Annotated in this window: 42 protein-coding genes (1 of these 42 only partly in view); 35 read left to right on the top strand and 7 right to left on the bottom strand. The window is 44.0% G+C overall.

The features are described from left to right. Positions 1-887, top strand: the 3' portion of a protein-coding gene (gene pta, locus JOC76_RS16385; RefSeq protein ID WP_205179175.1) for a phosphate acetyltransferase. 85 nt of this gene lie to the left of the window's left edge; the window shows 887 of its 972 coding nt (coding positions 86-972); its start codon lies beyond the left edge, outside the window; its stop codon occupies positions 885-887. A 98-nt stretch (positions 888-985) separates the two neighbouring features. Then, a complete protein-coding gene (gene lipL / locus JOC76_RS16390; RefSeq protein WP_205179177.1) occupies positions 986-1822 on the top strand; it encodes an octanoyl-[GcvH]:protein N-octanoyltransferase in 837 nt (278 codons plus the stop codon). Between the two features lie 178 nt (positions 1823-2000). Here lipL and JOC76_RS16395 read toward each other — a convergent pair whose 3' ends face one another. After that, positions 2001-2753, bottom strand: coding sequence for an RsfA family transcriptional regulator (locus JOC76_RS16395; RefSeq protein ID WP_205179179.1), 753 nt, complete (start codon positions 2751-2753; stop codon positions 2001-2003). Between the two features lie 327 nt (positions 2754-3080). Between JOC76_RS16395 and JOC76_RS16400 the strand changes: the two genes are divergently transcribed. The 3 genes from JOC76_RS16400 (at position 3081) to JOC76_RS16410 (ending at position 5466) form a co-directional block, all read left to right on the top strand. Then, positions 3081-3302: a YuzB family protein gene (locus tag JOC76_RS16400; protein ID WP_205179181.1), complete on the top strand. Its 222-nt coding sequence runs from the start codon at positions 3081-3083 to the stop codon at positions 3300-3302. Between the two features lie 246 nt (positions 3303-3548). Beyond that, a complete protein-coding gene (locus JOC76_RS16405) occupies positions 3549-4847 on the top strand; it encodes an HD domain-containing protein (RefSeq protein WP_205179184.1) in 1299 nt (432 codons plus the stop codon). A 115-nt stretch (positions 4848-4962) separates the two neighbouring features. Then, positions 4963-5466: a YwgA family protein gene (locus tag JOC76_RS16410; protein ID WP_205179265.1), complete on the top strand. Its 504-nt coding sequence runs from the start codon at positions 4963-4965 to the stop codon at positions 5464-5466. 161 nt (positions 5467-5627) lie between these two features. Here the strand turns inward: JOC76_RS16410 and thmT are convergent, their stop codons facing one another. Further along, on the bottom strand, positions 5628-5813 hold the full coding sequence (thmT, locus tag JOC76_RS16415) for a 2-hydroxymuconate tautomerase (RefSeq protein ID WP_205179186.1): 186 nt from the start codon (positions 5811-5813) through the stop codon (positions 5628-5630). 215 nt (positions 5814-6028) lie between these two features. Between thmT and JOC76_RS16420 the strand changes: the two genes are divergently transcribed. Both JOC76_RS16420 and JOC76_RS16425 read left to right on the top strand, forming a co-directional pair. Further along, positions 6029-6682 (top strand): site-2 protease family protein, encoded by a 654-nt coding sequence (locus JOC76_RS16420; protein ID WP_205179188.1) that lies wholly within the window; start codon positions 6029-6031, stop codon positions 6680-6682. A 15-nt stretch (positions 6683-6697) separates the two neighbouring features. Beyond that, the gene (locus tag JOC76_RS16425) at positions 6698-7210 is read left to right on the top strand and encodes a YwhD family protein (RefSeq protein ID WP_205179190.1); all 513 of its coding nucleotides are present in this window, start codon (positions 6698-6700) and stop codon (positions 7208-7210) included. 120 nt (positions 7211-7330) lie between these two features. On the opposite strand, the gene JOC76_RS16430 is transcribed toward JOC76_RS16425, so the two are convergent. Further along, positions 7331-9397, bottom strand: coding sequence for a transglycosylase domain-containing protein (locus JOC76_RS16430; protein ID WP_205179191.1), 2067 nt, complete (start codon positions 9395-9397; stop codon positions 7331-7333). A gap of 355 nt (positions 9398-9752) precedes the next feature. On the opposite strand from JOC76_RS16430, the gene speE reads away from it, so the two are divergent. From speE to JOC76_RS16455, 5 genes are all read left to right on the top strand, one after another. Further along, positions 9753-10586 carry a spermidine synthase gene (gene speE, locus JOC76_RS16435; RefSeq protein ID WP_239557763.1) on the top strand — a complete coding sequence of 278 codons (834 nt, stop codon included), beginning with the start codon at positions 9753-9755 and terminating at the stop codon, positions 10584-10586. Positions 10587-11234: 648 nt separating this feature from the next. Continuing rightward, complete coding sequence (gene speB / locus JOC76_RS16440) at positions 11235-12107, top strand: agmatinase (RefSeq protein ID WP_205179193.1); 873 nt, start codon at positions 11235-11237, stop codon at positions 12105-12107. Between the two features lie 221 nt (positions 12108-12328). Then, positions 12329-12724 carry a YwiB family protein gene (locus tag JOC76_RS16445; protein ID WP_205179194.1) on the top strand — a complete coding sequence of 132 codons (396 nt, stop codon included), beginning with the start codon at positions 12329-12331 and terminating at the stop codon, positions 12722-12724. Continuing rightward, a complete protein-coding gene (gene argS, locus JOC76_RS16450) occupies positions 12721-14391 on the top strand; it encodes an arginine--tRNA ligase (RefSeq protein WP_205179195.1) in 1671 nt (556 codons plus the stop codon). Before JOC76_RS16445 ends, argS begins: the two co-directional genes overlap by 4 nt. A gap of 186 nt (positions 14392-14577) precedes the next feature. Next, positions 14578-14757, top strand: coding sequence for an H-type small acid-soluble spore protein (locus JOC76_RS16455; RefSeq protein ID WP_205179197.1), 180 nt, complete (start codon positions 14578-14580; stop codon positions 14755-14757). A 193-nt stretch (positions 14758-14950) separates the two neighbouring features. Here JOC76_RS16455 and uvsE read toward each other — a convergent pair whose 3' ends face one another. Together uvsE and cls are read right to left on the bottom strand one after the other, a co-directional pair. Further along, positions 14951-15904 carry a UV DNA damage repair endonuclease UvsE gene (uvsE, locus tag JOC76_RS16460; RefSeq protein WP_205179267.1) on the bottom strand — a complete coding sequence of 318 codons (954 nt, stop codon included), beginning with the start codon at positions 15902-15904 and terminating at the stop codon, positions 14951-14953. Between the two features lie 16 nt (positions 15905-15920). Then, positions 15921-17150, bottom strand: a complete 1230-nt coding sequence (gene cls / locus JOC76_RS16465) for a cardiolipin synthase (protein ID WP_239557765.1) — start codon at positions 17148-17150, stop codon at positions 15921-15923. A gap of 157 nt (positions 17151-17307) precedes the next feature. Here cls and JOC76_RS16470 point away from each other — a divergent pair, with 157 nt between their 5' ends. The 11 genes from JOC76_RS16470 (at position 17308) to pyrG (ending at position 31769) form a co-directional block, all read left to right on the top strand. Next, positions 17308-19413 carry a 4Fe-4S dicluster domain-containing protein gene (locus JOC76_RS16470; RefSeq protein ID WP_205179271.1) on the top strand — a complete coding sequence of 702 codons (2106 nt, stop codon included), beginning with the start codon at positions 17308-17310 and terminating at the stop codon, positions 19411-19413. Between the two features lie 241 nt (positions 19414-19654). Next, the gene (locus JOC76_RS16475) at positions 19655-20842 is read left to right on the top strand and encodes an acetyl-CoA C-acetyltransferase (RefSeq protein WP_205179199.1); all 1188 of its coding nucleotides are present in this window, start codon (positions 19655-19657) and stop codon (positions 20840-20842) included. 254 nt (positions 20843-21096) lie between these two features. Next, on the top strand, positions 21097-21948 hold the full coding sequence (locus JOC76_RS16480; protein WP_205179200.1) for a 3-hydroxybutyryl-CoA dehydrogenase: 852 nt from the start codon (positions 21097-21099) through the stop codon (positions 21946-21948). Then, positions 21941-22114, top strand: a complete 174-nt coding sequence (locus JOC76_RS16485) for a hypothetical protein (protein WP_205179201.1) — start codon at positions 21941-21943, stop codon at positions 22112-22114. Before JOC76_RS16480 ends, JOC76_RS16485 begins: the two co-directional genes overlap by 8 nt. 56 nt (positions 22115-22170) lie before the next feature. Then, positions 22171-23301 carry an acyl-CoA dehydrogenase gene (locus JOC76_RS16490; RefSeq protein WP_205179202.1) on the top strand — a complete coding sequence of 377 codons (1131 nt, stop codon included), beginning with the start codon at positions 22171-22173 and terminating at the stop codon, positions 23299-23301. A 121-nt stretch (positions 23302-23422) separates the two neighbouring features. Beyond that, positions 23423-24562: an acyl-CoA dehydrogenase gene (locus tag JOC76_RS16495; RefSeq protein ID WP_205179203.1), complete on the top strand. Its 1140-nt coding sequence runs from the start codon at positions 23423-23425 to the stop codon at positions 24560-24562. Between the two features lie 62 nt (positions 24563-24624). Further along, complete coding sequence (locus tag JOC76_RS16500) at positions 24625-25281, top strand: TetR/AcrR family transcriptional regulator (protein ID WP_205179204.1); 657 nt, start codon at positions 24625-24627, stop codon at positions 25279-25281. Between the two features lie 93 nt (positions 25282-25374). Continuing rightward, positions 25375-28623 carry a fused isobutyryl-CoA mutase/GTPase IcmF gene (gene icmF, locus JOC76_RS16505; protein WP_205179205.1) on the top strand — a complete coding sequence of 1083 codons (3249 nt, stop codon included), beginning with the start codon at positions 25375-25377 and terminating at the stop codon, positions 28621-28623. A 219-nt stretch (positions 28624-28842) separates the two neighbouring features. After that, positions 28843-29040, top strand: a complete 198-nt coding sequence (locus JOC76_RS16510) for a hypothetical protein (RefSeq protein WP_205179206.1) — start codon at positions 28843-28845, stop codon at positions 29038-29040. 197 nt (positions 29041-29237) lie between these two features. Continuing rightward, positions 29238-29837, top strand: coding sequence for a DNA-directed RNA polymerase subunit delta (gene rpoE / locus JOC76_RS16515; protein WP_205179273.1), 600 nt, complete (start codon positions 29238-29240; stop codon positions 29835-29837). A 333-nt stretch (positions 29838-30170) separates the two neighbouring features. Further along, positions 30171-31769, top strand: coding sequence for a CTP synthase (gene pyrG / locus JOC76_RS16520; protein ID WP_205179208.1), 1599 nt, complete (start codon positions 30171-30173; stop codon positions 31767-31769). Here the strand turns inward: pyrG and JOC76_RS16525 are convergent. Together JOC76_RS16525 and JOC76_RS16530 are read right to left on the bottom strand one after the other, a co-directional pair. Continuing rightward, positions 31753-31983, bottom strand: a complete 231-nt coding sequence (locus JOC76_RS16525; RefSeq protein ID WP_205179210.1) for a hypothetical protein — start codon at positions 31981-31983, stop codon at positions 31753-31755. The genes pyrG and JOC76_RS16525 overlap by 17 nt on opposite strands. A 39-nt stretch (positions 31984-32022) precedes the next feature. Next, a complete protein-coding gene (locus JOC76_RS16530) occupies positions 32023-32553 on the bottom strand; it encodes a DUF2529 domain-containing protein (RefSeq protein WP_205179212.1) in 531 nt (176 codons plus the stop codon). Between the two features lie 160 nt (positions 32554-32713). Between JOC76_RS16530 and JOC76_RS16535 the strand changes: the two genes are divergently transcribed. The 12 genes from JOC76_RS16535 to JOC76_RS16590 form a co-directional block, all read left to right on the top strand. Continuing rightward, complete coding sequence (locus JOC76_RS16535; protein ID WP_101648383.1) at positions 32714-33085, top strand: response regulator; 372 nt, start codon at positions 32714-32716, stop codon at positions 33083-33085. Between the two features lie 227 nt (positions 33086-33312). Beyond that, positions 33313-34167, top strand: coding sequence for a class II fructose-bisphosphate aldolase (locus JOC76_RS16540; protein WP_205179213.1), 855 nt, complete (start codon positions 33313-33315; stop codon positions 34165-34167). Positions 34168-34324: 157 nt separating this feature from the next. After that, positions 34325-34975: a fructose-6-phosphate aldolase gene (gene fsa / locus JOC76_RS16545; RefSeq protein ID WP_205179214.1), complete on the top strand. Its 651-nt coding sequence runs from the start codon at positions 34325-34327 to the stop codon at positions 34973-34975. 325 nt (positions 34976-35300) lie between these two features. Then, positions 35301-36584 (top strand): UDP-N-acetylglucosamine 1-carboxyvinyltransferase, encoded by a 1284-nt coding sequence (gene murA, locus JOC76_RS16550; protein ID WP_205179218.1) that lies wholly within the window; start codon positions 35301-35303, stop codon positions 36582-36584. Between the two features lie 325 nt (positions 36585-36909). Continuing rightward, on the top strand, positions 36910-38175 hold the full coding sequence (gene rho / locus JOC76_RS16555) for a transcription termination factor Rho (RefSeq protein WP_205179220.1): 1266 nt from the start codon (positions 36910-36912) through the stop codon (positions 38173-38175). A gap of 204 nt (positions 38176-38379) precedes the next feature. Beyond that, the gene (gene rpmE / locus JOC76_RS16560; RefSeq protein WP_205179229.1) at positions 38380-38592 is read left to right on the top strand and encodes a 50S ribosomal protein L31; all 213 of its coding nucleotides are present in this window, start codon (positions 38380-38382) and stop codon (positions 38590-38592) included. Positions 38593-38758: 166 nt separating this feature from the next. Next, positions 38759-39355 carry a thymidine kinase gene (locus JOC76_RS16565; protein ID WP_205179231.1) on the top strand — a complete coding sequence of 199 codons (597 nt, stop codon included), beginning with the start codon at positions 38759-38761 and terminating at the stop codon, positions 39353-39355. Positions 39356-39466: 111 nt separating this feature from the next. Further along, the gene (locus JOC76_RS16570; RefSeq protein ID WP_205179233.1) at positions 39467-39688 is read left to right on the top strand and encodes a hypothetical protein; all 222 of its coding nucleotides are present in this window, start codon (positions 39467-39469) and stop codon (positions 39686-39688) included. A 32-nt stretch (positions 39689-39720) separates the two neighbouring features. Beyond that, complete coding sequence (locus JOC76_RS16575) at positions 39721-40218, top strand: hypothetical protein (RefSeq protein ID WP_205179235.1); 498 nt, start codon at positions 39721-39723, stop codon at positions 40216-40218. A 141-nt stretch (positions 40219-40359) separates the two neighbouring features. After that, a complete protein-coding gene (gene prfA / locus JOC76_RS16580; protein WP_205179237.1) occupies positions 40360-41433 on the top strand; it encodes a peptide chain release factor 1 in 1074 nt (357 codons plus the stop codon). Continuing rightward, positions 41423-42310, top strand: a complete 888-nt coding sequence (prmC, locus tag JOC76_RS16585) for a peptide chain release factor N(5)-glutamine methyltransferase (RefSeq protein ID WP_205179239.1) — start codon at positions 41423-41425, stop codon at positions 42308-42310. The genes prfA and prmC overlap by 11 nt, the downstream gene beginning before the upstream one ends. A 238-nt stretch (positions 42311-42548) precedes the next feature. Then, positions 42549-43141 (top strand): transposase (locus tag JOC76_RS16590; RefSeq protein WP_205179241.1); only part of this gene is annotated, 593 nt, incomplete at its 3' end.

Genomic DNA, 43141 nt, shown 5'->3' on the forward strand with positions numbered 1-43141 from the left:
TTATTCGTGCAGCAAGCCGTTTAGCTGAGGAAAATTTAATTACGCCTATTTTGGTAGGAAATATCGAACAGGTGCAGGCAAAGGCAAATGACCTTGGCGTTTCTGTCGATTCTGCAGAAATTTATGATCCTGCTACATATGCGGGCATGGAAGAATTAGTGGCTTCATTTGTGGATCGTCGTAAAGGCAAGGCAACAGAAGAAGATGCCCGTAAAATTTTACTTGATGAAAATTACTTTGGGACAATGCTTGTATATTTAAATAAAGCACATGGTCTTGTTAGCGGCGCGGCGCATTCAACAGCAGATACGGTTCGCCCGGCGTTACAAATTATTAAAACGAAAGCAGGCGTGAAGAAGACGTCTGGTGTATTCATCATGGTTCGTGAAGATGAGAAATATGTATTTGCTGATTGTGCGATTAATATTGCACCGGACAGCAATGATTTAGCGGAGATTGCGATTGAAAGTGCGAAAACAGCAGCAATGTTTGATATTGAGCCACGCATTGCCATGTTAAGTTTTTCAACGAAGGGTTCGGCTAAATCACCGGAAACAGAGCGTGTGGCAGAAGCTGTGGCTGAGGCGAAACGACGTGATGCATCGCTTGTTTTGGACGGTGAATTCCAGTTTGATGCTGCGTTTGTTCCTTCTGTGGCTAAGAGTAAGGCGCCGGGTTCTGTGCTGCAAGGAGATGCGAATGTATTTATCTTCCCTAGCCTTGAAGCAGGAAACATTGGTTATAAAATTGCCCAGCGTTTAGGCAATTTTGAAGCAGTAGGTCCAATTTTACAAGGGTTAAATGCACCAGTAAACGACCTATCACGCGGCTGTAATGAAGAAGACGTGTACAAACTTGCGCTGATTACTGCAGCACAAGGATTATAAGATAGAATGGGCTGGTCCTTGATGGGGCTGGCTCTTTTTTGTGTGAGTTGCCTCTTTTTGATAAAATAAGCCTAATAAACCATTAAGGAGTAATCAAAATGGAAGGTTTACTGCGCCAGCCCGAATGGCGGATTATTGACCAGTCGGCAGTTGGCATTCATTTTCAAGCATTACAATCATTTGGAACCGATGATACCTTGTGCGCATCCGTAGGTGCTGGAGAGGCGCCGGCAACAGCGCGGACGTGGGTTCATCATAATACGGTCGTGTTAGGGATACAGGATACGAGATTGCCATTTTTACAGGAGGGCCTTCAATATTTGGCTGAGCAAGGCTATCAGCCCATTGTACGCAATTCCGGCGGGTTGGCGGTTGTGCTCGATGAAGGAGTCCTGAATATCTCGTTAATTTTTCCAGAGGCTGCAAAAGGAATCGATATTAACCGGGGCTACGATGCGATGTGGCAGCTGGTACAGCAGATGTTTTCTGATTTTCCACAGTCCATTGAGGCACGGGAAATTATCGGCTCTTATTGCCCGGGAAGTTATGACCTTAGTATTGGAGGGAAAAAGTTTGCCGGCATTTCGCAGCGGCGTTTGAAACGAGGCGTGGCCGTACAGATTTATTTGTGCGTCAATGGGAGCGGCGAAAAGCGGGCTGAACTTGTCCGGGAATTTTATCAGCTGGCCAAAAAAGACGAACAAACGAAATTCGTTTATCCGGAGGTGGTTCCGGAAGTAATGGCCTCCCTGTCAGATTTGCTTGGTGTCGAATTGACCATTGCTGATGTGATGCTGCGGCTCCTGCAGCAGTTAAAAGCGCATAGTGATTACTTGTATGCGGGGCAGTTAAACGAGTTTGAGCTTAGTTTGTTTTCAGGGTATTATCAACGGGTGGTCGACCGCAATGAAAAAATGGCTGAGATGTTAAAATAAAAATTTATGCGCTTGATAGAGGTCTCCCTGGAATCACGGACCTTTATTGTTGGATCGCGCTAACACAGGCAAAAAAAAGCCGAAAATCTCTCGTGAATAGATTTACGGCTTTTTGGCTTGTATATTAAGTGCTGCTGCGCTTGGTCTCTTCTCCCTTAAAGGAATTGGAAAGATGATTTTACTCTGCAACTTTTTCGAGGTTGCCGTTACGGTCCATTTTGAATTTAGTAGCAGGTCTTTCCTCTTCTTCAAATAAAACTAGCTTACGGGCGCGGTTCATGATTTTCATCAGCGTCTCGTAATCTTCTTGAATGGTCTCGGTATTTTGCTCGAGCCCTTCAATTTTTGCAGTCATTTCCTCATTTTGCTTTCTTAACTCGGAAATTTCTCTTTTCAATCTTTCATTCTCACTTTTTAGTGCTTCATTTTGCAGATTGGCATGATGAAAGTTTTGTAAATAAGAAATGACAGAATCCAGTGATAGCCCTCCAGTTGGTGCAGCGGCTCGGTAGGTTTGTGAGACCGCAGGCTTAACAAAGGTTTCAGCAGCCATTTCAGTTTGCATGTCGTTCATTTCAACTGCTGTTTCTGTAGGGGCAGGCATTTCCACATGAATTGGTTCAAGTGTTTCTAAATCCTCTGAATCAGGAACGGGCGGATTGTAAAGTAGTTTTTTCTTGCCGCCTTGGTCTTTTCCTAACACTCTTTGTCTTTGTTTTCGTTGTTTTTTTGCTAGTTGTAGCGCTTTCTCATAGCGGTGACGGACAACGGCATTCCATCTGAAACCGCAGGCGGCAGAAGTACGGTTAAGCTTGTCGCCCACCTCTTCAAAAGCATTTAGCTGGGTGCTGCCTTCTCTTACATGACGTAGTACGGTTTCTGCTAAAAGTAAGTCATTTTCATCTGTCCAAGCATCTTGACGAACTTTCATATCTTTCAACTCCCTAAATTGTTGTGCTATTTTTACTTTGTCAGTTCATGTTCTGACTTGTTTTTTAAAGTTCTAGTCTTAGGATGGACAAGTTTTTCAAGGTTTATACCAAACTTAATGCAAGGATAGTAGATTTTTTAACTAAAAGATTTGAGGGTGTTTGACAAGAGTTACTAATGATTGCAGCTTGCATTGGGAAAAAAGAACCTGTAAAATACCTATGGAGTTAAGACTGTTTAGTTATTTATTTTTGCCAAGTTACTATGTGTGATTATTGGATAAAATAGTGAAGTGATAATAGATTGATGGTAGAAAGGGGTGGATGGAATGTCCAATGAATTTCGTGTTTGCGATGATTGTCAGGCCGTGAATCTAAAGACATTGATCCCTCGTTTGAAAGAAGCTGACCCGGATGCGGAAATTAAAATTGGATGCCAATCCTATTGTGGTCCCGGTCGAAAAAAGACCTTTGCTTTCGTTAACAACCGCCCTGTGGCAGCATTGACAGAAGAAGAATTAATGGAAAAGGTTAATAAAAAGATAAAATAAGCTCGGTTTCTTTGCAAATAGATACGAATCTAAAAAATCACCTACGTTCATCAGGCCACAGGTGATTTTTCTATTGGTGCCTGTCACCAATAGTCAGTTCAGTGTGTTAGAAATGCTGACAGACACTCAATGTGTCGAAAAATCGTGCGGAATTTTGTAGGTATTTGGTATATAATAGGAGTAGGAATAAATTGGCCAATTTTGGTAAACGGGAAGAAGCATTTGTTTGAGGAAGAGGGGTATTTCATGCAATATTCGGCAGAAAAGTTAACAGAAGAAAAAGTGTTTAAAGACCCCGTCCATCGCTATGTCCATGTTCGAGACCGAGTGATCTGGGATTTGATAGGAACAAAAGAGTTTCAGCGTCTGCGCCGGATTAAGCAGCTGGGGACCACCTTTTTAACCTTTCACGGTGCAGAACATAGTAGATTTAACCACTCTCTCGGAGTTTATGAGATTGTCCGCCGTATCATCGATGACGTCTTTGCCGGCAGACAGGAATGGAACGATGATGACCGCCTTCTCACCTTATGTTCTGCGCTTCTCCACGACCTTGGGCATGGCCCGTTTTCACACGCCTTTGAAAAAGTTTTTGATTTTGACCATGAAGACTTAACACGAGCGATTATTTTAGGAAACACAGAAGTCAACAAGGTACTTCTAATGGTAGGCCCTGATTTTCCTGCACAGGTGGCTGAAGTAATTGCGAAAACATCTGCGAAAAAGCTCGTCGTCAGTATGATTTCGAGTCAAATTGATGCCGACCGGATGGATTATTTGCAGCGGGATGCTTATTTTACTGGTGTGAGCTACGGTCAATTTGATATGGAAAGAATACTGCGAGTTATGCGCCCTAGGGAAGAGCAGGTTGTTATTAAAAAGAGCGGCATGCATGCGGTGGAAGATTATATCATGAGCCGCTATCAAATGTATTGGCAGGTTTACTTCCATCCTGTCTCTCGCAGTGCTGAAGTGATTCTAACGAAAATCCTTCATCGGGCCAAACAGTTATTAGAAAACAACTACACTTTTAAATATGAACCCATCCACTTTACTTCTCTTTTTCATGAACAAGTGACATTAGAAGACTATTTAAAATTGGATGAGTCTGTTTGTTTTTATTATTTTCAAATTTGGCAGGAAGAGAATGATGCGATTTTAAGCGACCTTTGCCGCCGCTTTGTTAACCGGAATCTATTTAAATATGTTGAATTTGACCCTGCCAAGGAGTATAAGAAGCTTGCTGAATTAACGGTTCTTTTTGAGAAAGCAGGGATTGACCCTGAATATTATTTGGTTGTCGATTCATCTTCTGACTTGCCATATGATTTCTACCGGCCTGGTGAAGAAGAAGAACGGCTGCCAATACATTTATTGATGAAAAATGGAGAATTACGCGAGCTTTCTCGTGAATCTGAGATAGTCGATGCTATTTCGGGAAAGAGAAGAACGGACCACAAACTCTATTACCCAGCAGACTTCCTAGAAGACGACTCCAGCCAAAAAAAACTAAAACAGCAAATTCGCACCCTTTTAGATCGTTAATGAATGGTGCCATTGAACGGTTTCTTTAATGGTCTCTTTCACCATTAAAGGTCAAAACAATAGTGTAAATATGAGTAATGGTGCCTGTCACCACTGGAGTAGGAGATGACGAATGTTGTTAAAGGATCATGCTAAGTTGATGCAGGCGATTCTTGTTTCTGGTGAGGTTATCGGGAGAAAAAAGCTGCAGAAGATGATTTATATTGCAAAGAAGGTAGATTTCCCTTTTCATGAGCGGTTTCAGTTTCATTTTTATGGTCCTTATTCAGAGGAATTAACAACTAGGGTTGAAGAACTTTGCAATATGGGATTTTTAAATGAAGTGAAAGAAAAGAAGGGCGGCTACTATCAATATCGCTACACCCTGACAGATACCGGGAAAGAGTTTTTAAGCTTAAATGAAGTAGAGATGCCTAATTTACAGGATTGCTTTATTAATATGAACGAGCAAAATGCTAGATTCCTCGAGCTAGTATCAACAGTCTTGTTTTTTGATAACCTGTCAAAAGAAGAAGTCACAGACAAAGTGTTTACCCTTAAAAGCAGTCAGCGCTATACACTCACTGAAATCGATGAAGCATATCAATACATTGAAACCTTAAAAGGGAAGATTCAATAACGGGTGACAGGCACCATTTATCCTATCAATGAGTGATAAATGGTGCCTGTCACTTTTTAGAAGAAATAGTATAAATTTCGCCTTCTAGAATTGTCTAGCTCCAGGCCTAGCCTCTCGAGGTCTTAAGCTTGTGGGGGCTGACCAAGGCGCTTGCGCTTTTCTTATTTATCGCTTTCGCGAACGCCGGCTACTGCGTAGTGGTTTTTGCTCATTTCTTCGATAAAGACGACGATTTTTTCCTTTGGAGCACCGGTTGTTTCGCTGACAGCATCAGTTACTTTTTCAACTAGTGCACGCTTTTGGTCTTCGTTACGTCCTTCAAGCATTTTAACCGTTACATATGGCATATTAATTCCTCCTTTAATGTTAACTACTAGTAGTGTTCCACAAACCCAGGAAAAGTGCAACATGAGTGCACTTTTGTTTTCTTTTTATAAGCGGTATCAGTTATACTAAAAGAAATACAAATGATGACGGTTCAAATTGAATACGGCTCATTGCGGATTCCAGATTTCGGTTTCCGAATAAAGCAACGGCTTTTTAATTGGGAAGGAGAGATTATATGGATGGATTCCACTTGGCCTATCCACTGCGGTTAATTCCATATGTAGCGATTACCCTTATCTTTGCCTTTACATTCCATGAATTTGCACACGCCTTTGTGGCTTATAAATTTGGTGATAATACCGCCAAAAAGCAAGGACGACTGACACTAAATCCGCTTAAACATCTGGATCCAATCGGCACCATTCTGATACTTCTTGCTGGATTTGGCTGGGCGCGCCCTGTACCAGTCAACCGCTTTTATTTTAAAAAGCCGCGTCTTGCCAGTATCCTGGTTTCCATAGCAGGTCCCTTTGCGAATCTGATCCTTGCTTCGCTAGGATTTATTGTCGGTTATGGCCTGATGCGATTCAATATAGCATCTTCTACTCAATTTGATGATTTCCTAATGATTTTTATTAATTTAAATATCGTTTTGCTTATCTTCAATATGATTCCGCTGCCGCCACTCGATGGCTACAGAATTATCGAGGACCTTGCGCCTCATCATGTACGGGCAAAAATGACACAATATGAACAGTACGGAATGCTGATCTTTTTAGTTCTGGTCATCACGCCGCTTGACCAATTTACGATTCAGCCGATTTTTAGCACCATTGTCCCTTGGCTAAGGGAAGGATTAAGCAATTTCTTTTATAATCTTTATTTTTAGGAGGTCTTTGTTTTAATGGAAGAGAATAAGAAAAAGCTGGGCTTTAATATTATCAAAAAAAGTGACCCGATGGATGGTCATAAAGGGTTTGGAAAAGGGGCATTGAGCCTGGATAATGTTTCCCCGGTGTTTATCGATATTGAGGCAGGCGAGGCGGAAATTGATATCGGCGCCATGCATGCCCGCAGTGCCGTGGAAAAAGGGATTAAATTTTTGCCAAATCAAGAGGACGTTCCGAATGGCAAACCTTATTGGCTCGTTTGGGTGACGATTGACCGTAATGAGGAAGGTCCATATTATGCTGGGGTGACTGCCTGCTATATGACCGTGGACCGTGAAATCCGCCGCGGTTACAAATCATTGCCGGAACATGTGAACCGCATGGATAAATCCCTTAAACGTCATATTATTGTCGATGTCATGGATGACCCATCGAAAAAGATATTAGCGGATTTCCTGCGTGCCCATAACGAGGTATTATGGGAAAACTCGACTGATGAACTCAAAAACGGTTTATTGGTCGAATAACATTATTTGTGTTTTTTTCTGAAATGAGTAATATAATCCTAAAACTAGGACAAGAAAAGCTCCGGAGCGAATCCGGAGCTTTTCTTTTTATGAGAATATTGCAAGATGTACGGCGCTTTACTAGTCCCATGGCATAATTTTCTTATACCAAGGAACCTTTTTGTCCGCTGCATCTTTTTTATGTGCATCAGGAGCATTTTTTAAATGATCGGTACAATATTCAGTTGGCTCTGTACCTTTGACAAAATACGTAAATCGACGGATAGGGCAATCCTTTGTTGCCAGTTTTCCGTTTTCCGGATCCACATATACCCCGATGACGCCCTCTTTTGGCGCTTTGAACGCCTTAATCGGCTGTCCTTTTAAGGCATCCTCCATAAAATTGGCCCAAATCTTTTTGGCGTACGTTTTGTCCGCCGCCATTTCAATTGGCTTGCCAGTGTCATAGCCGGCCCAGACGGCCGTAACCAACTGCGGCGAGTAGCCAATCATCCAGCTGTCCGTATCCGTTGAGCCAGACTTGCCAGCATACGGGCGGGTGAGGCTTTTGCTGATCGTGCTTCCGGTTACCCTGGTATAGCCGTTCAACTTCGAATCGAATATCCCAGTTAGCATTTGCGTCATCACATAGGCTCTTGCCGGATTTAAAATTCTGTTAAAATGATTTTCTTTTTCATAAATTACATTTCCATTATAATCTTCGACTCTTGTAATCAGTGCTGGAAAAACCTTTTTACCACCGTTGGCAAACATGCTGTAGGCATTGGCCATATCAATCATGCGGACACCCGAGGTTCCTAATGCAAGCGACGGGACCTCTGACATTTTAGTTGACAAGCCGAATTTTTTGGCTGTTTCTACTAACGTATCTTCGCCTAAAAATAAATGAGTTTTGACCGCAAAAATATTGTCAGACACAGCAAGGGCCTCAGCAAGTGTGATCTCACCATTAGCATACTTGTTATTGAAGTTATGCGGTGTATAATCGGCTTGACCATCGTCAAAGTGAAACGTTGTATATTCACTCCGCATCGTCGATGACGGGGTAAAACCATGCTCAAGGGCCGCATAATACAACAACGGCTTGATCGTGGAGCCTGGCTGCCTGATTGCTTGGACGGCGCGATTAAATGGACTTTTTTCATAATCTCTGCCGCCGACCATCGCTTTGACATCACCATTTTTTGGATCCATGGCCACAAGACCGATCTGAATTTCCGAGGAGCTGGCCACATTTTTTTTGATTTCGCTTTCGGCTGCTTCCTGCTGCTTTAAATTTAGGGTCGTATAGACCTTTAAGCCGCCTAGAGCAATGGTGCGTTCATCTAAATGAAGCTGGTTCTTAAGCGCATTGCGAACCGCATCCTGAAAATAAGGGGCTACTTTTACTTTTTGGGTAGCATGAGCTCCTGCTAAATGAAGCGGTGCCATCGCGGCTACTTGGGCAGCCTTTTTAGAGATATATCCATTTTCTACCATTGTTTTTAAAATAATTGCCTGACGGCTTTTGGCTTTTTCTATATTGGCAAATGGAGAATAAATCCCCGGACCCTTCGGTATTCCGGCAAGCAAGCTCGCTTCGGCAAGGCTGAGGTCAGCTGCCTTTTTTCCAAAATAATACTGGCTGGCTGCTTCCACGCCATAGGCTCCGTTGCCGTAATAGATGGTATTTAAATAGCCTTCCAGAATATCTTTTTTGGAATAGTTCATCTCAAGGCGGATCGTATAAAAGGCCTCGGTCAGTTTACGTTTCCACGTTTTATCGTGCTCAAGAAAAAGATTCCGTGCATATTGCTGGGTAATGGTACTTGCCCCTTGCACCTTGGCGAAGGCTGAAACGTCCGCAACGACCGCCCCGGCAATTCGTTTGAAATCAAAGCCGTGGTGATGGTAAAAGTTTTTGTCTTCCACAGAGACCGTGGCATTGACCAAATCCGGGGAAATGTCGTTCATATTAACCCAGTAGCGTTTTTGACCGCTATTGCTTTCACCTATTAAGGTTCCGTCGTCAGCGAAAAATAATGTCGATTGCGGGACAGCTAGCGGAGGAGCCCCGAGTATTTTAGCATAGCCAAGAATGCCGGCAAAGAGAATGAGCATGCAAATCATGCCTATCAAACTGATGAATATGAACGCCCTTAGGTATTTAATCGTCTTTCGAAACCCTTGATCAGTCATGATTTCCATAATATTCACCCCACATTAATAGCGGAAGCGCTTTGGTCAGCCCCGACCAGCGCTGGAGGGCCTGGCGGTGAAGTCGTTTTTTGACTTCACTGACAGGATCGAAGCAACCTCGAGGGGCTAAGCGCTGCAGCTAGATATCACTTTCCAGTTTTTTTAAAATTAGATAGTAATAGTATTGAAAAAATAGAGTCATTTTAAACATCCGTGGAAAAATTCTTTAAATTTTGCTAGACTTTTTCTTATGTTTGTAATTCAATAGTTTGGGTAGCATAAAAAGAAAAGCGGAAACGGCCGTTTAGAGAGAGGGTTCTGGGGAGAGCTGCGGTTTGGATATCAATGCATAAATGGAAGGAAGATGTTCGTGTCAATTTGGTTTACAGAAAAGCAAACTGAAAACTTTGGGATTACCATGAAAGTGAACAAAACCTTACATACAGAACAAACCGATTTTCAAAAGCTTGATATGATTGAAACCGAAGAGTGGGGCAACATGTTGTTATTAGATGACATGGTGATGACATCGGTCCGTGATGAATTTGTCTACCATGAAATGGTGGCCCATGTGCCATTATTCACCCACCCTAATCCAGAAAACGTGCTTGTAGTCGGCGGCGGCGATGGCGGTGTCATCCGTGAAGTACTGAAGCACCCAAGCGTAAAGAAGGCAACATTAGTCGATATTGACGGGAAAGTGATTGAGTATTCCAAGAAGTTCCTTCCAGAGATCGCCGGCAAACTGGATGACCCTCGTGTGGATGTGCGTGTCGATGACGGTTTTATGCACATTGCCAAAAGTGACAATCAATATGACGTGATTATGGTTGATTCCACAGAACCAGTAGGTCCTGCGGTCAATCTTTTTACAAAAGGGTTCTATGCGGGGATTGCGAAGGCGTTAAAAGAGGACGGTATCTTCGTGGCGCAGTCGGATAATCCATGGTTCAAAGCGGATTTAATCCGTAATGTCCAGCGGGATGTAAGAGAGATTTTTCCAATTACCCACTTATATGTAGCTAATATACCAACATACCCAAGTGGTTTATGGGCATTTACAATCGGTTCTAAGCAATATGATCCACTCGAGGTTAGCGAAGAACGCTACCATGAGATCGAGACAAAATACTACACAAAAGAATTGCACAAAGCAGCTTTTGTTTTGCCGAAGTTTGTTGGCGATTTATTGAAGTAACGAAATGGTCCATTACTACATGTCGACCGTTGGTACGGTTACAAAAGTAGTTTATTGTGCCTGAAGGTCGGTAAAAAGCGGCCCAACGGTCACAAAAGTAGTTTATTGTGTCCGAAGGTCGTAAAAAGTGGCCCAACGGTCACAAAAGTAGTTTATTGTGCCCGAAGGTCGAGGAAAAGCGGCCCAACGGTCACAAAAGTAGTTTATTGTGTCCGAAGGTCGGTAAAAAGTGGCCCAACGGTCACAAAAGTAGTTTATTGTGCCCGAAGGTCGAGGAAAAGCGGCCCAACGGCCACAAAAGTAGTTTATTGTGCCCGAAGGTCGGTAAAAAGTGGCCCAACGGTCACAAAAGTAGTTTATTGTGCCCGAAGGTCGAGGAAAAGCGGCCCAACGGTCACAAAAGTAGTTTATTGTGCCCGAAGGTCGGTAAAAAGCGGCCCAACGGTCACAAAAGTAGTTTATTGTGCCCGAAGGTCGGTAAAAAGCGGTCAAACGGTCACAAAAGTAGTTTATTGTGCCCGAAGGTCGAGGAAAAGCGGCCCAACGGTCACAATAAGCAAAAATTGTCCCTAAATGGGGTGCATAATTCAAACAAAAGGTCACAAAACCCCTTTGTGACCTTGAATACATAAGAGAGAGGGATATTAAATGCGTTTTGATGAGGCCTATTCGGGCAATGTGTTTATCAAGAGCCACCCGAATTTTGAAGAAAGTCAGGTTGTATTATACGGCATGCCAATGGACTGGACGGTTAGTTACCGCCCTGGTTCACGTTTTGGTCCAGCCCGTATCCGCGAGGTATCAATTGGACTTGAGGAGTATAGTTTTTACCTTGACCGTGAGCTTGAAGAGGTCAAATATTTCGATGCTGGAGACATTCCACTGCCATTTGGAAATGCCCAGCGCAGCTTGGATATGATTGAAGAATTTGTAGACCAGATCCTTGCAGCAGGCAAGTTCCCGCTTGGTATGGGCGGGGAGCACCTTGTTTCTTGGCCGGTCATGAAGGCCATGTATAAAAAGTACCCAGATTTAGCTATTATCCATTTTGATGCCCATACAGACCTCCGCGAGGAATACGAAGGTGAGCCATTATCACACTCAACCCCCATTCGGAAAATTGCGGAACATATTGGTCCAAAAAATGTTTATTCTTTTGGCATCCGTTCCGGGATGAAGGAAGAGTTACAGTGGGCAAAAGAAAACGGTATGCATATTTCTAAATTTGAAGTCCTTGAGCCATTAAAGGAAATCCTGCCAACCCTTGCTGGTCGTCCGGTATATGTCACCATCGACATCGATGTTCTTGACCCTGCGCATGCACCTGGAACAGGAACCGTTGATGCAGGAGGTATCACATCAAAAGAACTGTTGGCATCCATTCATGCAATTGCTCGTTCTGAAGTAAACGTAGTCGGCGGAGACCTAGTAGAAGTAGCACCAATCTACGATCCATCCGAACAAACAGCCAACACCGCCAGCAAACTCATCCGCGAAATGCTGCTTGGCTGGGTGAAATAGGTGCCTGTCACCGTTAGTTGTATTTACACGATGTTATGAAATTAAATGGTGCCTGTCCCAGTGGGGCGGGCATTTTTTGATTTGTTGTCTGTCAATGTATATAATAGATAAGTATGCGGTTATGCGCTATTGTCTATTACTAGAATAGACGATGTTAAAGGGAATAATTTAGTTCTTTTATAGAGAAAGTGTGATTGAGTTTGAGTACTATAGAAAAACCGATGAAGATTAAAGTGAAAACGACGATTCACCAGCAAGGGGGCTCTGAGACGATGGAGCTGACCGTGCTTGGTCGGTATTTAGAGAAGGACGGGGCAGTGTTTCTTAAATATGAGGAAGCACTCGAAGAAGGCACAGTCCGGACCATCGTGAAGGTGACCCCTGAAGAAGCGTTAATTTTACGCGGTGGCGCGGTAAAGATGCGTTTGCCATTTATGTTACATAAAAAGCGAAGAGGCAGCTATGAGATGCCGTTTGGCGTTTTTGAAACGATGACCATGACAAAAAGGCTTGAATATTCAAAGGGCCTCATTGATATTCTTTATGATTTCACCATGCAGGGCTCACCTGCAGGCACCTACCATTTAGAGATTACCTTTCAGGAGGATGAAATATGAATATAGTAGAACAGGTACAAACGAAATTAAAGGAAGAGATTCGTGCTGCCGTACTAAAAGCTGGTCTTGCGGCGGAAGATCAAATCCCTGATGTCATTCTAGAAATTCCAAAAGAAAAAGCCCACGGTGATTACTCTACCAACATGGCCATGCAGCTTGCACGGGTTGCCAAAAAGGCACCGCGGATGATTGCTGAAGCATTGGTCGCTAATTTTGACCACACGAAGGCCTCCATTGAAAAAATTGAGCTAGCAGGACCGGGATTTATTAATTTTTACATGAATAATGCTTACTTAACAGACTTAATTTCAACCGTTCTTAATGCGGGTGATTCTTATGGAGAAACAACTGTCGGCAACGGCCAAAAAGTTCAAGTGGAGTTTGTTTCGGCAAATCCAACCGGAGACCTTCACCTTGGACATGCCCGCGGTGCGGCTGTAGGGGACTCACTTTGCAATATCCTTGCCAAAGCAGGCTACGATGTGTCACGTGAGTACTATATTAATGATGCTGGAAACCAGATTAATAATCTAGCGTTATCGGTAGAAGCCCGTTATTTCCAAGCACTTGGCATGGACAAAGAGATGCCGGAGGACGGCTATCACGGTGCCGATATCATTGGCATCGGTAAGGCACTTGCAGAAGAGTTTGGCAATAAGTATGTGGATGTTCCCGCAGAAGAACGATACGAATTCTTCCGTGAGTACGGTTTAAAATATGAAATGGCTAAGTTGAAGAAGGACCTCGAGGATTTCCGTGTTGGTTTTGATGTTTGGTACTCAGAAACCTCCCTTTATAAAAATGGAAAAATCGATGAGGCGCTTGCGGCGCTTCGTAAAACAGGCTATATCTATGAACAGGACGGCGCAACCTGGCTGCGTTCTACCGATTTTGGCGATGACAAAGACCGAGTGCTCATCAAGCAAGACGGCTCTTATACGTATTTAACACCTGATATTGCTTACCACAAGGACAAACTTGAGCGTGGTTTTGAAAAATTAATCAATATCTGGGGTGCTGACCACCATGGTTATATTCCAAGGATGAAGGCAGCGATTCAGGCTCTAGGCTATGACCGCGAAGCCCTCGAAGTTGAAATCATTCAGTTAGTTCATCTTTATAAAAATGGGGAAAAGATGAAAATGAGCAAGCGGACCGGTAAAGCCGTCACAATGCGTGATTTGGTCGACGAGGTCGGCCTCGATGCGACCCGTTATTTCTTTGCGATGCGCAGCTCTGATACTCATATGGATTTTGACTTGGATTTAGCAGTATCTGAATCAAACGAAAATCCAGTCTATTATGCGCAGTATGCCCATGCCCGAATTTCGAGCATCCTACGTACTGGCGGGGAGCAGGGAATCAACGTGGGTACGGATGCTGATTTTTCCTTAATCGGTTCTGAAAAGGAAGTCGACCTAATGAAGAAAATTGGGGAATTTCCTTCTGCTGTTGGGGAGGCGGCTCTGAAGCGTGTGCCACACCGCATCACGAATTATATTTTAGAGTTGGCGTCAGCCTTCCATAGTTTTTATAATGCCGATAAGGTACTTGATTCCGAAAATCCAGCTCGCACGAAGGCACGTCTTGCCTTAATAAAATCAGTGCAAATTACGCTTAAAAATGCGCTTGCGTTAATAGGTGTTTCTGCTCCAGAAAAAATGTAGCCATGACTAGAAAGCCTCTTGTATTAAATACGGGAGGTTTTTTGTTGGGAAAAATGGTGAGTTAGTGGGAGGCTCACTGGCAAGCCACATGCCAGCGGAAAACCTCAACCTTATTTTAAAAAAATGAATAACTTCCAAAAAAATGCAGATAGTAATATAGAAATCTGAGTAGGAGTGAACCAAACAATGAATGTTGGAAGAGCAAAGGAAATACTAGAATCAGCAGATATGATTAATGTGACCTATGACGGAACCCCGGTTATTATTCAACATGTGGACGAAGCAACAAAAATGGCACGAATTTATTCCCGTCAAGATCCCGAAAACGAAAAAGATGTTCCTGTTTTGAATTTAATTGAAGAATAAAAAAGAGTCTCCAACATTAGGTGGAGACTTTTTACTTTAGTTTAAGAATGTAAAAATTTGGACTTCGAGAATTGTCTAGCTCCAGGCGCCATCGGCTCGAGGTCACAAGTCAAGCCGTCCAAAAGGTTAAAGAACAACCTTTCGGCCGGCTCGTCTTGTGCTTGTCGCCGATAGGCAGGCGCCTTACGCTTTTCTAAATTTCAAGACTTGCCCCGCTCACTCGTTTAAAGCCTCGCAATTTACTTAAATCCTCTACTAATTTCAAGGCTGCCTGATCCTTTGCCTTAGCCTCAATCATAAAATCAACGTCTTTTCCGAGTTCACGTAATAAATTCACAAGCGGCATGATAAACTCAGAGTCAACAAAATCGGCATGTGAGCGAAATTCCTTCTCATTTTTAGGGGAAGAAATATGGATCTTGGGTATCACTCCAACTGTTGACCATGTCTCGAAAATCCGCGGCAGCAGATCCTCCAAAGAGGTCCGGCTAAGATTGGCCATATGGTGATGATAATCGAATACTAACGGAATTCCTTCTTTCTCGCATACCCATAAAGTTTCCTCCGCCGTATAAGTTTTATCATCATTTTCCAATGTCATCACCTTCTTTATAGGAGCCGGCAAGGTAGTCAAATTTTGATAAAAACGGGACAGTGCAGCCGCCTTATCCCCATATGCACCGCCAATATGAATATTGATAAGTCCTTGATTCTCGATTCCCATCGCTTCAAACATCTGATAATGGTAAGTCATATCAATCACAGCATTCTCGGTTATGGACTGTTTCGGTGAGGTAAACAGCGTAAATTGATTGGGGTGAAAGCTGACTCGCAAGTGATTCTTTTTCACCAAATCCCCAATCTCACGCCATTCTTTTTCAAACGGAGTCGTGAAATCCCAACGGACCTCCGGATGGGTTGCCAGTGGGACAATCGAGCTCGAAAACCGGTACAGTTCAATCTCATGCGCAAGATTATAGTATAGCATCCGTAACGTATGACGGAGATTGAGCCTCGTTACCTCAAGCAACTTCTCTACGCGCTCTGAGGCGCTGAGTTGCTGATAACGGGTATAGGTAAGCGTTTTGGCAGGAGAAGCATCCCATAAGCTGATCGCATGTGAAACATAGCCAAGCCGGATTTTAATCATATGAAACGCCCCCTTATAAAAAATAGCTAATCGCACTAGCCGCCATTTCTTTCACAGACCGCCAGAGATTGGGTCTAGTAAGTTCCGCTAATGACAGCGGTTTAGAGTCTAAAATGTCCTTGTGAATGACCTGCTGCAAGTGTTCAATAAAGGCTGGGTCATAAATGTAGCAATTAATCTCTTTATTTAAAAATAAACTCCGTTTATCGAAATTAGCCGAGCCAATATCGCAAATCTTATCATCAATCAAAATGGTTTTGGCATGATAAAAACCGTTTTGATATTGATAGACAAGTGCACCTTCCTTCAGAAGCCTTCGCAAATAACGGAACGATGCTTCTTGGACAAGAATATGATCAGTGTTGTAGGGGACTATCAGTGTCATGCTGACGCCGCGCTGCCGTGCTTCGAGTAATTCTTTGAAAACGGGCATGCTAGGAATAAAATAGGGGGTGCCAATCGTAATCGATTGGTTAGCCTTTTTAATCAGCTGAATAAAACTTCTTTCGAGCATCCCCGCTTCAGTTGGAATAAATTGATGACGGATGCTCCCTTTGGGCAGTTGAGGAAAAAGCCCGTCCGTACTTTGATGCTTTTCTTCGGCATATTGATCCCAATCGATTAAAAACTCACTCTGCAAAAAAGTAACGCCTTCGCCCGTGATTTTTAACTGATAATCCCGCCATGGACTCAAGAATGGATCTTCGTCAATATATTCCTTGCCAATATTAAAACCACCCATAAAGCCGACCTTACCGTCGATAATCGAGATTTTTCGGTGATTCCGGACCTGCGACGAGTAAAAAAGAAAGGGAAGCTTGACTCGATTGCTAAACGCAACTTGGATACCTGCGTCTTGTAATTCCCTTACATCTTTTTTCTTGATAGTTAAACTGCCAAGGCGGTCAATCAGCAAACAAACCCTGACGCCTGCCTGCGCTTTTTCTTTTAAAATGGTAAAAAACTGCTGGCCGAGGTGGTCATTTTTCACGATATAGTACAAAACATGGATATGGTGTTTCGCCCTTTGTAACTCTGTAAAATAGTCGCGGAAAAATTCCTTTCCATGCGTGAAAATTTCAAATTCACCATGGAGGATGCCGGTCTCCACTCTGTTTGCTGCCAAAAGATGCTTCCTTCGACCTAAACTAAAATCTAAGCCGAGCCATATAATGATGAGAATAAGCAGTCCACTCAATATGAATACCAATTTCATCGTGATGTTTCCCCCATTCGGTTTCATTAGTGTCCCCAGGGGCTAGAATTTCTATAAGTTCAACAAATCGTAAAAAACGGTTGACTGAATGCTCATTCATTATTAAAATGGTATTATATACAATTCTGAAAATTTGTTATTTTTCTACAAACAAGTGGCAGATTCTGAGAAAGGGGCGTTTTATTTGAATGGTCTTTTATGGCTCAATTTGATTGCGTTTCTTGTTGTAACCGCTTACGCTATTAGTCTGTTTGTGTATGTCGTCAAAACACGGATTGAATTTATTAAGCTCGGTAAAAAAGTCGAGTTTGATACCAGAGTCAAAGAGCGTCTGCAGAAAATTTGGGTCAATGTGTTCGGGCAGAAAAAGCTTTTAAAGGATAAAAAAAGCGGTGCGATTCACGTTATGTTCTTCTATGGCTTTATTTTAGTACAATTCGGCGCCATTGATTTTATTTGGAGAGGTCTCGCTCCCCACTCCCATTTGCCTCTTGGACCGCTATATCCGGGCTTTACCTTTTTCCAGGAAATCGTGACACTCATGATTCTTGTTGCTGTCTTTTGGGCATTTCACCGCCGTTATGTTGAAAAATTAGTCCGGCTCAAACGTAATTTTAAATCTGGTCTTGTCCTGCTGTTCATCGGCGGTCTTATGCTGTCTGTTCTACTCGGAAATGGTATGGGTATCATCTGGCATGGGGAAGACCCTACATGGACAGAACCTGTTGCTTCGCTTATTTCGCTGATTTTTTCAGGAATCAATGAAACTGCCTCCATCGTTATCTTCTACCTTGCGTGGTGGGCGCATTTATTGTTCCTGCTTATCTTCTTAGTATACGTCCCACAATCCAAGCATGCTCACTTAATTGCCGGTCCGGCAAATGTCTACTTCAACCGTCTAGAAAAACCAGGAAAATTAAAAAAGATTGATTTTGAAGATGAAACACAAGAATCGTTCGGTGTCGGAAAAATTGAAGACTTTACCCAGCACCAAATGATTGATTTCTACGCCTGTGTCGAATGCGGCCGCTGTACCAATATGTGTCCGGCGACGGGAACAGGTAAAATGCTGTCTCCTATGGATTTAATCGTGAAAATGCGCGATCACCTTACCTTTTATGGTGCCTCCGTCACTTCGAAGCAGCCTTGGGTACCGGCATTTGCCTTTGCGAATTCAAAGGGAAATCAAATCGCGCTTGCGGCCGGCGGGCAGGGCGCTCAAGAATCGGCTGCTGCTGCCGTCTACAATCCAAATTTGATTGGCGATGTCATTACCGAGGAAGAAATCTGGGCTTGCACAACCTGCCGTAACTGTGAAGACCAATGCCCGGTGATGAACGAACACGTCGATAAAATTATCGATCTGCGCCGCTACTTGGTTTTAACCGAAGGAAAAATGGATGCCGATGCCCAGCGTGCCATGACCAATATTGAGCGCCAAGGCAATCCGTGGGGTTTAAACCGGAAAGAGCGAGAGAATTGGCGTGAAGTGCGCGAGGACATCCAGATTCCTACTGTAAAGGAAATGAACAAAGCGGGAGAAGAATTTGAATACCTGTTCTGGGTAGGGTCCATGGGTTCCTATGATAACCGCAGCCAAAAAATTGCCTTATCCTTTGCTAAGCTTTTAAATGAGGCAGGTGTCAAATTTGCTGTCCTTGGTAATAAGGAAAAAAATTCTGGTGATACACCGCGCCGTTTAGGAAACGAATTTTTATTCCAAGAGCTTGCTGCCAAAAACATCGAAGAATTTGAAAAAGCGGGTGTGAAGAAAATCGTCACGATTGACCCGCATGCTTATAATACATTTAAAAATGAATATCCTGATTTTGGTTTAGAGGCAGAAGTATTTCATCATACAGAAGTGCTTTTCCAGCTAGTACGTGACGTCCGCCTCGTGCCAAAACATGCTGTAAATGAAACGATTACGTTCCATGATTCCTGCTATCTCGGACGTTACAATGAGGTATACGACCCGCCGCGGGAAATTTTAAAATCCATCCCTGGTGTGAAGTTAGTGGAAATGGAGCGCAACCGTGAACGAGGTATGTGCTGTGGTGCAGGCGGCGGCTTGATGTGGATGGAGGAAGAGACCGGCCACCGCATTAACGTCAGCCGGACGGAACAGGCACTTGCCGTCAATCCGACCGTCATCAGCTCGGGCTGTCCATATTGCTTGACAATGTTGTCTGATGGGACCAAGGCGAAGGAAGTGGAAGAAAAAATCGCCACCTATGATGTCGCAGAGCTACTTGAAAAAGCGGTTTGTGGTGAAGTAGCTGTATCTTAAACATAACGCAGGAGTTGGATTATTTTACAAGTCAAAATTTTTAAAATTTTGGGTAAAATGTTTTCGCTCCTGCTATTTTTTATGTAAAATAGATTTATATATTAAAACGCTTACAATTTATTTGTTGACGTATGCAGGTGTTCCATGAAGCCTTGTGTGCGTTATATTTTTCGTTCCTTTTCGAGCGAGCGTTCAGTCGCTGCAAGTCTAGAGGATTAAATAAATGAAGGAGAGATGGAAAATGGGGAAAACAGTTATTTTAAGCGGTGTTCGAACACCTTTCGGAAAATTAGGGGGAAGTTTAAGCAGCTTTAGTGCCTCACAGCTTGGCGGTATTGCGGTAAAGGAGGCGCTGTTTCGTGCAGGGGTGAAGCCGGAAGACGTAAATGAAGTCATTCTCGGAACGGTTTTACAAGGAGGACAGGGACAAATTCCATCGCGGCAAGCTGCACGTCACGCCGGACTGCCATGGGAAGTGAAAACTGAGACCATCAATAAGGTGTGTGCTTCCGGAATGCGCAGTGTGACGTTAGCTGACCAGATCATTCGCGCTGGCGATGAAGAGGTGATTGTCGCAGGCGGTATGGAATCCATGAGCAATGCCCCGTATATTTTGCCGAAAGCGAGATGGGGTTTCCGAATGGGCGATTCTTCCGTAAAAGATTTAATGATCCATGACGGATTGACCTGCAGCTTTACAGGGGTTCACATGGGCACATATGGGAACAGTACGGCTGCTGAAATGGAAATTTCCCGTGAGGCCCAGGATGAGTGGGCACTTCGGAGTCATGTTCGGGCCATCGCAGCGCTTGAGAGCGGCAAATTAGCCGAGGAGATTGTCGCGGTGGAGGTGCCGCAGCGCAAAGGCGACCCGTTGGTGGTGTCGGTGGATGAGGGACCGCGCAAGGATACCTCTATAGAGCGTTTGTCCAAGTTAGCACCAGTGTTTAATTCAAATGGAACGATTACAGCTGGAAATGCACCTGGCGTGAATGACGGTGCGGCCGCACTTGTGTTAATGAGCGAAGAGCGGGCAAAGCATGAGGGACGTCAGGTTGGCGCGGTGATTCTTGGTCATGCCGAGGTGGCGGTTGAAACCAAAGATTTTCCGCAGACTCCAGGTTTAGTGATTAATGAGCTATTACGAAAAACAGGCAAGAGCTTGGATGAGATTGATTTAGTTGAAATCAATGAGGCTTTTTCAGCTGTAGCGTTAGCGAGCGGAAGAATTGCCGGTCTTGATCCAGAAAAGGTCAATATCAATGGCGGTGCGGTCGCCCTCGGTCACCCGATTGGCGCAAGCGGGGCGCGGATTATCATTACTTTGATGCATGAATTGAAGCGACGCGGCGGCGGTATCGGCATCGCGGCGATTTGCTCAGGCGGCGGTCAGGGTGATGCGGTGATGATTGAGGTGCCGAAGGAATAAGGAGAGTAAACGGCGTTTTATTTAGTAGATAGGAGAAGACCTTTATGTGCGAATACAGGGGTTTTATTTGCGGATAAGGGTCTTTTACTTGCGGATAGGTTATCTCCATTTGTGGATAACTTGCGGAAGCCGGCTCCATTTGCGGATTGCAGTTTTTAATTCACGGATAACGCAACTCAACTTGCGAACAGTCATTTTTCACTTGCATAGAGCACAATTTTAAGATTCTGAAAATAAGTTTTGGAGGGGAAACCATGAACGTTTCAAAGGTAATGGTCATTGGGGCAGGACAAATGGGCTCAGGAATCGCCCAGGTATGTGCCCAAGCTGGATACAACGTAATCGTAAATGACATTCAACCGGAATTCGTCGACCGTGGATTAAAGGTCATCCAGAAAAACCTAACCCGCAACGTCGACAAAGGACGTATGACAGAAGAAGAAAAGCTAGAAGTCCTTGCAAAACTTACATCATCCACCGACCTTAACGATGCCAAAGACGTGGACCTTGTCATCGAGGCTGCGGTCGAAAACATGGAAATCAAAACAAACATCTTTGCAAAACTAGATAAAATAGCTCCAGCCCATACCATACTAGCCAGCAACACGTCATCATTGCCCATCACAGAAATAGCTGCCGCCACCAAACGTCCGGAAAAGGTCATCGGCATGCATTTTATGAACCCAGTCCCAGTCATGAAACTCGTCGAAATTATTCGCGGTCTGGCAACAGCCGATGAAGTCTATCAAGTAATTGAAGACATGACCAAGACATTAGGCAAGGTGCCAGTTGAAGTCAATGATTTTCCTGGCTTTGTCTCCAACCGCATTCTGATGCCGATGATTAACGAAGCCATCTACACACTTTACGAGGGCGTCGCCACAAAAGAAGCGATCGATGAAGTGATGAAGCTCGGCATGAATCATCCAATGGGACCGTTAACCCTGGCTGATTTTATCGGCTTAGATACTTGTTTATACATTATGGAAACACTCCATCAAGGCTTTGGCGATGATAAATACCGCCCATGCCCGCTCCTGCGAAAATATGTGAAAGCAGGCTGGCTTGGTAAGAAAACAGGGCGCGGCTTCTACATCTATGAATAGAATAGAAAAGCGGAAGCGCCTTGAACAGGGGCGCAAGGCTACAGACGAGCCAGCGAGAAGGCTGCACTTTAGCCTTCTTGATGGATTGGCTGTAGACCTTCGAGCCCCTAGGCGCTGGAGCTGGACAATTTTATTAGACCAGGTGGATCACGCCGTCCTTACATAACCAAAGATTCCCCTGGCATAGGCTAACGAAATTTTCCTCAGGAAGGGGAGACATAGATGAATCTTATTTTTTCAGATGAGCAGGAAATGATGCGCAAAATGGTCTGTGATTTTGCCGAGAAGGAGATTACCCCATTTATTGAAAAAATGGAAAAGGGGGAATTTCCACGTGAAATCCTCCGCAAAATGGGCGGGCTTGGGTTGATGGGGATTCCGGTCCCCGAGAAGTACGGCGGTGCGGCGATGGATTTCACCTCCTATATTATCGCCATTCATGAACTGTCAAAAGTAAGCGCTGCCGTTGGCGTGATTCTATCTGTTCATACCTCTGTCTGCACAAACCCTATTCTGTATTTTGGAACAGAGGCACAAAAGCAAAAGTATGTGCCAAAGCTGGCAACAGGTGAATATCTAGGGGCCTTTTGCTTAACCGAGGCAAGCTCAGGGTCGGATGCGGCCAGTTTAAAAACACGGGCGGTCAATAAAGGCGACCATTATGTATTGAATGGCTCTAAGTTGTTTATCACAAACGGCGGTGAAGCGGATGTGTATATTGTGTTTGCCACGACAGACTTAAAGCTTGGGACAAAAGGGATTGTCGCTTTTATTGTTGAAAAAAATACCCCCGGTTTTATTGTTGGCAAGGATGAGAAGAAAATGGGGCTGCACGGCTCCAGAACGGTGCAGCTGACGTTTGAAGATCTGCATGTCCCGGCGGAAAATAGGCTGGGGCAAGAGGGCGAAGGCTTTAAGATTGCGATGGCAAACCTTGATGTTGGGCGGATTGGCATTGCTACTCAGGCACTCGGGATTGCGGAAGCAGCCTTTGAAGCAGCAACGGCTTATGCGAAGGAGCGCCATCAATTCGGCAGGCCGATTGCCTCCCAGCAGGGAATTGCGTTTAAGTTGGCGGATATGGCAACCAGTGTGGAGGCGGCAAAGCTATTAGTCTATCGGGCTGCGGATTTACGGAGCAAGGGTTTGAAATGCACATTAGAAGCGTCGATGGCGAAGCTGTTTACCACAAGGACAGCGGTGGAAGTGACAACAGAGGCGATCCAAGTATTCGGCGGATACGGTTATACCGAAGACTATCCGGTTGAACGCTATTTCCGCGATGCCAAGGTGACGGAGATTTATGAAGGCACGAGCGAGATTCAGCGGATTGTGATTAGTAAGCATCTTTAGTGTTGGCGCAATGTTAATAAAACTCATGATGTGTTAATATCGTGCGTTTTTTTGTTAATAAAATCAAAATTTTGTTAATATGTCCGGATTTTATTAATAAAGTCCGAAGGAGGCACAAAACATGCAATTTAAATTATCTGAAGAGCATGAAATGATCCGAAAAATGGTTCGGGATTTCGCGCGCAACGAGGTAGCGCCGACCGCAGCCGAGCGCGATGAAGAAGAACGCTTCGACCGGGGGATCTTTGACAAAATGGCGGAGCTTGGTTTAACCGGAATTCCCTGGCCAGAAGAATACGGCGGCATTGGCAGCGACTTTTTAGCCTATTGCATTGCCGTCGAAGAGCTTTCCCGCGTTGACGCATCAACAGGCGTCCTGTTATCTGCGCACACCTCATTAGCGGGCTGGCCGATTTACAAATTTGGCAGCGAGGAGCAAAAACAAACCTACTTAAGACCAATGGCAGAAGGCACGAAAATTGGCGCGTACGGCTTAACGGAGCCAGGCAGCGGTTCGGATGCTGGCGGAATGCGAACGACGGCCCGCTTAGAGGGCGATCACTACATTTTAAATGGCTCCAAAATTTTTATTACCAATGGAGGCGTTGCTGATATCTATGTTGTCTTTGCGTTAACAGATCCTGCCAACAAGCAAAAAGGAACGACTGCCTTCATCATTGAAAGCAAATTACCAGGTTTCTCGGTTGGCAAAAAAGAAAAGAAACTCGGGATTCGCTCCTCGCCTACGACAGAAATTATTTTTGAAGATTGCAAAGTTCCTGTTAAAAACCGGCTTGGTGCAGAGGGCGAAGGCTTTAAAATTGCAATGATGACCCTTGATGGCGGCCGCAACGGCATCGCCGCCCAAGCAGTCGGGATCGCCCAAGGCGCACTGGATGCGGCCGTCGATTATGCACGCGAGCGCCAGCAATTTGGCAAGCCGATTGTCGCGAACCAGGGTATTTCCTTTAAACTGGCGGATATGGCGACCAATATTGAAGCGGCAAGACTCCTAACCTATCAAGCTGCCTGGCTTGAGTCGAATGGTCTGCCGTACGGCAAAGAGTCGGCCATGTCCAAATTGTTTGCCGGCGATACGGCCATGAAGGTAACAACCGAAGCCGTCCAAGTGTTTGGCGGATATGGCTATACAAAAGACTATCCAGTTGAACGTTTTATGCGTGATGCCAAAATTACGCAGATTTATGAAGGAACACAAGAAATTCAACGGCTTGTCATTTCGAGAATGATAACAAAATAAAAAGCCAGGCCAAGGGGCTCTGTCCCACGGTGCAAAGCTTAGGAAAAAGGCGGTAACAGGGGATGAAAAAAAGAGAAGTTCAAGCCTCTGTCAAGGATGAGCGTCTTGTGCAAAAAAGGCGTGATCAAATGATCAAAGGGGCTGTCGCACTTTTTAAACAAAAGGGGTTTCACCGGACAACAACAAGGGAAATTGCTAAAGCAGCTGGTTTCAGCATCGGAACACTCTATGAATATATCCGCACAAAGGAAGATGTCCTCTATCTTGTTTGTGACAGTATCTATGACCATGTTAGTGAGCGTCTTCAGGCGGATTTGGCCGTGGAAAAAGGGACGCTGGAAAGCTTGAAACACGGGATTGCCGACTTTTTTCAGGTAATGGATGAAATGCAGGCAGAGGTGCTCGTGATGTATCAGGAAGTCAAGTCCCTTTCTAAGGATGCTCTGCCATATGTATTGAAAAAAGAAATGGAAATGGTCGCGATGTTTGAAGAGTTGTTGACGCGCTGTGTCGAGAACGGGGAACTGATTTTAACACAAAAACAGATTGAGCTTGTGGCACATAACATTTTTGTTCAGGGGCAAATGTGGGGATTCCGCCGCTGGGCCTTAAGGAAGTTATTTACGCTCGAGGAGTATATTGCGATGCAAACGGACGTTTTATTATCGGGGATCGAAAACAAGGTTACGGTCGCTGTAGCGGTTTCGGAAAAAGGGTAATGTAAAGCGAGCCGAAAATAGGGTTCATTTTTCAAAAGGGGTCATCCAAGCGAGTCGAAGATACAGTTTCATTTTTCCAAAAGGGGGAGGACGATGGGGAACTATCAGCCACGGCATCATATCCGCTTTGTGACGGCGTCGAGCCTATTTGACGGCCATGATGCTTCGATAAATATTATGAGACGGATATTGCAGGCGAGTGGGGCGGAGGTGATTCACCTCGGGCATAATCGCTCGGTCGAGGAGGTTGTGACCGCCGCGATTCAGGAGGATGTTCAGGGGATCGCTATTTCGTCGTATCAAGGCGGGCATGTTGAATACTTTAAGTATATGTATGACTTGTTAAGTGAAAAGGGCGCGCCGCATATTCGGATTTATGGCGGCGGGGGCGGGGTGATTATCCCGCGCGAAATGGATGAATTGCATGCCTATGGGATTGCCAGGCTATTTTCACCAGAGGACGGGCGTACCTTAGGGCTGCAAGGGATGATTGATCTGATGCTGCGGGAATGTGATTTTTCGACAGTGACCCCCGATGTCAGCGAACAAATCGCCAAACTGCCGAGCGGTGACGTGAATGCAATTGCGAAGCTGATTACCCTAGCAGAGCTTCATGTGGAAAAAAGGAACGAGGCCGCGGCTTCAGCAGAGCAGGTGCTTGAACAGGTGAAGTCACTTGCGAAGGGGATTCCGGTCGTTGGCATCACGGGTACAGGCGGTGCCGGAAAAAGTTCGTTAACCGATGAACTGATCCGCCGCTTTATCAATGAATTTCCGGGGAAAAAAGTTGCGATTCTTTCTGTGGACCCGACAAAGCAAAAGACAGGTGGGGCCTTGCTTGGGGACCGGATCCGCATGAATGCGATTTTCTCACCCAATGTGTATATGCGTAGCCTAGCGACACGGCGGTCGAAAAATGAACTTTCGCTTGCGATTAAAGATGCAGTTGCTGTAACAAAGGCGGCGGGCTTTGATTTGGTCTTGATCGAGACGAGTGGTATCGGGCAGGGTGATGCGGAAATTACCGAGGTCTGTGATGTGTCGATGTATGTGATGACGAGTGAGTTCGGTGCGCCCTCGCAGCTGGAAAAAATCGATATGCTCGATTTTGCAGATTTGATAGTGATTAATAAATTTGAACGCAAGGGCTCAGAGGATGCAAAGCGCCAGGTGCAAAAGCAGTATCAGCGCAACCATATGCTGTTTGAAAAAGAGCTTGATGAAATGCCGGTGTATGGTACGATTGCAAGCCAGTTTCATGACCCGGGAACGAATGCGTTGTTTGCAGCGTTAGTGGAGGTCATCAATGAAAAGGCGGGCACCGATTGGGTGACGTCGTTTAGCAGGGATGCTTTGGTTGAAAAACAGAATGTGATTATCCCATCTGACCGGCGATATTATTTGCGGGAGATAACGGAGACGGTGCGGGGCTATCACCATAGAGCGGAAGAGCAGGCGAATATTGCCCGGAAATTATTTCAGTTGGAGGGGGCAATCGCTGCGGTGAGGGACCAGCCGGAGGTGGTCGCGGCTTTAAAGGCGGTGAAGCAGGAAACAGAAGCTAAGCTGACGGCAGAGTCACGAAAAATTCTCGGGACGTGGGAACAAACCAAGACGGCCTACGCAGGGGATCGATTGGTGACGCGTATCCGGGATAAAGAGATTATTACAGTGTTAAAGTCAAAAAGTTTATCTGGGCTTGATATTCCGAAAGTGATTCTACCGAAATATCAGGATTATGGTGAAATCCTGCGCTGGGTGTACCGCGAGAATGTGCCGGGTTCGTTCCCTTATACGGCAGGAGTGTTTCCGTTTAAGCGTGAAGGCGAGGATCCGAAACGCCAATTTGCCGGGGAAGGGACTCCAGAACGGACGAACCGCCGCTTCCATTATTTATCGAAGGATGATGCCGCGAAGCGTTTGAGTACGGCATTTGATTCGGTGACCTTGTACGGGGAAGACCCGGATTACCGCCCTGATATTTTTGGAAAGGTTGGCGAGAGCGGGGTCAGTGTTTGTACGTTGGATGATATGAAAAAGCTTTATGCGGGGTTTGATTTGTGCCATCCATCCACATCGGTATCGATGACGATTAATGGGCCGGCGCCCATTATTTTGGCGATGTTTATGAATACAGCGATTGATCAGCAGGTTCAGAAGAAGGAAGCGGAACTTGGCCGCATGTTGACGCTGGATGAGTTCTCTGATGTTCGTGCTTATACACTGCGCACCGTACGGGGAACCGTGCAGGCTGATATTTTAAAAGAAGACCAAGGGCAAAACACCTGTATTTTTTCAACAGAGTTTGCACTAAGGATGATGGGGGATATTCAGCAATATTTCATTGACCATCAAGTCCGGAATTACTATTCGGTGTCGATTAGCGGTTATCATATTGCCGAAGCAGGGGCCAATCCGATTTCGCAGCTGGCGTTTACGCTGTCAAATGGCTTTACGTATGTCGAGTATTATTTAAGCCGCGGTATGAAGATTGATGATTTTGCGCCGAACTTATCGTTCTTTTTCTCCAATGGCTTAGATCCAGAGTACACGGTGATTGGCCGGGTAGCTCGGAGGATTTGGGCGACGGTGATGCGGGATAAGTATGGGGCGAATGAACGCAGTCAGAAGTTAAAGTATCATGTTCAAACCTCAGGGCGGTCACTGCATGCCCAGGAAATTGACTTTAATGATATTCGGACCACCTTGCAGGCGTTAATGGCGCTCCATGATAATTGTAATTCGCTCCATACGAATGCATATGATGAGGCGATTACGACGCCGACGGAAGAATCGGTCCGCCGGGCGATGGCCATTCAAATGATTATTACGAAAGAGCATGGGTTAACGAAGAATGAGAATCCGCTGCAGGGATCGTTTATTGTCGAGGAATTGACGGATTTGGTCGAAGAAGCGGTACTGCAGGAATTTGATCGCCTGAATGATCGCGGCGGGGTGCTTGGTTCGATGGAAACGCAGTATCAGCGAGGAAAGATTCAGGATGAATCGATGTATTATGAAATGAAGAAACATACGGGTGAGCTGCCGATTATTGGGGTAAATACGTATTTAAATCCGAATCCTCCTTCAGTTGAAGAGGTCAATAATATGGAGCTTGCCCGTGCAACGAATGAAGAAAAGGAATTGCAAATTTATAATTTGCAGGCTTTCCAGAAGGCGCATGCCGGGGAGTCGGTTGAAGCATTAAATCGTTTAAAGGCGGCTGCCGTGAATAATGGCAATATCTTCACAGAGCTAATGGAGACCGTCAAATCAGCAAGCCTCGGGCAAATTACTAGGGCACTCTACGAGGTTGGAGGGCAATATAGAAGGAATATGTAATACGAAAAGCGGAAGCGACTTGGTCGCTGCAGCTGGACATTTCTCAAAGTTTTTACAATGATAAAAGGAGCAACGGTGACAGGCACCACTTGGTGTAGTCACCGTTGTCTATTTTTGTGGTAAAATAGTTAGGATTATTTTATATTAAATTGGATTTGTATCCTATATAATCAAAACTAGCATTCCAATCATGATGTGTTGACAGGCAGGTGTATCCGTATGAAGGTTAATCGAATAATTATTATTTTAATTATTTTCGCCTGGCCGTTATATGAACTCTATCAGCTCCAACTCGGTGCCGTTTCGTTTTTCCTCTTGGCCATTTTATTTTTGTATATCTCTATTAAGGAGTTCAAAAAAATCAAGAAAGAGAAATCGTCGAACGACAAACCATCACCGCCGCAAAAAATCAAGTGAAACTATCTTCTAGCACTAGCATAAACACCAAGAAATTGTTTATAATGAAGAATATGCAAAAATTTAGAAGTGTGCAAGAATCACTTCTTACAGGAACTAGACAGTTATGAAAAATCCATTTTTTCATACATAGAAGCTTAACTGTCCTGAACCACTCAAATGTAAAGAGTGTTAAATAGAGAAAGGAAGTGCCAATAGTGAGTTTAGCACAATACTCAAAAGAGGAATTGCAAGAGTTTTCCCTCATGGAAATGGCTTATGAATATTTAAAAAATAGCAAGCAGCCAATCTCTTTTAATGAATTAGTGAACGAGATTAAAACCGCTGCTGATATATCGGACGAAGAAATTCGTTCTCGCCTGGCACAGTTTTATACCGATATTAATATCGATGGCCGGTTCCTCTCATTAGGGGAAAATCGCTGGGGACTTCGTTTCTGGTATCCAGTTGATACGGCTGAAGAAGAGGTTATCACGCCTACTAAGCCGAAGAAGAAAAAGGCGAAGAAGGTTGTCGACGAAGACGAGCTTGATGATTTCGATGATGTCGAAGATGAAGATTATGATGATCTTGATGACTTTGCTGATGATGAAGATGATCTTCTTGATGACGACGACGACGATTTGGATGATCTTGATGATGTCGACGAGTTTGATGACGATGATGATGATGTCCTTGACGAAGAAGATGATCTTGATCTTGGTGAGGAAGAAGAGCTTGATGAGGATCTCGATGATGATCTTGACGACGAAGAAGAAGATGAATTTGAAAACGAGGATGAAGACGAAGAACTGTAAGTCTGATGGGAAAAGCCGTTTACGGGCTCTTCCCGAGAGTTAACGTAAACGGCTTGACTTTTTATTCGAGCCCCTGTATTATCTTTTTTGGGCTCCTTTTAATAGGACGAATGAATATAACGATATGCGCTCCCCTCGCAATCCGCGAGCAGGGGCGCTTTTTTATTTTAATGTCAAGCATAAGCAACAGTCAGAGTGCTTAGTGCTTTTCTAAGAAAACTCCCTTATTGTAAGGAGTTTTTTCGTTTTTTGGAGCAATGGGGAAATTATTTTAAAAAAATATCCTTAAACAACCTGAATAATGCACAAACTGTAATAGAGGAGGACGAATTTATGACAAAGTATATTTTTGTAACCGGTGGTGTGGTGTCATCACTAGGAAAAGGGATTACTGCTGCTTCATTAGGGCGTTTATTGAAAAATCGAGGTTTGAATGTAACGATTCAAAAATTTGACCCGTACATTAACGTGGACCCTGGGACGATGAGCCCTTATCAGCATGGTGAAGTATTCGTTACGGATGATGGTGCAGAAACCGATTTGGACTTGGGTCACTATGAGCGTTTTATTGATATTAATTTAAATAAGTACTCTAACGTAACAACAGGAAAAATCTATTCAACTGTGTTAAGAAAAGAGCGCCGCGGGGATTATTTAGGGGCAACTGTTCAGGTTATTCCGCATATTACCAATGAAATCAAAGAGCGCTGCTTCCGTGCAGCAAAAGAGACTAACGCGGACGTGGTTATTACAGAAATCGGTGGTACGGTTGGAGATATTGAATCATTGCCTTTCTTAGAAGCGATTCGCCAAATTAAAAGCGACCTTGGCAGCAAAAATGTTATGTATATTCACTGTACGCTGATTCCATACATAAAGGCGGCTGGCGAAATGAAAACAAAGCCGACCCAGCATAGTGTAAAAGAATTGCGCAGCCTTGGAATTCAGCCAAATATTATTGTGGTAAGAACGGAATTGCCTGTTTCACAGGATATGAAGGATAAGCTTGCATTGTTCTGTGATATTGATGCGAAAGCTGTGATCGAGTGCCGTGATGCCGATACTCTATATTCCATTCCACTTGCATTGCAAGAGCAAAACATGGACCAAATCGTGTGCGATCACTTGGAATTAGGTACAAATGCAGCCGAAATGACCGAGTGGAAGGCACTTGTTGAACGTGTTCTTAACCTTTCTGGAAAAGTAAAAATCGGTCTAGTGGGTAAATACGTAGAACTTCAGGATGCTTATATTTCCGTTGTGGAAGCAATGAAGCATGCTGGTTACGCTTTTGACACGGATGTCGAGATTAAATGGATTAACTCTGAACATGTAACACGTGAAAATGTAGCCGAGCTTCTTGATGAAGTGGATGGTGTGTTAGTACCAGGCGGATTCGGAGACCGCGGTGTGGAAGGGAAGATTGAAGCAACCCGCTATGCTCGTGAGCATAAGAAGCCATTCCTTGGCATTTGTTTAGGCATGCAGCTAGCGACGATTGAATTTGCCCGTAACGTATTGGGGTATGGTGATGCTCATTCAGCGGAATTTGTACCGGAAACAACTCATCCGATCATTGACCTTCTTCCAGAGCAGAAGGATGTTGAGGATATTGGCGGTACATTACGTCTTGGATTATACCCTTGCCGTCTTGCAGAAGGAACAAAGGCGTTTGAAGCGTATGAAGATGAAGTCGTATACGAGCGTCACCGCCACCGTTATGAGTTTAACAATTTCTATCGTCAAGAGATGGAAGCAAAAGGTTTTGTGTTCTCAGGTACAAGTCCTGACGGCCGTTTAGTCGAAATTATTGAATTGAAGGACCACCCATGGTTTGTGGCGTCCCAATTCCATCCAGAATTTGTCTCAAGACCAACGCGTCCACAGCCATTGTTCCGTGACTTTATTAAAGCATCTATTCAAAAATACTAATGATTGGGGCCGGTTCTCTGTTTGGAGGACCGGCTTTTTTGGATGTAAGTGGAAAATAGTCCAATGTGGTTGAAAAATGAGCCAATATGGTCGGAAAATCGGCCAATGCTAACGGGAAATGAGCCAATGTGGCACAAAAATGAGCCAATGTGGCACAAAAATGAGCCAAACTAGCTGAAAAAAGGGCCAGTCGGACAAAATAGCCAGCCGCCATATACTCATAAAACAAAAAAGGGCCCTTTAAGGCCCCATTCTACTCTTCATATTCAGTTAATATCTCATCGATCGTAAATTTTATTCCGTGGTAGACGAACAATGCAGCAATTGCGGAAGGGTAACCATAGCGATTCCCAACCTCATCCGGAAGCAGCGCCTTCGTTAACCGCAGGTCAAGATGAACATCCGCTAATTTTGATAAATCCTCATCAGAATCCTCCGCAACTGTCGACACAGCAACAAAGGGAATCATTTTTTCATGAAGCATTTGAGCCAAATCGAGTGCCTGACGATCATTGGAATAACGGGTGAACAATAGCACGCGGTCCGCGGACTCAAGCACATCCAGGCTGTCTACAGGCAAAACCTTCGCACCGCGTAACGGCTCTCTGCCTTCTAACGCTTCGAATTCAACTGCCTTCATCTCCCCAAAGCCCAATAGATAAATGGAACCGTCGCCTACAAAGGCTTGGGCAAGCAGGCGAGATCCATCCTCAAACGAAAACTCTTCTTTTTCCTCTATTCTTTTAAAAACACCCGTTAATTGGGTGGTAAACATTTTTAGCATGGTAACCCTCCTTATTCATGTCTAGTATAAACTTTTTCGGTCCTCAGCCAAAACAATTGTAAAATAACAAATAAAATGCAAATATAAGGCAGGATATTTATTTCTCTCAGTCGAAATATAACAAGTAAAAATACATATTGCTAAGGAAGAGGTGGAATTTGTGAAAGAGAAAATATTAATTGTCGACGATCAGTTTGGCATTCGCATCTTGCTAAATGAAGTGTTCCAAAAAGAAGGGTATCAAACATTTCAAGCGGCAAACGGAGTCCAAGCACTTGAGATAGTGACAAAACATCATCCGGATCTTGTCCTTTTGGACATGAAAATTCCGGGTATGGACGGTATCGAAATTCTAAAACGAATGAAAGTTATCGATCCAGAGATTCGCGTCATCATCATGACCGCCTATGGTGAATTGGATATGATTCAAGAAGCCAAAGACCTTGGTGCCTTAACTCATTTTGCAAAACCGTTTGATATTGATGATATTCGCGCGGCAGTCCGCAAACATATACCGCAAAAAACAAACTAAAATTTGTAAAAAAGTAAAGACTTAAAAATGGGTGCGTTTTCATTGTGACAGTTTGAAAAAACATGCTCGAATTATGGCATTTCCTTCTTTCTTTTGTTATGATACATATGAACTTTTAACAGGCTGTATATCATTTTTGATTTATACATAATCGCCAAATCAAAGGGAAACCCTTTTATGGAAGACCCTATTTAAATGATATCAACCTAATTTGAGGAGGAAGAGAAATGCCTTTAGTATCAATGACAGACATGCTTAACAAGGCGAAAGCGGAAGGCTACGCTGTAGGTCAATTCAACCTGAATAACTTAGAATTTACGCAAGCAATCCTAATGGCTGCACAAGAAGAGAACTCACCAGTTATCCTTGGTGTATCTGAAGGTGCTGCCCGCTATATGTCCGGCTTCAAAACGGTTGTAAAAATGGTTGAGGGCTTAATGGAAGACTTGAAAATAACTGTTCCTGTAGCTATTCACCTTGACCACGGTTCAAGCTTTGAAAAATGTAAAGAAGCAATCGATGCTGGTTTTACATCAGTAATGATTGACGCTTCTCACCACCCATTTGAAGAAAACGTAGAAACTACTAAGAAAGTAGTAGACTACGCTCATTCAAAAGGTGTTTCAGTTGAAGCTGAATTAGGAACTGTTGGCGGACAAGAAGACGATGTATCTGGAAGCATTATCTATGCTGATGCTAACGAGTGTGTTGAGTTAGTTAAACGCACAGGTATCGACTGCTTAGCTCCTGCATTAGGTTCTGTACACGGCCCTTACAAAGGTGAACCAAACCTTGGTTTCAAAGAAATGGAAGAAATCGGCAACCTTACTGGCATGCCACTAGTACTACACGGTGGTACAGGAATTCCAACTAAGGATATCCAAAAATCTGTATCCCTTGGTACTGCAAAAATCAACGTTAATACTGAAAATCAAATCGAGTCTGCAAGAACGGTTCGTGAAGTATTAGCGGCAAAACCTAACGAATATGATCCACGTAAATACTTAGGACCAGCACGTGACGCAATCAAAGAAACTGTAATCGGCAAAATGCGCGAATTCGGTTCATCTAACAAAGCTTAATTGTTGGTATAATCCATTCTGGAAAAGGGGCATCACATTAAGTGGTGATGCTCTCCCAGAACCCATTTAGATAAAACTGAAAACCGTCCTTCATGAGGGCGGTTTATGTTTGGATAGAGTAGTCTGAAAATTTAGTCGAAATAACGGAGGTTAGCACATGAAATTTTTTATTGATACAGCAAACCTGGATGAAATTCGCGAAGTATATGAATTAGGCTTACTATCAGGGGTTACCACCAATCCATCTTTAGTAGCAAAAGAACAAGGTGTTTCATTCCATGACCGTATTAAAGAAATTGCTGCACTTGTTCCTGGCTCCGTCAGCGCCGAAGTCATCTCTCTTGATGCAGAAGGCATGATCCGCGAGGGAAAAGAACTAGCAGCCATCGCTCCAAACATCACCGTAAAAGTACCGATGACTCCAGACGGAATCAAAGCTTGCCATGCTTTTTCAAAAGAAGGCATCAAAACCAACGTGACGTTAATTTTCAACGCAAACCAAGCACTATTAGCTGCAAGAGCAGGTGCGACCTATGTATCACCATTCCTAGGAAGACTCGATGATATCGGACAAAACGGTCTTGAACTCATCTCACAAGTAGCCGACATCTTTGCCGTACATGGCTTAGAGACCGAAATCATTGCTGCTTCCATCCGCAACCCAATCCATGTAACAGAAGCTGCGCTAAGGGGCGCACACATTGCAACCATTCCATACAAAGTATTAATCGGTTTGTTCCAACACCCATTAACAGACAAAGGAATCGAAGGCTTCCTAAAAGACTGGAACAACCGCACCGACGCTTAAATTTCCATTGGGAAAACTCCCTTTATATTTCACAACATAATTGACGCCACGGCTGCTGGACAAAGTACTATAAATTTTTTTATTATAAATACATGAAATTCTAATTTTCGTGTAAACTAATAATAGACAAGCTGTCGGAATTTGACTTTTTGTGTTGGAAAAATATACCTATAGCCTCACTTGGTAACAGTGGTCTTTTTTAAATAAAGGTAAGCACGTTGAATTTAGTCTCTAGAGCAGCATATCCGTGCTGAAGCTTAAAATAAAAGTCCGTTCTTACAACCATTCGTGCAACCTTACGTGGGCTTTAGAAGGGAGTCAAGTAATGGAAAAACTTAAAATTGCGGGCGGATATCCGTTAAAAGGGACAGTTCGCATCAGTGGAGCTAAAAATAGTGCTGTGGCGCTAATTCCTGCAACCATACTGGCAGAATCACCCGTAACAATTGAAGGATTACCGGATATTTCCGATGTTGAGATCCTAAAAGACTTGCTGGAGGAAATCGGCGGTAAGGTTGTAATGACTGAAGAGGAAATGACGGTTGACCCTTCAAACATGATTTCAATGCCGCTGCCAAACGGTAAGGTTAAAAAGCTGCGCGCTTCCTATTATTTAATGGGTGCCATGCTCGGACGGTTTAAGAAGGCGGTAATTGGTCTCCCTGGCGGGTGCCATCTCGGTCCAAGACCGATTGACCAACATATTAAAGGCTTTGAAGCCCTTGGTGCTCAAATAACAAACGAGCAAGGTGCGATTTATCTGCGTGCAGACGAACTGCGCGGTGCCCGTATTTACCTAGATGTGGTCAGTGTCGGAGCAACCATAAATATCATGCTGGCAGCAGTACGCGCTAAAGGGCGGACGATTATCGAAAATGCTGCAAAAGAACCGGAAATTATTGATGTGGCCACATTGTTAACTAATATGGGTGCGAAAATAAAGGGTGCCGGAACCGATGTGATTCGGATTGATGGTGTTGAGAAACTTCATGGCTGCAGACATACGATTATACCAGACCGGATTGAAGCAGGGACCTATATGATTTTAGGTGCTGCTGTCGGTGAAGGGGTTTTGGTCGATAATGTGATTCCGCAGCATTTAGAATCTTTAATCGCTAAACTCCGCGAAATGGGCGTGCGCATTGAGACGGGAGATGACCAAGTGTTTGTCGATGGATCAGCCAGTTTGAAAGCGGTTGATATCAAAACGCTTGTTTATCCGGGATTCCCAACCGATCTGCAGCAGCCATTTACCACTTTGTTGACGAAGTCGTCAGGTTCAAGCGTGGTGACCGATACTATTTATGGGGCCCGTTTTAAACATATCGATGAGTTAAGAAGAATGAATGCGAATATTAAAGTTGAAGGGCGCTCTGCCATAATTAATGGTCCCATTCAACTGCAGGGGGCGAAAGTGAAGGCAAGCGACTTGCGTGCCGGAGCAGCCCTTGTCATAGCAGGTTTGCTCGCTGAGGGGATTACGGAAGTAACAGGCCTCGAGCACATTGACCGTGGCTACAGCAACCTAGTGGAAAAACTAAACGGACTCGGAGCAACCGTTTGGCGCGAAGCCCTAACAAAAGAAGAACTCGAACACCTAAACCGGTGACAGGCACCATTAATAATATGTAGGCAGTATTAATTGCTGACGTATCATGGGAAGAGGCTAGATTTTTCAGTCTAGTCTCTTCGTTATAATTGAATTTGGTTGGAAATATGTACCTGATATGGAATAAATAAATTTTAGTTGATTAATTTTTTGAACAAAGGGTAAAATAGTAATTGTTTTTATTATGCATATTTTCTGCAATTCTATTCATTTCTTTTTCTACTTCAATTTTCATTTCCTCTAATATCGAATATTATCTAACTGGACAATCTCTCGCTATTCAAAAAGCGGATTTGCTGGAAAAATTTTAAAGAGTGGTGTACAAATGGACTTAACAATTTCAAGTTTAGAAAATATGAAGCTGAAGGAACTTTATGAGCTTGCTCGCGAATATAAAGTAACCTATTACAGCAAATTAACGAAAAAAGAATTAATTTTTGCAATTTTAAAATCTCGCGCTGAGCAACAGGGCTTTTTCTTTATGGAAGGCGTCCTAGAGATTATTCAATCAGAGGGCTTTGGCTTTTTACGGCCAATCAACTATTCGCCAAGCTCTGAGGATATTTACATTTCCGCATCGCAAATCCGCCGTTTTGACCTCCGCAATGGGGACAAGGTGTCCGGTAAGGTTCGACCTCCAAAAGAAAATGAACGTTATTATGGTTTACTTCATGTTGAGGCTGTTAATGGGGAAGACCCGGAATCCGCGAAGGAGCGTGTCTATTTCCCAGCGCTGACTCCTTTATATCCAAATAGACAAATGAAGCTGGAAACAACACCGAAGCATTTATCGACGAGGATAATGGATGTGGTTGCACCGGTTGGTTTTGGCCAGCGTGGTTTGATTGTAGCGCCGCCAAAGGCCGGAAAAACGATGCTGTTAAAGGAAATTGCCAACAGCATTACAACCAACCACCCGGATGTCGAGTTAATTGTACTGTTAATTGATGAACGTCCGGAAGAGGTAACCGATATCGAGCGCTCTGTTGCAGGCGATGTGGTCAGCTCGACGTTTGATGAAGTGCCTGAGAATCATATTAAAGTGGCTGAGCTTGTACTTGACCGGGCAATGCGTTTGGTTGAACATAAGCGCGATGTCGTGATTTTGATGGATAGCATAACGCGTTTGGCGCGTGCCTATAACTTAGTTATTCCGCCAAGCGGCCGTACACTTTCCGGTGGTATTGACCCGGCTGCGTTCCATCGTCCGAAGCGTTTCTTTGGGGCTGCCCGTAATATTGAAGAGGGCGGCAGCTTAACGATTCTGGCGACTGCACTTGTCGATACAGGTTCACGGATGGACGATGTCATTTATGAGGAATTCAAAGGAACAGGTAACATGGAGCTGCATCTTGACCGCAGTTTGGCTGAGCGCCGTATTTTCCCTGCGCTTGATATTCGCCGCTCGGGTACTCGTAAGGAAGAGCTGCTCATTCCGAAGGATCATTTGGATAAATTATGGGCAATTCGCAAATCTATGTCAGATTCACCAGATTTTGCCGAGCGCTTCTTGAAAAAATTACGTCAGACGAAATCCAATGAAGAATTCTTCGCTCAATTAAGCGAAGAGCTGAAGACTAGAAGGTCGTAGGAATTTGCTATCTGGACAAGCCGTATAGAGGGACGGATTTGAGTACCTTTTTAAAAAAGAAACCAACAAATCCCAACTTGCAAAATACGGTTTGCCTTGTTATAATGGGTGCAGTGTGTTTGAAGTATTTCATGCTTGTCCCTAAAAGACAGGCATTTATATAACTCTGTTTCGAATGATTCAGGGCGGAAGGAGATGAAAAGAATGAAAGCAGGAATTCATCCAAATTATAAAATGGTTACGGTGACTTGTGCATGCGGTAATACATTTGAAACTGGTTCAGTTAAGAACGAAATTCGCGTTGAAACTTGTTCAGAATGTCATCCATTCTATACTGGTCGTCAAAAATTCGCTGAAGCTGGCGGACGTGTTGACCGTTTCAACAAAAAATACGGCCTTAAATCACAACAACAATAATGACTCAAAAACAGGCAAGAGGACCTATGGCTTGCCTGTTTTTTATTGAAAAAAATTATATTTGACATAGATTCAGCTGTAAAAATACTTAAATATAGTTGAGATTTCAGCTTACAATATACAATATAGTTCGTAGAGGGTTCGTTATAGGAAGGAGACGCCGTTTATGTATTTAATGAAGCAAAGCGGATGGGTTGAGGTTATCTGTGGCAGTATGTTTTCCGGGAAATCAGAGGAATTGATTCGTCGGGTACGAAGGGCTCAGTTTGCCAAACAAAATATAGCTGTGTTTAAGCCGAAAATTGATAATCGCTATCACGAGCATTCTGTTGTTTCCCATAATGGCACTTCTTTTCATGCGACGCCAATTTCCCATTCAATTGAGATTTTGCATCATGTAGAGGCGGATGTCGATATCATTGCGATTGATGAGGTTCAGTTTTTTGATGAGGGAATTGTCCGAGTGGTTCAGCAGCTGGCTGACAGAGGACACCGTGTAGTATGTGCCGGTCTGGATATGGATTTCCGTGGGGAGCCGTTTGGGCAGATGCCTGCGCTAATGGCGATTGCGGAGTCGGTAACGAAGCTCCAGGCTGTATGTACGGTATGTGGTTCGCCGTCGAGTCGAACACAGCGGTTGATTAATGGTCGCCCGGCATCTTATCATGATCCGGTTATTTTAGTGGGCGCAGCTGAAGCCTACGAACCGCGTTGCCGACACCACCACGAAGTACCAAAAACAACACCAGTCACCACCCGCTAAAATAAGTGGTGCCTGTCACCAAAAAGGTCATTAGCAAAGTGAAAATATAAGTTACGGTGCCTGTCACCTTTAACACTGTCTGGGATTAAGTTCCTGGGCAGTTTTTTGTTTTTGCGCGAAATTCTGGTGGGAATCGGCGGAATTCTGGTTCAAACAGGTGGAATTATGATTTTAACGGGTGGATTTCTGGTCCAAACAAGTGGAATTATGTTCAGAATAGGTGGAATTATTATCATTTTAAACTGCCACCCGCGCACACGGGCACCTGCATTAACATCCAACACCCATACCCATCTACCCTTGGAAAGATTTCTCTTGCTCAAATTAGCTTAGGCCCGGGCAATATAGTAAGAGGAGGTGTAAGGATGCTGAAAAAGTGGCTGTTACTTGAGAGTATCATCGTATTATTGATCATCAGTGGCTGTCAGACCCAAAGCAAACAAGGGTCTAACGACCTCCGCAACGATAATGCCACCCACAACATGTCCATCCGTGGAAAAGACGGAGATGGACCTGATAGCATAAGCGACCGCGGCAAGAACAAAAAGCATTTGGTCGAAGATGATATTACCAACCAAAACCCGAATTTCCTCGATCTTAAGCACACGGGCAGCGGTGGAGAGGCCGGGGCCAACAATCATGGCAACGACATTAACAAAGCCAAACAAGTGATTGCTGGAACAAACGAGTTCACTACAGATTCGGTCTGGATTAACGGCGATCGGATGTGGGTAACGGTTTATAAAAAAGGGGCGCAATCCAATTATGATAGAAACGATGCAGAAGCCCGGCTCCAACGTAAACTCGTTCATGCAATTCCGCGTTATCATATAGAGGTACGTATTAAAGATAACCACAGGTAACATGCTCTAACTTTTATGGGGCATGTTTTTTTTGCCCAAAAATGCTTTTTAAATTTGTCCTCCCTCAATTTGGTTTTGACGGGGGTTTTCACCTATACTATAATTAGAATGTTATGGACTAAAACTCGAGGTGAATGAACTGTGTTTGATCGTCTTCAATCCGTGGAAGATCGCTATGAAAGGTTAAATGAACTTTTAAGCGACCCAGAAATTATTAATGATACAAAAAAGCTTCGCGAATATTCAAAAGAGCAAGCTGATATACAAGAAACAGTACAAACTTACCGTCAATATAAAGAGGCTCGTGAGCAGCTTCAAGATGCAAAGGCCATGCTTGATGAGAAGCTTGATGCTGAAATGCGTGAAATGGTAAAAGAAGAAGTCAGTGAGCTTGAGAGTCAAATCGAAGAGCTTGAAGCGAAAATGAAAATTCTTCTTGTGCCAAAAGACCCGAACGATGACAAAAACGTTATTTTTGAAATCCGCGGCGCTGCGGGTGGGGAAGAGGCGGCATTGTTTGCGGGAACTCTTTATCGGATGTACAGCCGTTATGCAGAGGCACAAGGCTGGAAAACAGAATTGATTGATGCCAGCCCAACAGGTCTTGGTGGCTACAAGGAAATTAGTTTTATGATTAATGGTCAAGGTGCATACTCCAAATTAAAGTTTGAGAGCGGTGCCCACCGTGTACAACGTGTACCGGAAACCGAGTCAGGCGGTCGGATTCATACATCAACGGCAACGGTGGTATGTTTACCGGAAGCGGAAGAATTTGAATATGAAATTCATGAAAAAGATATCCGTTTTGATACGTTTGCTTCAAGTGGTGCCGGTGGACAGTCCGTTAACACGACAATGTCAGCAGTTCGTTTGACACATCTTCCAACCGGAATTATGGTATCCATTCAGGATGAAAAATCGCAGCACAAAAACCGTGATAAAGCGATGAAAGTATTACGTGCGCGTGTATATGATAAGTTCCAGCAGGAAGCGCAGGCAGAGTTCGATCAAACTCGAAAGGCGGCAGTTGGTACAGGTGACCGTTCGGAGCGGATTCGTACCTACAACTACCCGCAAAATCGTGTGACTGACCACCGTATTGGTTTAACGCTTCAAAAGCTAGATCAAATCGTGGAAGGAAAGCTTGATGAAATCATCGATGCTTTGTTTATGGATGACCAAGCGAGAAGATTGGATGCGGCAAATGAAGAATAAAGTGTTTGAGGCCCTAAACTGGGCTTCTTCTTTTTTAATGGAGGCGGGGCGTGACCAAAATGCAGGGGAGCTATTGCTCCGTCATTTTACTGGGATGTCGCGTTCGCAACTGTTTGCTAACATGCGAGAGGATCTGGATTCGGGCGTATGGGAGTCATTTGAAAAAGCAGTCCGGGCTCATGTTGAGCAAGGGGTACCTGTACAATACATCATGGGCTCTGAGGAATTTTATGGACGGACATTTATCGTCAATGAAGAGGTCCTGATTCCAAGACCGGAAACGGAAGAACTTGTCTATGGAACACTCCAGCGGATAAAGAAACTCTTTGACAGCGGCCAACAAATCCGGATTGCCGACATCGGCACAGGCAGCGGCGCCATCGCCATCACGCTAAAACTCGAAGCAGAAGTGAGATCGATGGTGACAGGCACCATTGTGACCGCTACGGATATTGCGGAGGGGTCGCTGGCGGTGGCGCGGGAGAATGCGACTCGGCTTGGGGCTGATGTTAGGTTTGTTAAAGGGGATCTGCTCCTGCCGTTTATAGCGTATGGAGAAAAACTGGATGTGGTGGTATCAAATCCGCCTTATATTCCGAACAGAGACATGGAAACCATGTCTGAGGTGGTAACCGAGCATGAGCCGCACCGTGCCCTTTTTGCCGGTGAAGATGGTTTGGATTTCTATCGCCGATTTATGGAGGAACTGCCGCAGGTCCTTGCACCAACGGCTCTTGTCTGTTTCGAAATCGGCATGGGGCAAGGGAAAGCCGTAGCAGAACTCCTCTGCCAGACCTTCCCGCAGGCTAATGTCGAAATTGTTCATGATATCAATGGCAGGGATCGGATGGTTTTTGCCGAAATAAAAGAGTGTTAAATCAACGTTGATTTAACACTCTTTTTATTCCTTGCCTATGATAAACAAAACACTCTATTGATTGGAGCGGAAGGCGTTCGACTCCTGCGGGAGTGAGGGGCAGGGGAGACCCCACAGGCGCTTTTGCGAGGCCACTGAAAAAGTCCACATTTTAAGCAGTTGAAAGGTAGATTTTATCGACCTTTCAACTGCTTTTTTGTTTTATAATAAAATTATTAAATTTTACGGTGGTATTCAGATGATTTCCGATCAAGAATCTTTTACTCTTAGTCCATATATAGCAATTTACGATCTTGTTGTCCCACAAGAAAATATGCTTCGACAAATTAAAGAATTAGTGGATTTTTCGTTCATTCTTGAAGAATTAAAAACGAAATATTGCCTAGATAACGGGAGGAATGCAGTGCCACCAATTCGAATGTTCAAATATCTATTACTGAAGTCGATTTATGATTTGTCAGATGTAGATATCGTACAGCGTTCCAGATATGATATGTCGTTTAAGTATTTCCTCGACATGGCACCAGAAGACCCGGTAATAGATCCTAGTTTGTTAACAAAATTTCGTAAGCACCGTCTTAAAGATGTGGGCTTATTAGAATTACTTATTGGGAAAACCGTTGAAATTGCACTTGAAAAGGAAATTATAAAAAGTAAAACAATAATTGTGGACTCCACACATACGCAGTCACGTTATAACCAAAAGTCGCCAAAGGAATTTTTGCAAGAGAAGTCCAAAAATCTTAGAAAAGCAGTCTATCAAATCGATGAATCAATGAAGGAGAAATTTCCACCAAAATCAACTTCTGACGAAGTTGAAGATGAATTGAA

It is taken from the genome of Neobacillus cucumis, from assembly GCF_016908975.1.
Classification (GTDB): Bacteria; Bacillota; Bacilli; order Bacillales; family Cytobacillaceae; genus Neobacillus; species Neobacillus cucumis.

Coding starts and splice junctions, on each gene's coding strand:
- lipL (WP_205179177.1), top strand. CDS start 986: ATGGAAGGTTTACTGCGCCAGCCCGAATGGCGGATTATTGACCAGTCG.
- JOC76_RS16395 (WP_205179179.1), bottom strand. CDS start 2,753: ATGAAAGTTCGTCAAGATGCTTGGACAGATGAAAATGACTTACTTTTA.
- JOC76_RS16400 (WP_205179181.1), top strand. CDS start 3,081: ATGTCCAATGAATTTCGTGTTTGCGATGATTGTCAGGCCGTGAATCTA.
- JOC76_RS16405 (WP_205179184.1), top strand. CDS start 3,549: ATGCAATATTCGGCAGAAAAGTTAACAGAAGAAAAAGTGTTTAAAGAC.
- thmT (WP_205179186.1), bottom strand. CDS start 5,813: ATGCCATATGTAACGGTTAAAATGCTTGAAGGACGTAACGAAGACCAA.
- JOC76_RS16420 (WP_205179188.1), top strand. CDS start 6,029: ATGGATGGATTCCACTTGGCCTATCCACTGCGGTTAATTCCATATGTA.
- JOC76_RS16425 (WP_205179190.1), top strand. CDS start 6,698: ATGGAAGAGAATAAGAAAAAGCTGGGCTTTAATATTATCAAAAAAAGT.
- JOC76_RS16430 (WP_205179191.1), bottom strand. CDS start 9,397: ATGGAAATCATGACTGATCAAGGGTTTCGAAAGACGATTAAATACCTA.
- speE (WP_239557763.1), top strand. CDS start 9,753: ATGTTCGTGTCAATTTGGTTTACAGAAAAGCAAACTGAAAACTTTGGG.
- speB (WP_205179193.1), top strand. CDS start 11,235: ATGCGTTTTGATGAGGCCTATTCGGGCAATGTGTTTATCAAGAGCCAC.
- JOC76_RS16445 (WP_205179194.1), top strand. CDS start 12,329: ATGAAGATTAAAGTGAAAACGACGATTCACCAGCAAGGGGGCTCTGAG.
- argS (WP_205179195.1), top strand. CDS start 12,721: ATGAATATAGTAGAACAGGTACAAACGAAATTAAAGGAAGAGATTCGT.
- JOC76_RS16455 (WP_205179197.1), top strand. CDS start 14,578: ATGAATGTTGGAAGAGCAAAGGAAATACTAGAATCAGCAGATATGATT.
- cls (WP_239557765.1), bottom strand. CDS start 17,150: ATGAAACCGAATGGGGGAAACATCACGATGAAATTGGTATTCATATTG.
- JOC76_RS16475 (WP_205179199.1), top strand. CDS start 19,655: ATGGGGAAAACAGTTATTTTAAGCGGTGTTCGAACACCTTTCGGAAAA.
- JOC76_RS16480 (WP_205179200.1), top strand. CDS start 21,097: ATGAACGTTTCAAAGGTAATGGTCATTGGGGCAGGACAAATGGGCTCA.
- JOC76_RS16485 (WP_205179201.1), top strand. CDS start 21,941: ATGAATAGAATAGAAAAGCGGAAGCGCCTTGAACAGGGGCGCAAGGCT.
- JOC76_RS16490 (WP_205179202.1), top strand. CDS start 22,171: ATGAATCTTATTTTTTCAGATGAGCAGGAAATGATGCGCAAAATGGTC.
- JOC76_RS16495 (WP_205179203.1), top strand. CDS start 23,423: ATGCAATTTAAATTATCTGAAGAGCATGAAATGATCCGAAAAATGGTT.
- JOC76_RS16500 (WP_205179204.1), top strand. CDS start 24,625: ATGAAAAAAAGAGAAGTTCAAGCCTCTGTCAAGGATGAGCGTCTTGTG.
- icmF (WP_205179205.1), top strand. CDS start 25,375: ATGGGGAACTATCAGCCACGGCATCATATCCGCTTTGTGACGGCGTCG.
- JOC76_RS16510 (WP_205179206.1), top strand. CDS start 28,843: ATGAAGGTTAATCGAATAATTATTATTTTAATTATTTTCGCCTGGCCG.
- pyrG (WP_205179208.1), top strand. CDS start 30,171: ATGACAAAGTATATTTTTGTAACCGGTGGTGTGGTGTCATCACTAGGA.
- JOC76_RS16525 (WP_205179210.1), bottom strand. CDS start 31,983: ATGGCGGCTGGCTATTTTGTCCGACTGGCCCTTTTTTCAGCTAGTTTG.
- JOC76_RS16530 (WP_205179212.1), bottom strand. CDS start 32,553: ATGCTAAAAATGTTTACCACCCAATTAACGGGTGTTTTTAAAAGAATA.
- JOC76_RS16540 (WP_205179213.1), top strand. CDS start 33,313: ATGCCTTTAGTATCAATGACAGACATGCTTAACAAGGCGAAAGCGGAA.
- fsa (WP_205179214.1), top strand. CDS start 34,325: ATGAAATTTTTTATTGATACAGCAAACCTGGATGAAATTCGCGAAGTA.
- murA (WP_205179218.1), top strand. CDS start 35,301: ATGGAAAAACTTAAAATTGCGGGCGGATATCCGTTAAAAGGGACAGTT.
- rho (WP_205179220.1), top strand. CDS start 36,910: ATGGACTTAACAATTTCAAGTTTAGAAAATATGAAGCTGAAGGAACTT.
- rpmE (WP_205179229.1), top strand. CDS start 38,380: ATGAAAGCAGGAATTCATCCAAATTATAAAATGGTTACGGTGACTTGT.
- JOC76_RS16565 (WP_205179231.1), top strand. CDS start 38,759: ATGTATTTAATGAAGCAAAGCGGATGGGTTGAGGTTATCTGTGGCAGT.
- JOC76_RS16575 (WP_205179235.1), top strand. CDS start 39,721: ATGCTGAAAAAGTGGCTGTTACTTGAGAGTATCATCGTATTATTGATC.
- prmC (WP_205179239.1), top strand. CDS start 41,423: ATGAAGAATAAAGTGTTTGAGGCCCTAAACTGGGCTTCTTCTTTTTTA.